Origin of the sequence: Coprothermobacter sp., from assembly GCA_013824685.1 — a bacterium.
Taxonomy (GTDB): domain Bacteria; phylum Caldisericota; class Caldisericia; order Cryosericales; family Cryosericaceae; genus Cryosericum.
This window is the reverse complement of record PNOG01000012.1, coordinates 57672-110325: the sequence shown is the minus strand read 5'-3', so window position 1 is coordinate 110325 and position 52654 is coordinate 57672. Positions and strand designations below refer to the sequence as shown.

Sequence of the window (52654 nt, the reverse complement as noted above, 5' to 3'; positions counted from 1 at the left end):
CCGTGTCTGATTACGCCTTACTCGACGAACCCTCAAACTTAGTGACGACTTGTTCCCTCACGTCCTCTGAAACTTTCTGATAATGCGAGAACTCCATTGAGAACGAACCACGGCCCTGCGTCAGGGAACGCAGAATCGTCGTATACCCAAACATGGCCGCCAGGGGTGCCGATGACTCGACCACCTGCAGGTGCCCACGATCTTGAATCTGCTGGATGGTACCCCTTCTTGCTGTCACGCTACCGATGACGTCGCCGATATTCTCCTTCGGGACGACAATCTCGAGTTTCATGATAGGTTCAAGAAGGAACGGAGACGCCTTTGTGCAACCTTCGCGCAGCGCCTTGGAAGCAGCGATCTTGAAAGCCATTTCCGATGAGTCGACTGGATGATACGATCCATCCGTAAGCGCGACTGTCACGTCGACAAGCGGGAATCCAAGGATAGGCCCCGAGGTGACTGCTTCACGAACGCCGGCTTCGACAGACGAGACAAACTGTTTTGGCACCGAACCACCGACGGTCTTGTTCACAAACACGATTCCCGTACCACGCTCGCCCGGAGTGATTCTCAGGACGACGTCGCCATACTGGCCGTGTCCACCGGTCTGCTTGATGTACCTGCCCTGCTGGACGACTTCGCGGCCGATTGCCTCGCGGTATGCGACCTGCGGTTCGCCAACAGCGGCGTTCACCCCGTATTCCCGCAACAGACGATCAATGATAATCTCCAGGTGGAGTTCACCCATTCCCGAGATAATTGTCTCGGAAGTCTCCTCGTCCGTCTTGATGAGGAACGTAGGATCCTCGATCGCGAACTTGGCCAGTGACGCGGCAAGTTTCTGCTGATCAGCCTTGGTCTTTGGCTCAACCGCAACCGAAACCACCGGCTCGGGGAAATGCATGGTTTCCAACTGAATGAGCTTCTCTTCGTCGCACAGGGTCGTGCCGGTGATGACGTCTCTCGAGCCAACGATAGCCCCGAGATCTCCGGCTCCAAGTTCCTCAACATCCTCACGCTTGTTGGCATGCATCCGAAGAAGCCTGCTGACCCGCTGCTTGTCACCTTTGTTCGCATTCACGACGTATGAGCTGCTCCTCATGACCCCTGAGTAGACACGTACATAGGACAGAATACCAACATAGGGATCGGACACGATCTTGAAGACCAGAGCCACCAGAGGACCGCTCACGTCGCTCATGACGTCTACCTTCTCGTCAATCCCTGGAATCTTGCCGACAGCCGGCTTCACATCCAGGGGCGAAGGGAGATAGTCCACAATACCATCCAGCAAGAGCTGAATGCCCTTGTTGCGAAATGATGACCCGACGAACACTGGGACTATGAGATTCGCAATTGTTGCCCGACGAAGGGCAGGCCTGACATGATCCCACTCCATCGTGCCGGTAGCGACATACTCCTCCAAAGCTTCGTCGTCCACTTCGGCTACTGCCTCGATGAGCTGCTCGCGAGCTTCAGCAACCTGAGCAGCCTCACCTTCGTCCAGTTCGACGGTTTCGTAGGTTTCGCCGGTGGGGTCAGTAAGCAGGTACTTCCTGGCTTCCATCACGTCGAGGATTCCTACAAACGTATCTTCCTTTCCGACCGGCAGCTGCACCAAGGCAGGCCGTGCTCCAAGTTTCTCGCGAATTGCCGCAACTGTTTTCCCAAAATCTGCACCAACACGGTCGTACTTGTTGATGTAGACGATGCGCGGAACATGGTACTTATCCGCCTGACGCCACACGGTTTCCGACTGGGCCTGTACACCTTCGACGCTAGACAGGATGATGACACCCCCATCAAGCACTCTGAGAGCGCGTTCCACTTCTGCCGTGAAGTCCACGTGGCCGGGCGTATCAATGATGTTGATCTTGAATCCCTTCCAGAAAGCTGTGACAACAGCAGACTGAATCGTAATGCCCCGCTCACGCTCCTGGGGAAGGAAATCAGTGGTCGTATTGCCATCATCGACATTGCCAAGCTTGTACGTCGACCCGGTGTAGTAGAGAATTCGTTCCGAGGTCGTCGTCTTCCCGGCATCGATGTGAGCAATAATACCGATGTTTCGTATGTTGGTCAGATCGTTCTGATTAAGCATGCAGTGCCACTACCCTTCGACAGCGTTCCGACTCTACCAGCGATAGTGAGAGTAAGACTTGTTTGCCTCTGCCATCCTGTGGACATCCGACTTCTTCTTGAAGGCGGAGCCCGTCTCAGATACCGCGTCAATCATCTCATATGCTATTTTCTCGATCATCGACTTGCCAGCGCGTTTCTTCGCGGCATCGACGATCCATTCCATGCTCAGGTTGATACCACGGCGTGAGTCAACCTCGACAGGTACCTGAAGTGTGGCTCCACCGACTCGGCGGGGCTTCACCTCAACCAGGGGCCGGCATTTCTCAACAGCCTGCTGGAAGACTTCGATGCCAGGCTTTGCGCCCTTCCCGTCGATGAGCTTGATGGCTCCATACACAATACCCTGCGCCTTGACCTTCTTGCCCTTCTTGAGGATCTTGTTGATGAAGTGGTTCAACAGCTCGCTGTTGTAGATGGGATCAGCCTGAGCTGGCTTGCGGAACTGCCGCTTCTTCCTGGGCATTACTTGCCACCTTTCTTTGCTGCGGCGCCCTTCTTGGCTCGCTTGGCTCCGTACTTCGAACGTGCCTTCATGCGATTGGCCACGCCTGCGGTATCCAGTGTTCCACGAATGATGTGATAGCGCACGCCAGGCAAATCCTTGACCCTGCCGCCACGAATCAGCACCATCGAGTGCTCCTGGAGATTATGACCGATGCCGCCGATGTAAGCCGTGACCTCCATGCCGTTTGTCAGACGAACTCTGGCAATCTTGCGCAATGCGGAGTTAGGCTTCTTCGGTGTCGCGGTCTTGACCTGGGTGCAGACACCCCTCTTCTGTGGGCAACCCTTGAGAGCCGGAGTCTTTGTCTTGAACTTCGGCTGAACGCGGGGGGACCGCACCAGCTGGTTAAATGTCGCCATACAGTTTCCTCCTAAGGACGTAAATACACATCTCTAAATGATATGCAATAGGGGGCAAGTGTCAAGCTCTCGCCCCCTTGAAAAATCACACCCGCGCGGCCTGGACGTCACTCGCTCGACTCTCTGGCCGCATGTGCCCTAAATCTGATTCCCGCGAGTCTCCCGCACACGTTCTGCATCGGTCTTGCGCTTCTCAAACATGAGCTCTGGAGACGATGTACCAGCAGGAATCGACTTGCCTACGATGACTGCTTCCTTGAGGCCGGTGAGCCGGTCGATCTTGCCCTTGATAGCTGCGTCAGCAAGCACTCTTGGCGTCTCCTGAAATGACGCAGCGGACAGGAAACTATCCGTTTCGAGCGAGGATTTTGTGATACCCTGAAGCACGAGGTCGAACGACGCGGGCTTGCCACCCTGCGCACGGACCTTCCGGTTCTGTAACAGGAGTTCGTGCTTGCTCACGATCTGGTCGGTGAAGAACGTGGTATCGCCCGGGTCGACAACCTTCACTTTCTTCAACATCTGGCGAATGATCATCTCCACGTGCTTGACGTTGATATCGACACCCTGAGAACGGTAGACCTTCTGGACTTCCTGAACCAGGTAGCGGGCCGTCTCCTCGACGCCCACCAGCTCAAGGAGACCCTTGGGGTCGATGGAGCCCTCAGTAAGCTGGTCCCCTACTCGAACGTGCGCTCCATCCTTCACGCGGAACCTGGTCATCGGCAAGACTTTGAACTTGGCTTCGCCACCCGTTTTGGGCGTGACAACAATCTGCTTCCTCTCCTCGAGATTCTTCTCCTTGACATCGACGACGTGGAAGACACCATCCACCGTCGAGACGACCGCCTGCCCCTTCGGGGTACGTCCTTCGAAGATCTCCTCGACGCGAGGCAGACCGGTCGTGATATCGACGACCGCGATGCCTCCTGTGTGGAACGTGCGGAGGGTGAGCTGCGTACCGGGTTCACCGATGGACTGAGCCGCGATGACACCGACCGCCTCCCCGACCTGGACATCATTGCCGGTGGACAGGTCGCGGCCGTAGCACATGGCACAGACACCGTTCTCACTTTGGCACGTAATGGCAGAACGAAGGCGCACGCTGGTGATACCAAACTGCTCGATAGCAATCGCTGCTTCGTCACGAATGAGGCCGTCCTTGGGAACCAGAACAATATCTTCGTCCACGACCACCTCGACAGACGTGATGCCGGCGCGTTTCGTTGCCGCAAGCACCTTCTCAGTAAGCGTGTCTCCCTTCTCTGCAAGCGTCTTCTTTCCCTCAGCAGACACGATGTCGGTCGCAACGGGTCGGTCGAGGATACGTTCGAGCGTTGTCTTCGACCAGACAGGGTTTACCTTAATCGTCGATGCGCGAAGCACGATATCATCGGCTGCGTACCGGCCGGCAATCTGTTCGCGGAGACCGACGATGACGGCACCACCGTCGACGACAGGCTGAACAGTCAAGCCACCGACATACCGCTGGATCTTCAGGAACTTGAGGCCCAGGGCCTCCAGGCGTTTTGCCTGTTCCCACGAAATCTCCTCGCCGGGCTGGATGATGGTCTCCCCGGTCAGAGGATTGATGACCTGTTCGTCGGCAATCTTGCCCGCCAGCTCCTCCGAAAGGGAAGATACCACCAGATTGCCAATCTTGATCTCACGGGCCTGAGAGTGTGTGCAGTCTTCTTCGCGGACCACCAGTTCGTGCGCAACATCAACAAGGCGACGCGTCAGGTAGCCCGAGTCAGATGTCTTCAGTGCCGTGTCCGCCTGTCCCTTGCGGGTACCGTGTGTCGATAGGAAGTACTCGAGCACAGACAGACCCTCACGGAGATTGGACTTGATGGGGAACTCGATGATCTTTCCCGAGGGGTCCGACATCAAGCCTCGGATGCCGGTCATCTGCACGATCTGCTTCTTGCTTCCACGAGCACCTGAGTCAGCCATGATACGCACAGAGTTCTCTTCGGTAAGGTTGCGGAATACCGCCCGTTCGATCTCTTCGCCCTTGTCCTGCCAGACCTTCACCACCTTCAGATAGCGGTCGTTGTAAGACAGAAGACCATTGTCGTAGAACTCGTTGATGTCGCGGACGGACCTGTCGGCATCGTCGAGGATGTGCTGCCGTTCCGGCGGCACTTCCATGTCCGACAGTCCAATGGATATGCCCGAATCGGTCGCATACTTGAATCCAAGTGCCTTGATGTTGTCGAGAAGAACACAGGTCTTGGACACGCCAAACTGGCGCGAAAAGTCCAGGATCATCGCCTCAATCTCCTTCTTGGGCATCGTCTTGTTCTGGAAGGGGAAGTCACGATACTTGGCCTCGCCCTCGAAGATAGTTGCCCGGAGTTCATCGTTGAACACAACCCGACCTGCAGTCGTACGGATCTTCACGCCACCAAGGCGAACAAGGATCGGGTCATGGACGCGCAACTTCCCAGACTCGAAGAGGTAGAGGACGTCCTGTTCGCTGTAAGCAGGAGTGGAATTCCACTTCATCGCCTTCATCTTGTCCTTGATCTCATAGGTGAGATAGTAGGCGCCGAGCACCATGTCCTGAACGGGACCCGCCATAGGGTTGCCGCTTGCAGGTGAGAAGATGTTGTAGGACGAAAGCATCAGCAGGCGGGCTTCGGCCTGAGCTGCAAGACTCAGCGGAAGATGGATGGCCATCTGGTCTCCGTCGAAGTCGGCGTTGAACGGAGTGCACACGAGAGGCGATATCTGGATGGCCTTCTCGTCGATGAGGACGGGTTCAAAAGCCTGGATCGACAGACGGTGAAGGGTCGGCGCACGGTTCAGCAGCACGACGTTGCCCTTGACGACCTTCTCGAGGATACTCCACACTTCCGGTGTGGGCTTCTCGACGATGTCCTTGGCAACCTTCATACTGCCGACGACGCCTTCGCGCATGAGCCGGTAGATGACATGCGGCTTGAACAGTTCGAGCGCCATTTCCTTGGGAACGCCGCACTGACTGATCTTGAGCTGCGGTCCCGAGACAATGACGGCACGACCGGAATAGTCGACACGCTTACCCAGAAGGTTCTGACGGAATCGCCCTTCCTTTCCCTTCAGCTTGTCGCTGAGGGAGCGCAGGGGGCGGCCGTTCGCATTGACAACGGGATACTGACGCTTGCTGTTGTCCAGCAGAGCGTCCACGGCATCCTGAAGCATCCGTTTCTCGTTCTGCAGCAGGATCTCGGGGGCGCTCTCGTCAAGCATCTTCCCCAGGCGGTTGTTGCGGTTGATAACCCGACGGTACAGCTCGTTAAGGTCGTCGGACGCAAACCGGCCACCCTCCAGCTGAACGAGCGGCCGAAGGTCCGGCGGGATCACCGGGATGCGGGTCATGATCATGTCCGTAGGCTTCCGGCTATTGTTGATGAGAGCCGTGACCACATCCAGCTGCTTGACTGCCTTTGCGCGGTCCTGACGAGACTTGCCCTTGATCCGGACGAGGAGGTTGTCCCGCATCTTGTACAGGTCGAGGTCCTTCAGGAGTTCGAGGAACGCCTCGGCGCCCTTCTTGGCGACGAACTTCTCGCCCTTGAGACGGCGGTCGCGGTAGTCCTCATCCGGGAGGAGCAGCTTGCGCACCAGGCCCTCGGCATTGCCTGGGTCCAGGACAAGCCAGCTGCCGAAATAGACGACCTTCTCGACAGCCTTGCTGGGCATTTCGAGGAGGAGGGCAATATAGTTGACGGCGTTGCGGAAGTACCAGATATGTGCGACCGGAGCGTGAAGCTCGATGTGCCCCATGCGCTCACGGCGGACGTTCGAGTCAGCTACTTCGACGTGGCACTTGTCACAGACCTGCCCCTCGAAGCTTTTTCCCTTGAGCTTGCCGCAACGGCACTGAAAACTCTTGGTCGGCCCGAAGATGATCTCGCAGAATAGTCCATGAGGCTTCGGTTTGCCACTCCGATAGTCAAGCGTCTCAGCTTCGGCAACCTCTCCGTGTGACCAGCTGCGTATTTCCTCCGGTGAAGCCAAGTGGAGGGACAGAGCCTCGATCTTGTTGTTTCTCAATCTTCCTCCCTTCGAACTACTCTTCTTCCTCAGCGACCATGGTGGCCTTCGCGTCGGCGATGATCTTCTCAGCAATACGCTCGGGCACTTCCTCGTAGTGATTGACCTTCATCGAGTATGTACCGGTTCCCTGGGTAATAGATCCCAGGTCGATACCGTAGTTCAACATCTCTGCAAGCGGGACAGACGCCTTGATGATCTGCTTGCCCTGTACGTTCTCCATGCCTGAGATCTTGCCACGCTTGCTCGTAAGGTCACCCATGACGTCACCCATATACTTCTCGTCGACAATGGTTTCGAGCGCAACGATCGGCTCCAGCAGAATAGGATTGCACTGTTCGAATCCCTTCTTGAACGCCAACGATCCAGCCAACTTGAACGCCATTTCCGACGAATCGACCGGATGGTAGGACCCATCAACAACCGTAACCTTGATGTCCACAGCGGGATATCCGGCCAACTGGCCCTTGTTCATGGTCTCCAGCATGCCCTTCTCAATGGCGGGGATGTACTGTTTCGGGATTGCTCCTCCGAACACCTTGTTCTCGAAGACCCAGCCACCACCGCGATTGTTTGGTTCCATCTCAATCCAGCAATGACCGAATTGGCCGTGACCGCCAGTCTGCTTCTTGTGCTTTCCCTCCACGCGCGCCTTGCTCTTGATCGTCTCGCGGTATGGTACCCGGGGCACTTCCAGATCGATGTTCACGCCGAATTTCTTCTGAAGACGTTCCACGATAACCTGAAGATGGGCTTCACCCAAACCGCTGAGGATGGTTTCATGGGTCTCTGCATTCTTGTCGATGACCACGGCAGGTTCTTCTTCTTTGAGCCGGCTCAGGGTGGAGCTCAGCTTGTCGTCGTCGGCCCTCGTCTTCGGTTTGAGAGAACGCATGAGAAGGGGTGGTGAGAACACGATGGGCGCCAGGTCAAGAGGCATGTCTTTTGTCGAAATCGTGTCGTTCGTCGCAGTCTGTACCAATTTCGAGATGACGAGGATGTCCCCGGCGATTCCTTCGTCCGCCGGTTCCTGCTTCTTCCCAATCATGTGGAAGAGGCCACCGACTTTCTCGGAGACATCTTTCGTTCCGTTATAGATTTCGTGAGCGATCTTCCCGCTATAGACGCGAATGAACGACAACTTGCCGACAAACGGGTCCGACGTCGTCTTGAACACAAGCGCTGCTACACGCGCAGCCGGATCCGCCTTGACTTCCAGCATCTCCTCCGTACCCTTGCGAGTCGCCTGGACCGAAACCTCTACGGGCGACGGAGCGTAGGATGACAGAAAATCCATGAGGTAGTCGCAACCGACCCCTTTCAGGGCAGACACGCTAAGCACTGGGAAGACCTGCCGCCTCTTGAACGCTTTCGTGAAGACCATCGCGAGCTCGTCTTGAGTCAGAGCTTCGCCCCCGAGGTACTTTTCCATGATAGCGTCATCCGATTCCGCAACAGCTTCCGTGAGGGCAACGCGTGCCGACTCGTAGTCGGACCTGACAGCATCGGGAATGGCATCGGACACACTCGCCTCGTTGTTGCCGGCTGTGTACGCATGGACCTTGCCAGTGAGGACGTTGACAAACGAAGAGAAAGCAGGACCTGAGACAATCGGGATCGTCAGTACGGCGACCTTGTGTCCGAAAGCATCCTGCAACTCGGCAACCCGGGCATCGAAGTCGATATTCTCCAAGTCAACCTTGTTGATCACAAATGCGACGGGAATACGCTGTGCTTCGCACAAACCCCAGAAACGAGGGGTCTGGACTTCAATACCAGCCCCGGCGTTGATTGCGAGGAGTGCGGCGTCGGCTACCCTGACCGCTTCCTGTGCTTCTGTCATGAAATCGGCATACCCCGGGGTATCAAGCAGATTCAGGCGAACCCCTTTGTAGTCAAACTCGCAAAGGCCAATGCTTGTGCTGATGTGGCGTTTGATTTCCTCATCCAGGTAGTCGGAAACAGTAGTCCCATCTTCGACACGGCCGACTCTCTGGCTCGCGCCGGCATGGAAAACCAGGCGTTCTGTGATCATCGTCTTGCCAGAGCCGCCTTGTCCAACTAGCGCGAAGTTCCTTATGTCACTCGGGCTGAATCTGCTCACCTTTTCCTCCCCTAGAGAATGTTATTCGTTGTCTTCCAGCACTACCTTGGTGCTCTTCGCGTGGGTGTCCCCTGCCTTCGGCAGTGTCTCCAAGTCCAGCCCAAGCCCGCGAAGCTCCTTCACAAGAACGTTAAATGACTCTGGAGAACCCGTTTCGAAGAGGTTGTTTCCCTTCGTGAGACGTTCATACGCCACGCGTCTGCCCTCAAGATCGTCTGATTTGATCGTCAGCATCTCCTGCAGTACGGTCGAGGCACCATACGCCTCCAGGGCCCACACTTCCATTTCTCCGAAGCGCTGGCCGCCGAACTGTGCCTTGCCACCGATTGGCTGCTGGGTAATGAGGGTGTAGCGGCCAGTCGAGCGTGCGTGCATCTTGTCTTCGGCCAAGTGAATCAACTTGAGAATGTATGCTTCTCCTACGGTAACCTGGCTATCGAAGTACTTGCCATAGACCCCATCTCGAACGTCCTCTTTGCCGCTGTCGTTGAGTCCGGCCTTGCGAAGAAGGGCTTTGATCTCTTCCTCGTTAGCGCCGTTGAACACAGGCGTTACGGCGCGAACGTTCAACTTTCGGGCAGCGATACCCAGACTGGCCTCAAGGAGCTGGCCGATGTTCATGCGTGAGGGTACGCCGAGCGGGCTCAGGATAACGTCGACAGGCGTTCCGTCCTGCAGGAACGGCATGTCCTCCTCCGGCAGGATGCGCGTTATGACGCCCTTGTTTCCATGGCGTCCCGCGACTTTGTCTCCGACGATGATCTTGCGTTTCTTGGCGACATAGACCTTAATAATCCGTTCGACGCCGACAGGCAGAGCATCACTCGTGTTGTCTTTCGTGATCTCCTGAACGTCAATGACGACTCCGTCCTCTCCGGGAGGGACCTTGTAGGACGTATTCTTGTAATCACGGGCCTTGTCATGGAACAGAGCGAAGTAGACCCTGACCTCAGGGGATTCCTCCTGCTCAGCACGTGGCGTGATCTTGCCGACAAGAACATCCTCAGCCTTGACGTGCGCACCGACCTGAACCACGCCGCGCTCGTCAAGATGGCGCGCGAGTTCCTTGGAGACATTGGGTGGGTCCCGGGTGATTTCCTCTTTGCCGAACTCGGTCGACCTCACCTCGATCTTGTGCTCCTTAATGTGAATGGACGAAAGACTATCGTCGCGTACAAGACGCTCACTGACGATAACGCCGTCCTGGTAGTTGTACCCCCGCCACGGGACATATGCAACGAGGAGGTTCTTGCCCAGGGCAAGTTCGCCCTCTGCAGACGCATAGCCATTTGCGAGAAGATCGCCAACGTGTACTTCTGCTCCTGTGGAAACGGCCGGGTGCTGGTTGATACACGTATCCTGGTTCGTCCGCTTGAACTTCTGAAGCTCGAACACGCGAGCCCGGGGAACAGAAACATGGGTCACTCCGTTCTTCGCCATCAGAATCAGGTCATTGCGGGTCAGCTTTCTTCCAACAGCCAGCTTCCTGACCTTGGGCTTGCGAAGCTGAACGTCCTCAGCCAGTGTCTGGCCTGTAAGCGATCCGTTGACTCGGAAGAGCTCATAGCCTGCTGCCTTGGCAGGATCGTACGTCAGGATGCTCGCATTCTTATCCCTGGCAAAGAGGTCGCGGAGACTCTCCTCGCCGACTGTGCGGCCGATATTGGAGCTCAGGTCCTGCCCCGATGTCACACCCAGAATCCGATGGCCAAGAACCTGCTGCCCAATGGGAGTCATGGCAAGCATCTGCAGTTCGACCGACGTGGTCTCATCGCCTTCCTGTATCGGAAGAGAACGGATTTTCGCGTTGTTGATGAGGCGGCCAAGCAAAGTCTCAGTGATCTTTGTGCCGGCTTTGTGGACCTTGTTCTTGCCTTCCAGCACATCCTCAGCCAGCACGTTCCCGACCAGACCATCATTGATCTGCACGTCGAACAGGTCTGTCAGCGAATTCTGAACGATGGAGCCTGCGGGAACGAATTGAAACGATTCGACCCCGGCATCCGAAAGAACCTCGACCTGCTCGCGCGAAATCTCCGAGCCTATCAGTTTAAGAATATCCTCTGGGACACCGGCAGGAGCGAAGGAAATAGGCACCATGCGGACCTCGCCAAGAATGCCAGGCTCGTTTGCATCTGAAGCGAGCATGACGGGAATGACGTCCACCGGAATGCTGCCGGCCTGGAGGTCCGCCACATCAGCCAGAGGCGAAATGCGGATCTGCTCGGCATCCACATACGAGACGATCCCGTCCACATCGCTGAGCACGAGGTCCCCGTTGTCATGAACAACCCTGCCTTCCATGGCAGTCGAAACGCGGGCGCGATCGGGACGTACCAGCGGCACCGCCTGTCGCTGCATGTTGCAACCCATGAGAGCGCGGTTTGCATCGTCATGCTCAAGGAAGGGGATCAACGAGGCTGAAATCCCGAATATCTGCGACGGCAAGAGGTCAATGTAGTCGACCTTGCCTGCGGGAAGCTCTTTCGGGAGGATTTCGCCGCCTTCGCTGCGCTGCCGGGCGACAACCGTCTTCGAAGTCAGACGGCTCTTTTCATCAACAGCAGTATTGGCTTGAGCGATCGAATAGTACTCTTCCTCCTCGGCGTCCATATAGACAACATTCTTCTCGTCCTTGCGGCCCTTCTCGACTTTGGCATATGGCGCTGTGATGAATCCATACTGGTCGAGTTTGGCGTATGAACTCAAACTGTTGATAAGTCCTATGTTTCCGCCCTCCGGAGTCTCGATGGGGCAAATACGGCTGTAGTGGGAAGAGTGGATGTCCCGGACTTCCACGCCCGCCCGTTTCCTGTTCAGACCGCCTGGTCCGAGAGAGCTAAGCCGTCTCTTGTGCGCAAGACTTGATAACGGATTGATCTGTTCCATGAACTGGGATAGCTGACTCTGTCCATAAAAGTTCCTGATAGAAGAGATGACCGGCTTGGTGTTGAGGACATTCTGGAGGTTCATCATCTGCTCTGATGAGTAGATCGTGACCTTGTCACGGGTCGCCTTGGCTACCTTCAGCATGCTGTCCTGGATTTCCTCGGCAAGCAATTCCCCCACACGCCTGATACGACGGTTCGCCAGGCTGTCGATATCATCGAAGTTGGCTTTGCGCTCGCGGATATCAATCAGGTGCCGAATAATGGAAACATAGTCGTCTTTGGTCAGAACGGCAGAATCGCTGTCCGTTCCAAATCGTTTATTGATCTTGTAGCGGCCAATCGGCGTAAACGTGTTGTATGCTTGGTCGGTCAGAAGAGTCGAGAGCAGACTCTGCGCAGCCTCGAGCGTAAGGCGCTCCTTCGGCTGCATCTCCTTGAAGATCTGCTTCACCGCCTCTTCCTGATTCGCGGTCTTGTCAGCCTTGAGTGTCTTGACAATCCAGCGGTCAGGCTGCCTGCTGCTGACCAGGAACGATCTCGCGCCATGATTCTCGAGAAGGCTCATTGCTTTCCTGGTGATCGCAGCACCTTCCTTGATGATCTCCTTGCCCTTGGAATCCAGAAGTGGCTCGACAGCCGTATACTCGACCTGATCGAACATCGACCGAAGCTGTTCGGTGGATAGGCGCTCGGTCTTCTCGATGGTGAAAAGGCGCTCGATCTCCTCGTTGGACTCGATGCCAAGAGCCTTGAGCACCAGAGTCATGGGAACCTTGTGAGCCTTCTTCCGAAGGCGCGTATAGATGACATCATCCTTGCCGGCCTCAATTTCCATCCAGTTTCCCCGGTCAGGAATAAGGGTCACCATGTAGATCTGTGCGCCGGACAGTTTGTCCTTCCCGCCCTCGAAATAGACCCCGGGCGAGCGGACCAGTTGTGAAACGATCACGCGTTCCGCGCCATTGATGAGGAACGTTCCAAACGGCGTCATGAGGGGAATCTGCGTGATGATGAGTGGCTGTTCCCGTATCTCGCCGGTTTCCTTGTTGATAAGGCGGAAGTTGGCGCGAACCATCGCCTCAAAGCTCAGTCCTGCCTTGCGGCAGTTTTCCATCGACTTGGCGGGCCGTTCGATATCGTGATTCACATACTCGATCCGCAATTTGGCGGTGTCGATGGGGAACACTCTCGCAAAGATCTGAGCAAGACCTGGTCCCAGAAGCCAGTCATAAGACGTCTTCTGGAGCTGGAGGAGGTCGGGCATCGCGTAACTTGATTTGATTTTGGTAAAGTCTATAATATCTCCTGCCACGCGCATGGCTCTCCTTTCATATCGGTATGGAAAAAAGCGGTCAAATCAAAAGTCTACTCTCTTTTGTTTGACAGTCAACTGGGCTTTCTCCACGATTTTGTCGACTTCGTCAATCAGCCTCTCTTGTCAGGCAAACACCTCTTCACATTCTCATCTCTCGTGAGTACCTGTACAGCCAGGGGACAGGGGCTGCAATTCCCTCTTATCTTCACATTGTGCGCTCGAAAGCGGTCCGCACTGGCGCAACGAGTCAACCTACCGTCTGAACAGACCATATCGCACGAGCACGCCGACAAACCTGAGAGTGTCAGTGAGCGAGTTGATCTTGCTCTTTGCCTCCGTCCGGTAGATCGTCCGAGTCGGCACCCAGCCTATCCGATACCCTGCCCTGCCCATCTTGAAGATCACCTCGGTCTCCAGGTCGTACTTGTTCGCCTTCAGCGGCAGAGAGAGGACCGAAGTCAGCTTGTAGTAGCGAAAACCGTTCTGGCTGTCGCGGACGTTCTGCCCAAGGAACAGGCTGATGAGGGATGAAGACGCATGGTTCGCGAATCTTCGGATGAAGGGCATCGTCGAGACATTCGACATCCTATTTCCGACGACCATGTCGTAGCCTTGTTCAGCCGCAGCGATGAACAGTGGGATCTCAGCAGGGTCATGCTGTCCGTCAGCATCGATGGTAACCGCGCCATCATAACCACTATCGATGAGATACCTGAATCCAGTCTTGAGCGCAGCGCCCTTGCCCACATTGGACTCGTGGCAAAGGACGATGGCACCCGCAGCACGCGCGGCCCCAGCTGTATTGTCGGCAGAACCATCGTCGATGACCACGGTGGCGGTCACAAACGGACGCACCCCTTCCACCACAGCCGCGATGTTGTGTTCTTCGTTGAACGCGGGAATAACCACAGCGATTCTCATATGACGGTGCTCCAGAAATCAAAGAAATTCAGAAACTGTGTGGGATCCTGGTCAACAATGGCCTCGTACTGTTGCACGAAGTCCACGACAAAGGCTCGCACCCAGGACCGCTCGTCCGAGGCTTCCGGGTTGATTGGTCGGCCAAACTCCAGCAGAAACCTGCCGTCTTGCTGTCGTATAAGGAAAACAGGAATCCCGACGAGCTTCCTGCGAAAAGAAAGCAGTGCTGCCCCACGGGGAAAGCGGACTGGATGCCCAAAGAACTCCACTTCCTCGCCACTGCCAGTGTAGTCTCTGTCGGAGACAATGGCCGGCACTTCGCCCTCTGGTAGATGTCGGAGGAGCTGCCTGAATCCAAACCGAACGTCGTGGGCCGTCACTCCAAAACGAACACGGAGCAACTCATAGAGCCGCTGGACGACCCGGCTGTTCTGCGTGAGCGCAATCGCGTGTGTCCTGTAACCGCCAAGGCCAAACATCGCCCCGGCCAGCTCCCAGTCTCCATAATGCCCGCCAACCAAGCAGAACGGCCTGCCAGCGGATCGCTGGTCGAGTAGCACGTGCATGTCTGCAAAGTTCACGATCATCGATTCGATGCGGACATCGCTGGTGGACGGTATCCCAAAGAAGTCGACCAGGTTCATGCCAGCCTGTTCGAACGTCCGCAACGCCAACCGTGACAGCTCCCGATGGCTCACTTCGGGCCGCATGATTCTCAGGTTCGCGAAGACTCCTCGCCTCTGCCTCGCGTTGAAGGCAAAGTAGCCCCACGCAATGAACTGGGCAATGACCCGTTTGAGCCAAACGGGCAACACAGCGGCGATGCGGAAGGCGACAACATACCAGAAAGCCATCGCCTAGGAGCCCTCCGATCCTTCGAACGCGGCGTACCAGAGCAACCCGATGAGTGTCTTTGCATCATTCATGCGCCCGTCGCGGCATCGTTCAATGGCTTCGGTGACAGGCATCAGTACTGGTCTGACGAACTCGTCGGAATCCATCTCGGTGGGACCATGCCGAAGACCCTTCGCAACATACAACGTCAGTCGTTCATCGACGAAGCCGGGGCTGGGCCAGAATTCGATACACTTCTTCCAGGAGCTCGCAATATATCCGGTCTCCTCACGAAGTTCCCGGCGTGCGGCAGTGAGAAAGTGTTCCCGCACGTCACGGCGCCCAGCCGGGATCTCAAGCATGACCATCTCGGGGGCTGGTCTGTATTGGCGCACAAGGACGACACGATTGTCGGCCGTCAATGCCACGACACAGACAGCTCCGCCCGCATATGTCACGACATCCCGATGAGCAACGCGGTCGTCCGGCAGTCGGACGACCTTGTCCAGTACCTCTATGGACTTCCCGAGATACGCCTGTCGACATGACAAGACCGCCTCGAACATACGCTGACGTGTCTTCAATGAGACCGGATCATCTCCTTGATTTTCAGAAGCCTCGTGGTGTTTGCCCGTTCATTCTCGTCCAGTTTCGACGAAATGAACCGAATCGTCTCCTCAAGGTTGGGGATCATGACATACTCGAGGGCATTCACCCGCCGCCGGGTTCGCTGAATTTCCTCCGCCATCAGGCGTATGCTTGCCTCAATCTGAGCTAGCTTCACGATGGACGGGATCAACTCGTACAGCCTCAGAAGAGAAGCTTCCACCCCGGCTCCCTCCAGTCCGGCGAATGACGGAGACTCGAAATCTGAGATCGAGAAGGACAGCGCAGGCAGGGCCACATTCATGACGGTCTTGGTTCCTGCTTCAATATCCAGACGAGTAGAGACTGTCCGCGAGAGAAGCTCCACAACGACCGCGGGGTACGTGGCGGTTTGACCCTTGAACCCAGCCAGTGCGTCCGGCAGTTCGTGGTCAACGTGCGCCCGATAGTCACCATACTCCTCTGCAAGCCTGATGAACGTCTTCATGAGACCCTCGAGCTTGTCCTTGAGAAGCTTGTGACCCCTCCGAGCAAGAACAAAACGCTTCTGCATCCGCAGAAGTTCCATTCTGGTCGGGTTGACCTTGAGGATCATCGCTTTGCCTACGCCGTACGCTTCGGCATGTACTTCTCTATCATGGCTGGCGAGACACGCTTCAGTTCCTGCAGTGGCAGCATCGAAAGAAGTTCCCACCCGATGGACAGGGTCTGTTCGATCGACCGGTCCTCGTCGCGGTCTTGCCGGACAAAACGACGTTCAAACTCATCCGAGAATTTCACGAAGGTCCGGTCCGTCTCTGTCAGCGCCGACTCGCCGAGAACAATTGCAAGCTCCTTGGCATCGCGTCCTCGGGCGTAGGCGGCGAACAACTCGTTGAGAAGGCCAGAATGATCCTCGCGCGTCTTGCCCTTGCCGATACCCTTGTCCTTCAGCCGCGAAAGCGAAGGCAGCACATCGATCGGCGGGTAGATGCCCGCCTGATGCAATGACCTGCTCAGGAAGATCTGACCCTCGGTAATGTAGCCCGTGAGGTCCGGAATGGGATGCGTCTTGTCGTCTTCTGGCATCGTCAGGATTGGCAGCTGCGTGATCGACCCCTTCTTGTCCTTGATGCGGCCGGCTCGCTCATAGATTGTAGCCAGATCCGTATAGAGGTATCCCGGATAGCCGCGCCTGCCCGGCACCTCTTTCCGCGCTGCGGAGATCTCGCGCAGAGCTTCACAGTAGTTGGTCATGTCGGACAGGATGACCAGAACGTGCATTCCGAGTTCGAAAGCCAGGTACTCGGCGGCGGACAGTGCAAAACGAGGAGTCGCTATGCGCTCGATGACCGGATCATTTGCCAGGTTCATGAACAGAACCGACTGATTGATTGCACCACTCTTCCGAAAATCCGATATGAAATAGTCAGCTTCTTCGAATGTGATGCCCATCGCGCCAAAAACGACGGCGAACTCGTCAGTTCCGGAAAGCACCCGAGCCTGCCTGGCAATCTGTGCAGCGATCTCGGCGTGAGGAAGACCGCTGCCCGAAAAGATCGGCAGCTTCTGGCCCCGCACAAGGGTATTGAGCCCGTCGATTGCAGAGATGCCCGTCTGTATGAACTCGTCGGGGTAGTCGCGCGCATACGGATTCATGGGGTCGCCATTGATGTCCAGCACTTTCTCGGGGAGAATCGGGGCAACTCCATCGATCGGTGCTCCGAGTCCGTTGAACACCCGGCCCACGATGTCACGCGAGACCCCGAACTGCAGCCCGTGTCCAAGGAATCGAGTCACTGTCTGACCGGTGTCCATTCCCGACGAACCCTCGAAGACCTGGATCAGGACCGTTCCGCCTGAGACCTCGAGCACTTGCCCATGTCTCAGACCAGAAATCGTGCGCAATTCGACGAGCTCACCGTACTTGACATTCTGAGCCCCATCCAGAAGGACGAGCGGCCCCACGATTTCGCGAACTGTTCGGTAATCCCTATTCATGGTACTCCTCCCGTGCAGTCGTGCCCATCTCCGACAGAGCCTCAAAACCCTTCCCTATCGAGTTCTCAAGCGTGTCGAAGGCAGCAAGGTTCGCCTCGGGAATGTTCTTTGAGCGAGCGATGTCGATTCTGACCGGCATCGCGAGCACAGCGCCAAGTGGTACGCCCCCCGACGCCGCCTTGCCCGCCAGATGGCTCCACAACATGATGACGTCAAGCATTCGCAACTGCTTGCGGAGAGACGTGTAGCTGTCGCCCTCAGTGAAAGCTCCCTGCTGCAGGAAGTCCTCGCGTATGGACTTCGCCGATTCCAGGACCAGGCGGTCCGGGACAGATAGCGCGTCGACACCAACGAGACGAACCAGTTCCTGCAGCTCCGCTTCCTTCTGAAGCAGAGCTCGAACCTCGTGGATGTCCTGACTCCAGCGCTCGCCGAGTTCCTTGTCGTAGAAGCGCTCGAGGAGGTTGCTGTAGAGCGAGTAGGACTGAAGCCAGTCGATCGCTGGGAAATGCCGTGCGTATGCAAGACGAGAATCGAGCGCCCAGAAGACCTTGACCGCCCTGAGGGTAGCCTGAACCACCGGTTCGGACAAATCGCCACCAGGAGGAGACACGGCCCCGATGACACTCAGACTGCCTTCTCTAGGCTGGCTGCCAAGGCTCATGGATCTCCCGGCGCGTTCGTAGAATGCTGCCACCCTTGATGCAAGGTAAGCCGGATAGCCCTCTTCACCGGGCATTTCTTCCAGCCGTCCAGAAATCTCACGCATGGCTTCTGCCCACCGCGACGTGGAGTCTGCCATCAGAGCGACGCTGTAGCCCATGTCACGGAAGTACTCTGCAATCGTGATGCCAGTGAAAACCGAAGCCTCGCGAGCTGCGACCGGCATGTTGGATGTGTTGGCGATGAGGACTGTACGATTCATGAGAACCTCGCCGGTCTTCGGGTCCTTGAGCTGTGGAAATTCCTGCAAGACGTCCGTCATCTCGTTCCCACGCTCACCACAACCAACATAGACAATGATGTCGGCATTCGCCCACTTTGCCAGCTGATGCTGGATAACGGTCTTGCCGCTGCCGAAAGGTCCGGGAACACAAGCCGTCCCGCCTTTGGCAACAGGGAACAGGCTGTCAATGACGCGCTGCCCGGTCACCAGCGGAGCGTCCGGGGCCATGCGCCGCGTATAGGGCCTGCCATTACGGACTGGCCACCGCTGGATCATGGTCATGGGTCGCTCTTCGCCCGACTCGGTTCGCAGGACTGCGACGGGTTCCTCGACGGTGAAATCGTTCTCTGCTATCGAGGCGATCCGACCCACCAGACCCCTGGGGACCATGATCTGGTGCAGGACAGCCCTGGTCTCCTGGACCGATCCGACAATGTCTCCTTCGACGACGGCGTCATCGAGCTTCACGCATGGAACAAAGTGCCACTTCCGGTCGCGAGGCAGTGCCGGAAGAGCCACACCACGGGGAATGAAGTCGCCATACTGCGCACGGATAGCGTCGAGCGGCCGCTGGATTCCGTCATAAATCGAAGTGATGAGACCCGGCCCGAGTTCGACAGTAAGAAGGCTCCCTGTCTGGACAACAGGTTCGCCCGGCCCGACACCGCTTGTCTCTTCATAAACCTGGATGCTGGCCATCTCGCCTCGAAGCTCGATAATCTCACCAAAGAGCTTCGCATCGCCGACGCGCACCAGTTCATACATCTGCGGGTTCGTCAGCGCCTTGGCGACAACGAGCGGTCCGGCAACCTTGACGATCTCACCGTGTGTCATGGCTTTTCTCCTCCGTCAATTTTCCAACTAGGTCAATGCCTACCGCATTCTCTATAAGACGTCTCACGGCAACAGTCGCTGCACCTGAAGCTGATGAAGTCACTGGGACTACCAGCACGACGGGCACAACCAGTCTGCGCGCCGCCGCCGACCCAGACCACACATCCGCCACATCGGACGTCAGCAGGACCAGCCCGAATCCCCCCGAACGAACAATCGACTGAACGGCCTGGGATGCCTGAAGACCGTCCTCGACCACAGTGCCCGCAAAACCCAACGCTTCGAACGCTCCGACAGAGTCGCGCGTCGTTACAACCGCCGCCTTGCTCACAACGCCCCTCCGGACCCATCAACACGCAGCCCGCCGGACGCTGCCGCTTTCAGAAACCGCCGTAGTGACCAGACTTCTCGCCTGAAATCGACCAGAAAGGCAAAGACGACCGCAACTCCGTACGGTTCAAATCCCGTCGCTTCAGGGCGTCCGACAAGCCATGACTCCAGGGCGTCCTCAAGCATCTGCATCCGCTCCTCGGCAGTGTATCGCCGTCCAACGGCGAGTACCCATGCCGACGCTTCTGGAACAAGGTCCGCCGGCTGGAGCATGTCCCACGAAACACCCTGGATGCGCTCCACAATCAACGCAAGCGACACACGTATCTCCGGCTTCAGAAACGGCAACAGTCTCTCGAGAGGTGCTCCAACGCCGGATGCGCTGCGAAGCTTCATTTTCAGTGCATGCCCGGCCAACATGAGCTTCAGCAGGCCATCCAGGTATGACATAACAGCAGGGTGTCCATAGATGGCTGCCAGACCCTCCAGCGTCGATTCGAAGGAGAAGTCGAACACTGTCTGGGCGTCGGAAGCCGAAGCTCCTGCCTGCGCTGCTTTCAGCCCCTCTGAGAGCGAAACTCCAAAAACCGATTCGGCAAGCAGCCCAGGAGAACTTCCCCCCATCTGGATGCGCGCACAGTATGCTGCGTACTCACTGCTTGTTTCATCAGTGCATACCCCGGCATCCCCACCAAGAAGAGCTTCGGCCAGACCGGCTTTCGCGTATTCTTTCTCATCAAGGGTTGCGAGCAGGTATGGAAGGAAGGTCTCCGGCAAATCACGGGTCGCTTGTGCCAGAAAGGCCAGCCACGTGCTCTCGACCCTCGCCAGAACTTCACCTGCCGACATGTCGCTCCCAATGGGTGCGTAGGCGCCGCGATTGAGAGCTGCCAGCAGAGACTCGGCCTTGCCCGTCAGCGATGCACGCCGAAGCTCCTGAACCGGAAGGAGCAACCCTCGCCTGACAGAAAAGGAGCCCGAGGCGTACGCATAGTCGGTCGAATCAGCCTGATGCGGGACAACCGGAGAGATCATTTCTTGTCGCCAAACAGGACTTGTGCGACCTCAACGAGCGTGCCCTCTCGGAGGCCGCTGGACGCTGCCGACAGGGTCAAGTCAAGCTCCGCCTGGGCAAAGTGGACAATGAAACCTCCATCGCCGTCGGCGAGCACAGCATCGATACGTACATCCATCCCATCCTCACGCTTGGGCAACAATGCCCTGATGATGGACTCATCCCGATGTCGACACTCGATGGAGAGGGGCAGCTCTTGTCCCATCTGCTCCACAGCCCGCTTAAGATACGCACGATAGAGAGCCTCATCGTTCCTGACGTTCTGTTCGAGCTCCAGGTAGAGTCCTTCAAGCAGTTCCTGCTTGCGCTTGAGGATGGCGTTTCTCAACTCGATCTTCAGCGCAGCAGCTTTGGTCACGATGTCACGGTCCCGGATGGCGCGATGCTTCGCCACCCGCATATTGGCCTGTTCCTCCAGCTGTCGCCTCTGACTATCGACAAGTTGTGAAGCCTGGACAGTGGCGGCCTCGATGAGGGCGGTCGCCTCCGCAGTCGCCTCCTGGAGAACCGCAGCTCTGAGTTCCTCGGTTCCCATGTGCAAGACGTCCTAGAAAGCTGCCTGGGTGATCCAGAGCAAGAGCAGAATGCCGGAAACCAGAGCTATGACGGCATAGGTCTCGACCAGAGCAGGAATGAGGATGGCCTGGCCAAAACTGCTGGGCTGACGCGCAGTGAGGCTCTCCGCGGCGGCGGCGGCCTGTCCCTGAGCAATGGCGGACAACCACTCGACAGAGCCGACACCGATCCCGACCGCCATCATCGCAAGACCTTTCGCGTTGGAGATGATCGCTCCCTTGTTGAGAACTCCAGATAGTACAATCATCATGATTCCATAGACGAAAGCATAGAATCCCTGCGTGCCCGGAAGAGCCATCATGACAAACATCTTGCCAAAAAGCTCCGGCTTCTCGGAGAGTATTCCTGCCGCCTGAGACCCACTGATACGAATTCCCATGGCAGAGCCAAGGCTACCGAGACTGATGACAAAAGCTGCTCCCATGAATATCCAGAGTGAACTCAGCGATGTCATCGGCGTGTTCGAGAGTTTGAAGGCGAACGCCGCCCCGACAGCACTGAGCGCCGTTACGAGACCTCCGACAAGAATTGACCACAACGCTTCAATACCCATGATGTACCTCCTATTTTTCCCGAACAGTCGATGTGTCGACAATCTTGACAACTTCCGACCAGAACCCAAAACGATGGAACCGAGGTGCTCCGCCCTCGTAGAACCGTCCAAAGAACTCGAGCAGAATGAGACGAGCAGAATGGATGAACGCACCCATTGTACCCATGAAGTAGTTCAGCAAGTGTCCAAACAAGAGCACCACACCACCCAGAAGCACGCCAACGACAGGGATCTTCACGAGAGATCCAATCATGTTGAAGGCCGACCCGAGCATCGAGGTGGTGAGTCCCAACGCAAGCAGGCGCGAGTACGAGAGGACATCGCCCAGAAACGAACCGGCGCCATAGGAACTCTGGATACCGTAGAGGTTCACGAGACCCATCAACACCTTGCCCACGCCTTTGCCCTGGCGTGCTCCCCCAAGAAAGAGAAGCACAGCTCCTGTCGCCAAGGCGATGAGGTATCCGTACCTGAATCCAATACCCCACTTGGTCCCTATGAACAACAGCGCTGAGATGGCTGGGAGAAACAGCAGCCAGCCGACACAATCATAGACAATGGAAGCATAGTCCCTTCTCCGCACCGCCTTGTAGATAGCCAGGCCGACTGCATAGAACTGGTTCAACGCGCCGATGATCCAGACGATTACGAGGAACTGGAACGCGGCCTGAAGAGGGTCAATGATCCGAAGGGAGGTGGCGAACCTCGCGATTGCGTTTCCCTTCCCAAGGTACGTCTCCGAGATAAGGTCTCCTCCCCAGCTCCCGGTCAGCGCACCCCCCACCATTGCTGCAACCCCGCCATAGAGGAACACCATCATGAAGTTGTGGACACCCGTTGACTGCTTGTACTTGCGCATAAAGTAAAGGCAGATCCCTATCTGAATAGCCCCGTACAGAACATCCCCCAGACAGAGGCCATAGAAGAGAAAAAACGGAATGGCCAGAAAGACTGTCGGGTCGAACGTCGAGTAGGCTGGATAGCCAAACATGTTGATCAGGATCTCCACGGGCTTGAGCCATTTGCTGTTGGTGATGGATACTGGAGTGCTGTCTCCCCCGGTGGGATCCCCCGTCATGCAGACAATGCCGCCGAAACCTGCGCACAGCTTCTGCAGAGAATCCACGTCAACCTCTCGAACATACCCGGTGACCACGCTGCAGCGCTCTGTCCGCGTAACATCGTGCGAAGCCTCCAGACGTGTCCGTTCATTCAGGAGATACTCGCGATACACAACGATCTCCTGTTTACGGGCGAGGAAGGAGGAAACCTCGAGCTGGAGTGCGGCGATCTTCTCTCGAACCGCACGATGCTCTTCCGTCATACGGTCGACCAGAGACGCCACGGTGCCGCTGGCACACGACAAGTCCTGCTCGACGAAACCCTCCGACGCCAGCACCGCGCGAACGTCATCCGTCTGAGTATGCAGGCATGCAACGACCACGTTGCTCATGTTCTTCGTCTCAGACACCGTATCAACTGCAACGGCAGTGCCATGGTCCAACAAGCGCTTGAAGGATCGCGCCAGGTCCAACGATGATATGGTACCTGCAATGAGCGCAATCCGTTGCCAACGAGAAACCTCACCGAAATCCACCGGCAGTGATGCCCACGGCAGCATCGTCGCCTTGTCCTGCTGAAGCTGGTCAACGCGATGACGCTGTTCCGCCAGTTGGACCTTCAGCGCAAGCACACTGCGCATCATGTCTGTATAGCCATTGCTTGAAGCCATCGAAGCGGTCTTGTTCATGTCAGTGACACTGACATACACTTCGTCTGGGAAGAAACTCAGAACGAGTCCCTTGGTCACGGGGTTTACTTCGGCGAAGAACGAGAGCGTCGCGCTGGCAAGCTCCAATTCCTCGGCGATATGGCTCAACGACTGTTCCCTCTCCGGACGACAAACATCCAGCGAAAACGCGGCAGCTGCACCGATTTGAGAATCATTCGATGGGGTATACGAAGTCAGGTGTACCATTCCCGCGCCGTACAGGCAAGACAGAACCTCGTCTTCCCTGTTGTGCGGAAAAGCAAGAGCGAACTCTTGTACTCTGTCGATCGCCATGCTAGCGAGCGGTGAGTCTTGACAGCAGCAGATCCAGGGCAACGCGTCTACGATCATGCGCCCGGAGCTCGAGGCTCTCAAGCTGCTGTTTGAGATCGAGGCAAAACTGATCCTCGGCAAGTTTCATGTGCTGGTTCGTTTCCTGGTCGATTGGGTCAAGTCGCCGTTGCAGCATCAACTCCGCAGAAGCCCTGACCATAGCGAGAGCAGACTCCGAGTCGCGCCGGATAGTCTGAACTCTCTCGCGCGCAGCCTTGATGATGCCATCCGCCTCGACCTCAGCCTGCTGCAAGCTCTGGATGAACTCCTCGATCATATTCGTACCCCTCCGGTTTGGATAATTGCTGGTCGGGATGGTGGGATTCGAACCCACGACCTCTTAGTCCCGAACCAAGCGCTCTACCAAGCTGAGCCACATCCCGACAAATAGTGGTCGGGGCGACAAGATTCGAACTTGTGACCCCCAGCACCCCATGCTGGTGCGCTAGCCAAACTACGCCACGCCCCGACTATTTGTTCTCAACCAGCTTCTTCAGCTTTCCGCTCATCCGAAAGATCACAACACGCTTCTCCGGCACGTTCACCGCTTCACGCGTTTTCGGGTTCACACCCGAGTGAGCCTTTCTCACGGACACACAGAAAACCCCAAAACCGGTCAGGGTAACCTTACGACCTGCCCGCAACTCCTTGCTGGAAGTGTTCAAAGCCTGGTGCAGCACGTTTTCCACAACTGCTCTGGAACAACCTGTCTTCGCTGCAACCGCTACCACAAGATCCGACTTTGTCACCTGACCACCTTTTCCAACTCGTTTGCTGGAACTCGCTTTTCGTTTCCCGGCTCACCAGACGCTGGAGACCAACCAGAGGCGTGACGCTTCCGGCGACGATCCCGTGCAGCAGATGGACGACAGGCAAGTCAATGTTACTCAGTTCAGCGATTTTTGCAAGAGCCTCGAGGGTTGGGAGTCCCTCAATGACAGTACGCTGGCTGGTTTGTACCTCAGAAGCAGATGTCCCCCTGCCAGTAGCTTCACGCGCCATGCGGTTGCCGTCAAGGCACCCGGATTGGCTACTGCAGTCCCTCAGGTGCCCGCACCTGCAACACAGACATGGGTTATGCGTCCACCTCCACGCGAACGTCGGGACAGATTTGCCTCAGCCCTGCCATGACTCCATCGATTGCTGCCTGGGGGCAAGACGTACCGCTTGCGACTCCCACGACGTCATCGCAGTTCAGCCCCGCCTCGAGCAATACGGCCGCGTCCCGAATAAGATATGTCCTCGGACAAGCAGAGACTGCTGCCACCACCAGTCTTCTGGTATTGGCACTGGAACTGTCTCCCAGGACCAGCATGACCGTGCAACGCCGTGCCAGAGCGACAGCTCCGTCCTGCCTTCGTAATACCTCCGGACATAGCGTCATTTTTTCGGCAACCTCGATTCCTCTCCGTCGAAACCATTCCAGGACCTGCTGTCTGAACTCGCGAGACTGTGTCGTCTGGTAGACGACCCCCACACGGGAGACTGATATCTCGAGAGTCTCCAGGTCCTGCTCTGAAGCCACGACGCTGAGCAACTGACTGCCGGCAGCCTCCATGAGATAGCGGGTCTCTCGATGTTCCTTGTCACCGACGACCACCACAGGAACGCCGGCATCCGCAAACCGGCTTGCAGCGTCGCGGGCCTGGTTCACGATGGGGCAGGTCAGATCCCGCACGGCTCGCGCGCTGGCAATCCTTCCAAGGCGTTCAGGCAATGTGGAGCCGTGAGCCGGAAGCAGAATCGTCGCAGTGCTCAGCTCCTGTTCGCTCAGCAGTTCCACAGATCGCAGCCCCATTAAGCCAAGCCGGTCCATCTCGCCGACATTGTGAAGGAGGGTGTCTGTTGCCGCCACCGTCGCTTCCGAACGCAAAGCCGTCTCAGCCGCGCCAATCGCTCGCCGAATGCCCGAACAGTAGCCAAGGTCGTGTGCCAGTACAACACGCATGTCAGGCGTGCCCCTGTTCCTGAAGTGTCCGAATGCGACCCATGATGTCCATACTGATCGCCGTCAGGTCTTCTTTGCGACTCTCGCGCTCCGGGGGGAGGTGATACGTGACTGGCTGACCTATGCGCACGGTAATGCGGCCGACTCTGGGGACTCTCCTCTGCCTCGGCCAGCACTCGTATGACCCGATGATGGCCATAGGGACCACCGGTGCTCCCGACTTCACTGCCAGAAAAGCCGCCCCGTTGTGAGGGTTCTGCAGACATCCGTCTGGTGACCGCGTTCCCTCAGGATAGATCATACACAGGTCGCCGTGGTCCATGATTGCCAGCACCGCCTGGAGGGCATCCTTGTCGGCCAGAGACTCCCTGTCGATGCGTACGGCACCCAGATGGCGTATGAATGGCCCCAGCAGCGGGTGCTGGTAGGTCTCCTTGCGTGACAGACAGTAGACCTTGCGCGGCACCGCGAAGGCGGCAAGCATGGGATCCAGATAGCTGCAGTGGTTGCCGCAGATGAGTCCTGGTCCGTGCCTCGGCACATTCTCAAGCCCGATGACGCGGAGGTTGAAGAAGGTACTGAACCAGAGCCGGCCGGCCGGGACAACCAGTTCATACAGCATGCTCAAGCCTCCTGTGGTACTCGGAAAGGATTGCCTGCACGACTCCATCGGAGCCATCAGCAGAGTTGTCCAGCTTGACGTGCTCCTCTGTGCATCGAAGAGGCGAGTCTTCTCGGGACGAGTCTATCGCATCACGCTCCCTGATGTTGGCCAGCACGGCGCCGTAGTCGACCGAGATGCCCTGACGCTCCAGCTGGGCGACTCGCCGTCTGGCGCGAACATCCGGGTCCGCAGTAATGAACACCTTCAGAAAAGCTATAGGGAGAACGGTCGTTCCTATGTCCCTGCCAACCATGACAACATCCTGGAGCAAGGCGATGCTTCGCAGCTCCCTGTTCACAGCAGCCCGCACCTGGGGCACCGCACTGACAGGCGACACGAGGCTGTCTACCGTCGGGTCGTGGAGGGGCACCTGAAGAACGTGCCCGTCAAACAGAACTGTCCCCCCGGGCTCGTAGCTTATGCTACGCTCGAGAATACGCAACAGGCGATCGCTCCGCGGGCAGCGGTCAGACGGAAACTGCTCGACATAGGCCGCGGTATACACTCTGTACAACAGCCCGGAGTCGACCAGCATCAGACCGAGCTCGTTGGCCACCCGGAGACCCACCGACGTCTTGCCCGATCCAGAGGGTCCGTCGATGGCAATGTCACGTCTCACGAACCCTCTCCCACAAGCGCCCCAGCGATATCAGCAGAAGAGATGCTGCCCTCGCGGAGCATGGACCATGACCCCACTGTCAATCTGACAACCGTCGACGGATGGCCTTCGGGACGCTGTCGGCTGTCCAGGACCAGATCCGCTCGCTCCAGCAACCCGGCGGCCCCGGGCGCGTCCAGACTCTCAATGACACTCTCACCGCTCTCATTCAGACTTGTCTGTGCCATCAGGACGCCTGAGGCAAGCAAGCGAAGGAGTCCAGTATGGCGGGGCACCCTGAAACCGATGCTGGATGCTTCTGGATGGGGCAGGGGCTGTGTGTGGAGACCACTCCCTGCAACATCGACGACGATGGTAAGCGCCCCAGGCCAGAATACGCTGGCAAGACGCTCGGCCATCACACGTACCGCAGGCTCGACCCACGGCAGGATACGAGCGATATCGGGTACAAAAACGGGCAACGGCTTGGCAGCATCGCGATGCTTTGCTGCGAACACTCTGGTAACCGAAGACGCGCACGCCGCGCTGCAGCCGATGCCATAGACGGTGTCCGTCGGGAATACTACGACGGCTCCCGAAGCAATACGTTCGGACAGCCGGCGGAAATCGGCGTCTGAACACGTGTCCAGCAGGACACTCTCAGGAAGAGATATCTACCGCCTCCGAAAATAGGACCGGTCGAGCTTGGGCTCTTCCCCAGTCCTCAAGCGACGGATGTTCGCAGCATGCCGAACAATGCCGAGCGCAGCAAGCAGTGCGTAGATCAGGACAAGTTTCGGCGGCTGTCTCAGAAGAAGCGCTGCAACCGGAAGAGTGGCGAACACAGCCACTGATGCGAGAGAAACAGTATTGCGGAGCGCCATGACTGCGACCCAGATACCCAACTCCACGAGAGCGACGGGCCAGCTCAGAACAACCACGACGCCGAATGTCGTGGCAACACCCTTACCTCCCTTGAACCCGGCAAGAACGGAGAAATCATGACCCAGGACCACCGCAACGGCCGCCACAAGCAGTGTTTCTCGCGACATGGCCGGAAAGAATCTTGTCAGCACGAGCAGCAGGAGTACTGCCTTCAGAAAGTCGCCGGCAAAAGCGAACGCGGCAGGAACAGGGCCTGCGGTGCGCAACACGTTTGTAGCTCCCATGTTCCTGCTGCCTACCTTCGTGATGTCCACACCCTTGATCATTTTGGCGAAGATGTAGCTGAACGGCAGAGAGCCGACGAGGTATGCAACGGCAATGACCGCAAGATCACGCAAGATATAGTTGAACGTGTTCATTCTGCTCGATGTGCCTCCGCGTACCGCGGCAGCCCTCTGAGGTCAGGCAACCAGCGTCCGCCCTGCAGTCCATACCGCCTGAACAGGTTCAATATACCCTGTTCCAGTCCATCGTCAATCTCCAGCAGCAACAGGCCACCGGGCCGTAACCAGTCACGAGCCTGTGCAATGATCCGTTTGTAGAAGACCATACCTGACGTGCCGCCATAAAGTGCCCGGACTGGTTCAACAGGCGAGGACGCGTGCGCCGGCGACAGACGCTGCTCACGCACATAGGGAGGATTGCTGACAATGACATCGGCATGGCTGCGGTAATCGCCGAGGACAAGACCCCACGATGCCAGCACGTTGCCCTGGACGAACCTGACCCGATCCGACAGACCCGCGTCCAGGGCGGATTCGCGGGAACACGATATAGAGATGGGGTCGAGCTCCAATCCCACAACCGCTACCTGTGGCAGCTTGGCGGCCAGCGCCAGAGCGATGGCTCCCGAACCGGAGCAAAGGTCCAGTGCGATGGCGCCGGCCCGACCCCCCTCAACGATGAAGTCCGTGGCCATCTCCACCAGATGTTCGGTCTCCGGGCGAGGCACAAGAACACCCTCCCGTACTCGTACGACGATATCACAGAAAGCGGCATAGCCGGTGAGGTACTCCGCAGGGTATCCATCGGCCAGTTGTTGGGCGGCATGCTCCGCAAACACCTGCATGCCAGCCTCAACAGGCAGGTCCAGCCGGATGAGCAGATCTGAACGGCTCCATCCTCTGCCCGCCGCAACAACGTACTGCAGTTCACCGCGCTTCTTCGGTGAGAGCAGCGCGCGCTGCTCAGCATGCGCAAGTACTTGTCGCAGACTCAATCGTCGTTGTCCCGCAGAATGGGCGTCTCAAGAGTCCTCTCCCGGGAAGCCCGATGAAGAGCGTCGACTACTGGATCGAGGTTTCCCTCCATGATGAGAGGCAGGTTGTACAGGGACAGGCCAATCCGATGGTCAGTCAGACGACCTTGAGGAAAGTTGTAGGTACGGATACGCATATTGCGCATGCCACTGCCGATCTGAGCTCTGCGCTCATTGATCATCTCACTGTCGGCCTTCTCCTTCATGAGCTCATAGACGCGGGATCGCAGCACCTTGAGAGCCTTCTCCTTATTCTTCAGCTGGGACCTCTCATCCTGACATGACGCAGTGATGCCTGTTGGAATGTGCGTCATGCGGACAGCCGTCTCTACCTTCTGAACGTTCTGCCCTCCATGTCCAGACGCATGAAACAGTTCAAGCTTGATGTCGGCGTCGTCAATGTGCACGTCGACATCTTCAGCTTCAGGCAGCACCGCTACGGTGGCAGTGGAAGTGTGAATGCGTCCAGAAGCCTCTGTCTCGGGAACGCGCTGGACGCGGTGGACGCCGCTCTCGAACTTGAAGAGCTTGTAGCTTCCTACGCCAAGCACCGAGAAGACGACTTCTTTGAACCCTCCGATCTCGGTTGGATGGCTCGAGATGACCTCGATCTTGAGGCCATGTTGTCCTGCAAAGTACGAGTACAGGCGAAACAGATCGGCGGCAAACAGGGCCGCTTCGTCGCCACCGACGCCTCCCCGGATCTCGACGATGATATTCTTGTCGTCATCTGGATCTTTGGGAATACGTTCTTCCTCGATCTGAGCGTGAACAGCTTCCAGTTCCTGCCGAAGTCGGAGCTTGTCTTCCTCGATCACGGCGGCGAACTCGGAATCCGTTCCCTCTGCGAGAAGCGCATCGTTATCAGCAAGCTGAGTCCTCAGAGACTCTTCGCGAGTGAGAAGCCCGAACAGAGAGTCCATCGTGCGCCGCTCCAGAGTGAGTTTCTGGATTTCCTTCTGATCGACATCGTAGCGCAGGTTGGCAACTCGCTCGTCGATCTCATGGATTCTGCGTGCCAGCTGTTCTGTCTCTAGACTCATCGGCTCTCTTTGTGCTTCAAATGAGGCGCTCCTCTTCCAGTACACGCTCTGGCCGACCTGGAACCACGTGGTGCTCACGACAGCGTGCTTCATAACTCTCGGCTGCCCCGACCATCACCACCGGGTCGTCGTATCGCGCTGGACGTCCATTGACGATGCGCTGAGTACGCGTCGCCGGTCTGCCACATACCATGCATACGGCCGTCAGCTTCGTCACTTCTTCCGCAAGCGAAAGAAGCTCAGGCATGGGTCCGAACGGCTCACCACGAAAGTCCTGGTCAAGCCCAGCGAGGATGACGCGAACGCCCTTGCCCGCAAGATACTCAGAAACCTCGATAATCCCGGGATCGAAGAACTGCACCTCATCGATGCCAACGACTTCCACCTGCTTCTCCTCGACAATCCTGAGCACGTCAGATGGAGATGCCACGACAGCCGATTCAAGGCGAATACCCGAATGGCTCGTAATTGTCTCAAGCCCATAGCGGTCATCAAGAGACGACTTGAGGGCGATGACCTTCTGCTTCGCAATCTGAGCCCTCTTGAGGCGTCGAATGAGCTCCTCGGATTTCCCCGAGAACATGCAGCCGGCAACGACCTCGATCCTGCCGGAACAACTATCCATGATGCCTAGCGTCCAGCGCTGTCCTGCGCTACGATGTTGGCGAGGAATTCCCGATTGTTGGCAGTTCTCTGAAGCATGGCGATGAGCTTTTCCAGACTCTCCGTCGGATCCTCGTTGCCGATAAACTGTCTGAGAGCCCAGATCTTGCGATACTCCTCGGGCGTGTACAGCAGTTCTTCGCGCCTAGTGCCGGACTTCCGGACGTCGATCGCGGGGAAAATGCGACGCTCAGCCAGCTCGCGGTCCAGAACGAGTTCCATGTTGCCCGTACCCTTGAATTCTTCGTAGATGACCTGGTCCAGGCGGCTGCCCGTCTCGATGAGCGCTGTTGCAATGATCGTGAGACTGCCGCCCTCGACCATGTTCCGCGCAGCTCCGATAACTCTCTTGGGGCCACGGATTGCCGTTGGATCGAGACCACCAGACAGGGTCTTCCCAGAAGAGGAACTGATGAGATTATAGGCGCGCGTGAGCCGGGTGATGCCATCCATAAGGATGACGACATCCTTCTTGACCTCGACGAGGCGCTTAGCGCGCTCCAGGGCCAGCTCGACGACTCGAATATGGTTCTCGGGAGGCTGGTCGAACGTTGAACTGATCACCTCGCTTCGAATCGACTGCTTCATGTCGGTGACTTCCTCGGGTCGCTCATCGATAAGGAGCACCATCAGCGTGACCTCGGGGTGATTGTACTCGATGCTCTGTGCAATGTTCTTGAGAATGGTCGTCTTCCCGGCCTTCGGTGGAGACACGATCAGGCCACGCTGACCCTTGCCGATGGGAGCAACGAGCTCAAGGAGGCGCAATGCCATGGTGCAATTAGGCGTTTCCAGCTTGAGGTGCTTGTTGGGAAAAATCGGTGTCAGCGACTCAAATTGCGGCCGAGCGACCACGTACCCTTCGATGCCAATGCCATTGATGCTGCGGATGCGCATCAGTGAGGAGTACTTCTCCTTGTCCCCACGCGGCAGGCGGACGACACCCTCCAACCAGTCGCCGGTCCGAAGACCGAACCGCCGGATCATGGGGGGCGAGATATAGACGTCCGACGAGGAAGGGAAGTAGTTGGAACGCATGAACCCATATCCCTCCGCGAGGATTTCGCACAGGCCCGAGGCAGTGAACTCTTCTCCGCCAGCCCGTGGAACCTCTCCGCCGCGGTGCTCAGACGAACTCGAGATGACGGCCCCGGAAACAACGTGCGCCGGTACGCGTTCCTGTTCGATGTCGAGGTGCTCAGTCACTACCTCAGGCTTGTCATGGTTGTCATAGGGCCCCATGGAACTCATGGAAGGCCCCTCCTGATCGTTAGCATCCCTACCCCCAAGTTTCAACAGTTCCTCGATGAGTTCCGGCTTCTTGAGCCGTGTGTAGTTCCGAACGTGCAGTACTTTTGCAATCTCGTACAGTTCCCGGGACGTCTTCTCCAACAGCTCTTGTTCAGTGAAGTTCATGATCCTCTGCCTTCTTTCGCCAATTGGTGTCACGCAATAGCCAGCAAGCGCCCGATAGAATCCTTGAACGAGCCCAACACAGCAACACGCGCCTGACACTGCTGAACTGTCACGCGCGTCTCATCCTTGAAGACAGGATCTCGTAGATATGCGAGATTGACGTAAACGTTGGCAATGGCTCCGGCATAGGCAGCCTCGAGCATTGCGGCGCCGACATACAGGTCGGATGCAATGTCCTTTGGCGCATCACAAAACGTCGCAACGAGAAGCTCGGCAAAATCGCAGACTCGTACCGCCAGCGCAAGAGGCACTCTCGTTGAACCCTTGAGTGCATCCTGCATGGCCGCTCGTCGCGAAAGCTTCTCATCATCAGTCGTCTTGGGGAGTTTCACGGCAGTCATGTATCCCTCAAATGCCGCGCTGTCCTGGTCCATCATCGCAGTAAACTCCGCCCGCGATGCTTCGCAGCCCTCGACAAATGGTGCCAGACGGCCCTTTTCCGCCTCGTCACGCGCGCCCACAACGTTGGCGACCATTTCGACCAAAGCCGCGCCCATCGCCGCGGCAAGCCCGGCAGCAGTACCTCCACCGGGAGTTGGATTGCGCGATGAGAGTTCGGTCAGAAATCCATCTAAGGATTGACTCTTAAACATCTCGACCTCGTGGTTGACGATTGGAGTGTATCGACTGGTTCACATAGATAATACTTGCTCGCTTGGAAAATGCAAGGCGGCCGTCGTGAGGTGAGCCTTGTGCTGACAACTGTAGTATAATCAATTTTACGCAGTTCAATTGGAGGTCGTCATGATTGTCAAGGCAGTCCAAGACGTCGAGGAGATTCCTGTCACTGAAGCCGGAGCCCGTGGCACGACAATACGCTGGATGCTCAACAGCTCGGACGGAGTCCCTACATTTGCCATGCGGTACTTCGTCGTTAAGCCGGGTGGATCAACGCCCCGGCACGCGCACGCTTGGGAACATGAGGTTTTCGTCATCAAGGGAGCCTGCACTGCTTTCTACGAAGGTGAGACTCGTCATGTCGGCCCAGACCACGCTATCTATATCGAACCCGAGGCGATTCACAGTTTCGCCAACGAAGGCACCGAAGACCTTGTCTTCCTGTGCATGATACCAATACAATAGCCAATGGACCTTGCTCTGGCAGGAAAGACGATTGCCATTGCAGGCAGCACGGCCGGCATCGGTTCCGCACTCACGGCCTCGCTTGACCGGGAGCATGCCCGCCTCCTGCTTGTGGGAGGGCGCTCCGAACGTCTGAGTGCCCTTGCTGACACGTTGTCTCCTGGTGTGCTGATCGGCATCGTTCCCGGAGACCTGCGCAGGGAATCGGAGCGCAATCAGTGTACAGATGCCCTGCTCGGGTCCGCGGAGCTTAACGGCTTTGTATTCCTGCCGGCCGAACTGCGAACCGATTCCTTCGCTGAAGCTCGCTCCTGCGAATTCCGGGAAACATTCGATGTCAACGTCTTTGCTGCCTTCGAGTTTGCGCAGGCTGCGCTGTCCAGGGCCTCCTCCTTAGCAAGCTTCGTCTTCGTATCCTCGATCGACGCCCATAGACATCCCCGTCACACGCCCTCAGCAAGTTATGACAGTTCAAAACGTGCACTGGAGAGCATCTCCGAGTCCATAGCGGTCGAGGCCGGCTCTCGGGGAATACGCTCGAACTGTATCATCCCAGGCCTGATCCGGACTCCCATGACGGAGGACTTCTTCGGACAGGAGTTCGAGGCCGAGCGTCTCCAGTTTCTTGACACAGTCCCGCTTGGCAGACCGGGCAATCCTGAAGATGTCGCGAACCTCATTACGTTCCTTCTGTCTCCGGTCGCCGGATACGTGAACGGGACATCCATCCCTGTCGACGGTGGATTCCTGTGTCAGGGGCTCTAGAGAACGGAAAAAGGGGCGCTCGCGCGCCCCGTGCTCTCATCTTCAGGTAGAACGGCCCTATTTGCGCCTTCGCGCAGCAATGGACTTCTGCTTGCGTTTCTCGCCCGGCGCCATGAAAAAGCGACGTTTCTTGAGTTCGCCGAAGAGGCCATCACGGATACAGTCCTGCTTGTAGCGCCTCAGCATGTTCTCCAGCTGAGCGTCTTCGCCTTGAGGTTCGGACCTGTCTTTGTTCCGATCACGATAGTTTCCCATCATTCACCCCTCCTTTCGTCAAACCGTTGCCAAAGGGGTTGATAAACAACCAATCAACTATACCGGAATTGCGTCTTCAGTCAACCAGCTTCTCTGTGATGTCTTCTGAGGCTGACCGCAGCAACTGGGCACTCTTGATGATCTCTCGGACGAAAACCGCAACAGGAACTGCGAGCAGCAGCCCAAAGAACCCCGCAAGCGTGCCACCTGCAAGAAGGAGCAGGATGATGAATCCCGGATTGAGCCCCGTCTTCTCAGATATGAGTCGTGGGGCGAGAATCTGACTCGTCACAGCCTCGATGATGCTGAAGATGATGATCCAGGCGATGAGCTTCCCGGGACCCGTCACTGCAGCAAAGAAGGCCCCCAGCAGCGCAACCACAAATGGACCTCCATACGGAATGAATTCGCCGAAGAAGTCCACAACGCCGATCGTCAGGGCATAGTTGATCCCGAAGAGCCCACTGACGCCGCCCATCAACAGCGCAGTGACCAGCGCAATGAGGGCAAGCGCCTCAATGTACCTCCTAGTGCTCGCAGCAACCTGCGCAAGCGCGACCTCTGCACGGTCCTTCTGCGTGCGAATGAACGGCAGAGAGAGAGACATCTCGTAGTAGTCATGAGAACCTCTCATGAAGAAGTACATGAGCACGAAAAATGGGAGAAGCGCGCTCAAACCCAGTAGTTTCTTGGACGATGCCGTGACGATGTTCTGTCCGAACTGGATCGCAGCCTTCTGGACCGCGTCGAGAACACCCGCAATAGTGTCCTTGGCGGCCCCCAGCTGATAGCGGTCCAGCCATGCAGAGAATCTGGAGAAGTATCCCTGAACCGTCTTTGCGTAATCAGGAAGAGATGCCACGAGCAACTTCGTTTCGCGCACAAGAGGAGGAATCGTGACCGCCACCAATCCGACGAATGCGGCCACGATTCCCAGAACAACAATAGCACTGGTGATGCCCATGGGAAGATGGGTCTTCCGATTGAGCCAGTGCGCAATTGGCAAGAAGAGAAACGCCGCGAATGCCGCGGCGATTCCCAGAAACACAATGCTACGAAGAGTCCACAGGAGCCAGACGGCCCACGTAGCCACAGCGATGCTCAGTACCGACAGAAGGACGACACGCAGAGCACTAGCTTCCTTACTGCTCAGCCTCATCTGTAACCTCCGTTGGGGCGACCTCCTTGATAATTGCTTCCGCAGCGATAACACCGCTACCCTTGGACTTGAGCCGGATCACTTTCACGCCCGAAGAGACCCTTCCAAGCAAGGGAAGAGTCTCGGCAGGAGTACGAATCGTCTGGCCGGTACTCGTGGACACGACGACGTCCTGGTCGACGGTTCCCGTCGTAAATGCCGCCAGCGGACCAGTCTTCTCGGTGACGCGATAGCAGATGACACCGCCCGATCCTCGGCCAACCAGGCGAACCTCGTACGGGTTCAGCCGCTTGCCGTGACCATGCTCCGTAATGAGCGTAAACGGTACGTCGGGACGAAGGACCTCCATGCCGACCACAAACCTGCCCCCGCGTGAAAGACGCATCCCGCGCACACCACCGGCAGCTGCGCCCATGGCACGCACGGACGTCGACCGGATGCGAACAGCGCGGCCCGAATCGGACGCGATGAGGACCTCGTCGGTGTCCTTGACTGGTCTCACCGAGACCACAGAGTCCCCTTCAGCAAGCCTGATGAACGTCTTCCCCGTGCTCCGTATAGTGACGAATTGCGACGTGACCATCTTCTTGATGCGCCCACGACGCGTCACAATGATGAAGGAGACGCCCTCCTGTACGGCGGGCAGTGCCGTCGCTTCAGTGACGAGTTCGTCCGCTCCCATACCGAGGAGAAGCGATAGATTCTCGCCTCCACCCTGCCGCTTCTCTTCCGGAAGGCGGTATGCTGGAATGGAGTACACGCGTCCTTTGTTGGTGAAGAGCAGCATACGTTGCTTCGTGCGGACGGTGAAATACTTGCTGATATAGTCGTCCCGCTTCAGATTCATGCTGGCGACACCGAGCCCACCGCGACCCTGAACCTTGAACGTTGAACTCGGGATGATCTTCGCATAGCCGTTCTTGGAGATGACGACCATGACTTCCTTGTCTTCGATGAACTGCTCGTCATCGTCCTCTCCGCGGCCGTCGTCCTTCAGGATCTGCGTACGGCGCGGGTTTCCATACTTGCGGACGACTTCTGCGAGTTCGTCTCGTATGTAGACACGGATCCTGTTGGGATCTGCCAGCATCGCGGAGAGCCTGTCGATCTCTACCTTGTTATCTTCGACCTCTTTCGTCAGCTTCTCGACCTCAAGCGAGACGAGAGACCGCATGCGCATCTCAAGGATCGCCTCGACTTGCCGCTCGTTGAGTCCAAAGGTCTCAATGAGACGAGCCGACGCCTCGTCCATGGACGAAGATGCGGTCAGGATGTCCGTCACTCGCTTGATGTTTCGGATGGCAATGACAAGACCATTGAGAACGTTCAGGCGCTCCTCGTGCTTGCGGAGTTCCAGAGAGAACCTCTTGCGAAGCGTCGCCTCACGGAAGTCCAGGAATGTAGCCAGAACATCGCGCAGGGGGAGGGTGCGTGGCACGCCGTACAGGATTCCCAGCATGCTGACGTGAAAGTGCTGTTGGAACTGCGTGTGTTTGCGCAGCAGCAACTCAACTCGCTCAGGTACCGCGTCCTTCTTCAGGTCGAGCACGACCCGTATGCCCTCGCGACTGGATTCGTCTCGCAGGTCAGACAGTTGGGTCAGGCGCTTGTCCTTCATCAGATCAGCGACCTTCTGGACGAACTCCGCCTTGTTCACCTCAAACGGCAACTCGGTAATGACGAATCGTGTCTTGTTGCCATCCTTCTCGATGGTGTACTTCCCTCTCGTGACAACGTTGCCCCGGCCGTTGGCGATGTACTCGTCGATACCGTCCGCGCCGACCACCAGACCGCCGCCCGGAAAGTCGGGACCCTTGACAAACGACCGGATCTGGGCAGGGTCTTCAGGTCCATTGCTGATCCGGCAGTCCAGCATGTACTTCAGGGCGTCGATCAGCTCGCCGAGGTTGTGAGGGGGAATGTTGGTGGCCATGCCCACTGCGATTCCGCTGGAACCGTTGAGCAGAAGTTGCGGTACCTTGGCCGGCAGGATGCTCGGTTCCTCCAGGCTGTTGTCGAAGTTCGGCGTGAACTCGACGATCTCCTTGTCCAGCTCATCCATCATGAGCGCAGAGACAGGGGCCAGCCGCACCTCAGTGTAACGCATCGCTGCAGCAGAATCGCCGTCGATGGATCCAAAGTTGCCATGGCCATCGATCAAAGGATACCTGAGCGAGAACTCCTGCGCCATACGGACCAGCGAATCGTAAATAGCAATGTCACCGTGAGGATGGTACTTGCCCAGGACGTCGCCAACGATACGGGCGCTCTTCTTGTAGGGTTTGTTCCAGAAACATCCCAGCTCATACATGGCGAAGAGGATACGGCGATGCACGGGTTTCAAACCATCGCGGAAATCCGGCAGTGCTCGGCCGATGATGACGCTCATGGAGTACTCGAGGTAAGATTTCTTCATCTCCTCCTCGACGTAGACGTTGAATACTCTATCGTTTTCTGGCATCAGTGTCCCTCACTCCGTCAAATGTCCAAGTTGTAGACTTCACGCGCATGATCAATGATAAACTTGCGACGAGGCTCTACCTTCTCGCCCATGAGCAGCGTGAAGATGCGTTCGGCCTCCTCGGCTTCCTCTAATGTGACACGTCCCATGAGACGAGTTTCTGGGTCCATCGTCGTTGACCACAGCTGCTCAGCGTTCATCTCTCCCAGTCCTTTGTACCGCTGGACATCAGGCTTTCCCTTCATTTGCGACAGCAGTGTCCGGAGCTCGTCGTCGGAAAACGCATAGCGCATCGTCTTGCCATCGAGGACACCAAAAAGTGGAGGCTGAGCAAAGTAGATATTCTGGTTGACTACGAGCGGGCGCATGTAGCGGTAGAAGAACGTGAGCAGCAGCGTCCGGATATGCGCTCCATCAACATCGGCATCCGTCATGATGACAATCTTGTGATACCGCAGCTTCTCGAGCTTGATATCGTCCATGACCCCCGTGCCGATGGAAGTGATGAGAGCCTTGATCTCCTCATTCTCGAGGGCTCGCTGGATACCGACCTTCTCTACGTTGAGAATCTTGCCCCTCAGGGGCAAAATCGCCTGAGTACGCCGGTTCCGGCCCTGCTTGGCGCTGCCGCCTGCGGAGTCACCCTCGACAATGTAGAGCTCTGATTCAGCCGGGTCCTGGGACGAGCAGTCTGCGAGTTTGCCCGGCAGGCGCCCACCATCCAGCTCGGTCTTGCGGCGAACAAGGTCACGGGCCTTGCGGGCCGCTTCACGGGCAAGCTTCGCACTGACAGCCTTGTTGGCCATTGCCTTGAACTCATCGATGTGCTTGTCGAGGTACAGCTCCACCTCTTCCTCGACCGCGGCCTCCATGGGCCCCTTGAGGTCAGCATTTCCGAGCCGCGTCTTGGTCTGACCCTCAAACTGCGGATCAGGGATGCGGAGGTTGATAATGACCACCAGACCTTCACGAATGTCCTCGCCGCCGAGGCTGTCCTCAGGCTTCATCAACTTTATCTGCCGCGCCTTCGCGTTGAACAGGCGCGTGTAGGCATTCTTAAAGGCCAGTTCATGGACGCCGCCGTCCACCGTATTGATATTGTTGACGTAGGAGATCATCTGATCGTTGTAGCCGGTGTTGTACTGGAAGGCAACCTCGAGAAAGAAACCTTCGGTGTCTCGCATGAAATGCACGGGATCCGGCGGTACGACCTCACTGCCTTCGTTCATATATCGCACGAACTCGATGAGCCCCTTGTCATACTTGAAGACCTGAACCTCTTCCGTTGCGTGGTCGACGAAATCGATTTCCAGCCCGGAGTTGAGGAAAGCCAATTCACGCAGACGCTTGCCGATGCGCTCGGGATCGAAAATATACTCACCAAAAATCTCTTCGTCTGGAGTGAAGCTCACGTACGTGCCCGAAACGCCAGCGGAAATACCTTCCTCCTTGACACGGAGGTGGTACATGGGCTTGCCACGACTGAACTCTTCCTGGTACACCTTTCCCCACTGTGTCACCTCGACGTAGAGACGGTTCGAGAGGGCATTGACGACAGAGACACCGACCCCATGCAAACCACCGGAAACGTGGTAGCTCTTCTTGTCGAACTTGCCACCCGCATTGAGACGTGTCAAAGCCACCTCGACACCCGATATGCCTAGGACGGGATGCATGTCGGTCGGTATGCCGCGGCCGTTGTCGTGCACGTCGACGGTCTTGTGGTCTGCGCTGAGCCCAACGTCAATCTTGGTGCAGAAGCCAGCCATGGACTCGTCGATGGCATTATCCACGACTTCCTGCACCAGATGATGCAGACCCCGTGAGTCGGTCGACCCTATATACATTGAAGGTCTGGTTCGAACATGTTCCAGGCCTTCAAGTACTTTGATGTCTCTTGCGGTGTACTGGGAATCCTGCATGCGCAATCCTCCTGTTTTCTGACTATTACATGGTATCATGGAACAGAGGAAATGCAATGCAGAAACGAGGGTTCAGACCCATTCCGCACTCACCTATGTCAAGTACATTTCTGTCAGATGCTCGCTGGACACTAGGAAAGCCGGTCAAACGCCTCCCAGACAGCTTTTGCGACCTTCCGCGACTCTCGTTCCAAGCCCTCTTTGTCCACGCCCAGGACCCGGTGTCCCTTGACAGCAACACTTCCGTTGACAACGACGGTGTCGACCAGATCTGCCGACATGCCAAAGAACATGTGGCCAAAGGCATTCTCCAAGGTCAGCGGGGTAGGACTCGCGTAGTCGACAAGCATGAAGTCTGCAGCCGCCCCTTCTTCCAGCCGACCCACCGTGCACCCCGTACAACGCGACACGATGTCGGCATTCGTCTCGATCTGAGCTTTCTGTACCTGAGTCCAGAAACCGGCCGGATCCTCGTATCGGTGCCTGAGCCCCACAAGGGTATTCCGGAACTCCTCGAACATGTTCGCCACATAGCCATCTGTCCCGATGCCGACCTGAATGCCAGCTTCCAGCATCTCCCGAACAGCCGGAAGACCGACTGCATTGTTCATGTTGGACATGGTGTTCACGACGATGGGCGTCCCGGACTTCGCAAGCAATTCCCGCTCTGACGCGTCGATGCCGACACAGTGTACGGCGATCGACCGTGGACCGAGCAGTCCTGCATCGTCCAGACGGGCCACGATGCGTTTGCCGTACTTTTCGACACTGTCCGCCTCGTCAATGGCGCCCTCAGCTACGTGAACGTGATACCCAACGCTGCGCGACCCGACTTTCTCGCGCAGGGCGGTGAGGGTGGCGTCCGAGACCGTGAACGAGGCATGCAGGCCGACCATGGCCGAAACCAGTCCTCCCCTCCCCTGAGCCTCGTCGAAGAAACGAATGTTTTCCTCGATACCTGCGACTGCCCCCTGCACTCCGTTACGGTCGGTGATCTCATAGGAAAGCACGTGCCGCAAACCGATCTTGTTCAACGCATCGGACAGCGTCGCCAGGCTTCCAGTGATGTAGCTGGGTGAAGCATGATGGTCGACGATTGTCGTCGTTCCACAGCGCAGAGAGTCCATCCCGCTGAATGTTGCGCTCATCCAGCAGGCATCCTTGAGCAGGGAACGGTCAAGGCGCCACCAGAGGTCCTGGAGCACATCGAGGAAGCCATGGGATACACGCCCTGTACCGATGCCTCGCGCGTACATCGAGTACAGGTGCATATGCGTGTTGAGCAGTCCCGGGAGCAACGTCATGCCGGCGGCATCGATCTCCTGCCTTCCGGCAACCGGCCGGGCAACATCCACTGGAACGTCCCCCGCGGCCAGACCGGAAATGACGCCGTCCCGCGCCAGCAGCCATCCCCGGTCGACGACGAAACCCCTCGTCGCCGGGTAGACGATGCGAGCGTTCCTGACGAGGAGTTCTGCCATTCCCCGCCTCTACTTCTTGTTGACGAAGTCCACGCCGGCCTGCAACGCCCTCTTGTTGACCTCGATGAGAGCAGCCTTTTTGCCCGTCAGAAATACTGACAGAGCCCCATGGACAGATGCCATGCTGATGGGGTTGACCTTGCCGAGATAGGCGCCCAGCAGGACCATATTGGTGAATTTCGAGTTGCCTAGTTCCGTCGCGATGTCCGTCGCAGGAATGTACACCACGTCCAGGTCCGCCCGGGAAGACTTCCTGTCAATCAGGGTTGCGTCCGTGACGAGCAATCCTCCCTTCGCGATGACAGGCTCGAACTTGTCGAATGACTGCCGATTGAAGACGATCGCTGCCTGTGGCTCAGTCAGCAGTGGAGAGGCAATCGGCTCGTCCGCGACCACCACGGCGCAGTTGGCTGTTCCGCCACGTTGCTCTGGGCCGTACGAGGGCAACCAGGTGACTTCTTTGCCTTCGTCCATGCCTGCGTGTGCCAGCAGTTCACCAATGAGCATGACGCCCTGACCACCAAATCCTGCGATGACGACGTTGTACTCCATCACAGTACCCCCAGGGCGACCTTGAACTCACCAAGTGGGAAGTAGGGCATGACTTCTTTACGAACGCGTTCCATTGACTCAACAGGCGTCAGCTTCCAGTTGGTCGGACAGGTCGACAGACACTCGACGAGCGAAAATCCAATACCACGCACCTGAGCATTGAATGCCTTGCGCATGGCACTCTTCGCCTTGCGAATGTTGGCTGGCGAGTCCAGAGAGACGCGCGCGATGTAGGCTGGTCCATCAAGCTGGGCGAGCATCTCGGCTACACGGATAGGGAAGCCGTTGGTCTGTGACGTACGGCCAAGAGGACTCGTCGTGGTCTTCTGTCCAAGGAGCGTCGTTGGCGCCATCTGGCCACCGGTCATACCGTAGTTCCCGTTGTTGATGAAGATGACCGTAATGGGCCAGCCGCGTGCCGCAGCATGGACGATCTCCGCCATACCGATGCTCGCAATATCGCCGTCTCCCTGGTATGCAAACACGAAGTTGTCCGGATTCGTGACCTTGATGCCGGTAGCCATGGCTGGAGCACGGCCATGCGCCGCCTCGACACTGTCAAAAGCGAAGTACTCATATCCAAGAACCGAACAACCAACCGGCCAGACGCCAATGGTCTTGTCCAGGAGTCCCATCTCATCCACCAATTCGGCGATAAGCCGATGGGCAACTCCGTGCGTACAACCCGGACAGTAGTGCGTTACCTTGTCTGCCCACGATCTAGGGCGTTCGTAGATGACCTTCATCTGTTCAGCCATGGCACTACCGTCCTTTCCCGAACTGCTCTTCGAATGCCGCGAGTATTTCCTGAGGTCCCGGTACGACTCCGCCGCCCCGCCCATACCAGCCCAGTGGCATCTTGTCGCACAATGCTAGCCGGACGTCCTCAAACAGCTGCCTGTACGCAAGTTCGACCGTCAGAGTCCCCTTCAGTTTGCCAACGTATGTCTGGATCTGCTTCGCAGGAAACGGCCAGACCGTTATCGGACGCAGCAACCCGAGCTTGACCCCCTTGGCACGTGCAATCCGCACCGTCGTTTTCGCAATGCGCGCCATCGTCCCATACGCGATGATGGCGTAGTCGGCATCGTCCATCTGGTACTCCTCGATGCGACTTTCGGTCCGCTCGACCTGCGCATACTTTGCCTGGAGTTTCAGATTCCACTGCTCCAGTCCGGCAGCATCCAGCGTCAAGCTGGTAATCACGTTTGCATGGTCACGCCCATGTCGCCCGACCGTTGCCCATTCCGGCGTCTTCAGCGTCGAAACATCGATCCTGGTCTTGAACTCGACGGGTTCCATCATCTGTGCGATGAGACCATCAACAATGATCATGACCACCATGCGGTACTTGTCTGCCAGTTCGAACGCATCGACCAGTAGGTCCACGCCTTCCTGGATCGATGAGGGAGCAAGGACAATGCGCCTGTAGTCCCCGTTGCCACCGCCCTTGACCGCCTGGAAGTAGTCCGCCTGAGCGGGGGCAATGTTGCCAAGACCAGGCCCGCCACGCATGGCGTTCATGATGACACACGGGACATTGGAACCGCTGATGTAGGAAATGCCTTCCTGCATCAGGGAGATGCCCGGGCTGGAAGACGACGTCATAACCCGGACCCCTGCGCAGGCAGCACCATACACCATGTTGATAGAAGCAACCTCGCTTTCAGCTTGCACAAATCTGCCACCAACCTCCGGAAGACGGCGGCTCATGTACTCGGGCGTCTCATTCTGTGGCGTAATAGGGTAGCCAAAGTAGTAGCGACATCCTGCCTGGATAGCACCTTCCGCAAGGGCTTCCGCCCCCTTCATGAGAACCTTGTCGCTCATACCTTCACCTCCCTGTGCAGTTCAATGGCAACATCAGGGCATACAAGCGCGCACGAACCGCAACTCGTGCACTTTTCCTGAGCCGTGCACTGCGCAGGTCTGAAACCGCGAGTGTTCAACCGGTCACTTATGATCAGGATCTTGACAGGGCAAACGCTGACGCACAGACCACAACTCTTGCACCGCTGTTCGTCGATAGAGACTCTTTCCAAGGATGACCTCCACATTGCTTCAGAATTCCGTTTGCGACCCGACGGTATCCAAAATGCGATTGAACACACGAATCACCGACAGCAGCCTTGCCGCACCCGGCGTGAGTCGATGAACCACTTGGCTGGCATACTCCGACGACACAAGCACGGCGACGACAGGCAGCCCTTCACGATCGCCGAGAGCCTTGACGGCATCATAGCCGCGCTGTACGTCGTCCGCAGTCGTCTCTGCCTGCAGATTTGTGTTGGCAACGAGTCCGGCAACATCAAGGCGGCTGCTTGAGCGAATGGCTGTCAGCATGCGCTTCAGGCCGTCCGCATGGTCCATTCCCGGTCGCAGCGTGTTCACCACGATGTACATACTGTAGTCACTGGCAATAATCGTTTCGCGGAACTGGGCGACAGCTCCTGCTCCGATGGCGTCTCCACCAACATCAATGACCTTTATTGTGTCTGGAGAAGACAGTAGAGCATGGAGATTGCGAGGAAACGTTGGGATGTCCGCATGAAGGAGTCGACGCTCCGGCTCAACGATGTTCAGTCTCCTTGCTTCGTCCTCGGTGAGCAGTCGCAACATGTCCCGCAGACGGAAATAGGGCTTGACGACATCGAGATCACACAGTGTAACCGGGAGGGTCGTCTGCCGGATCAGTGACAGGGCAAGGTTGATACTGACCTCGGTCTTGCCCGATCCGGATGGCCCCGCAAACACAATCGACTGGCCTGACCGGGGTCGACCAAACAAATCGGCAAGTTCACGCATGGGCCAGCACGTCCAACGTACTCAGGACCATCCGCTGTGCGCCTACTCCGGCGGGTACATTCCGGCGGGTACCGAACCATCCAGCACGCGGAGTACACCCAACGCCAGCGCCTTCATCTCATCCTCGCCCGGATAGACCTTGACCGGTGCGATGAACTGGACACGCCTTGTGATCTCGTCGATGAGGAACGCCGACCGGGCGATACCTCCCGTCACGACAACAGCGTCGACGTCTCCCTTCAGTACGGTGGCCATTTCCCCGATGGTCTTCGCGACTGTGTACGCCATTGCTGTATACACCAGAAGGGCGTGTTCGTCACCATCGTCGATCATCTTCTCCACCGCACGCGCGTCATTCGTTCCGAGGTGGCTGACCAACCCTCCCTTGCCTGCAAGGAGTCTCATCACCTCCGACTGCGAGTACGCGCCTGAAAAGCACAATTTGACCAGCCCAACGGCTGGTAGACTGCCCGCTCTCTCGGGAGCGAAGGGGCCATCACCGTTGAGCGTATTGTTGACGTCGATGACCCGACCCAGGTGGTGCGCCCCGATAGAGATTCCTCCGCCGAGATGAACCACGATGAGATTAGCCTCTTTATAGGTTTTGCCGATGTCTGCGGCCGCCTGCCTGGCGACAGCCTTCTGGTTGAGTGCATGAAAAATGCTCACGCGGTCGAGCCCCTTCAAGCCCGAGAGACGCGCCAATGGGTCCATCTCGTCGACGACGACGGGGTCTACGATGAACGCCGGAACACCCGATTCCCTTGACAGCTCGAATCCGATGCAGGCAGCCAGATTGGACGCGTGTGCACCCATTGCAGGGTCGTGCAGGTCACCCACCATCGCCTCATTGACGCGATACGTCCCTGATGGAAGCGGTCGTAACAGCCCTCCCCGGCAAGCAATAGCCGACAGACTGACCACGGCTGCACTGTGGCGGGTGAGGAAATCCTTGACAATCGCCAGCCGCATTGGCAGCTGGTCCATGAGCGAAACGAATTGGGCGATCGTCGCAGCGTCGTGCGAAACGGTTTCCGTCGCGACAGGAGTCCGATCGTCGAAGATGGATAGCTTGGTGCTTGTGGAGCCTGGATTGACGACAAGAATCCTGAATGGCAAGGCCGCCTCCCATATCCTGGATGCACCGGCAAGACAAGGAGGGCGCGCTGAACGCACCCTCCCGAGAGAACTACGATCTATCAGCCTACCCAGCCACGAATCTTGACGGCCTCACCGACACGGTCGACTGCGACCATGTCAGCTGCCATCCTCATCGTAACCTTGTCTGTCTTGTGCTTGGTGTACATGTTGTACACGCGGTCGAATGCCTCGGTCATGACACGGTCAAGTTTCTCGTTGACTTCCTTCTCCGACCAGTAGTAACCGTAGTTGTTCTGAACCCACTCGAAGTAGGAGACGGTGACACCGCCGGCATTGCCCAGAATGTCCGGGACTACAAAGACACCGTTCTTCTCGAGAATCTCGTCTGCGTCAGGGTTGACACCACCATTGGCCAGCTCGACCACGATCTTCGCCTTGACATCCTTTGCGTTGTCCCTGAAAACGGCGTTCTGGAGAGCTGCAGGAATATAGACGTCGACGTCCAGCGCGCGCAGTTGCTCGTTGGACACGTTGTCGAGCCCCTTATACCCCTTCACTGTCCCATTCTTAGTCTCATAGGCCTTCAGATCATCAGGGTCGATACCCTTGGGGTCGTAGACGCCGCCGTTGACCATCGTGATGGCAACGATCTTTGCACCATCTTCCTCATGAAGGATCCTGGAAGCGTAGAAGCCGACGTTGCCAAAACCCTCAACGGCGATAGTGGCGCCCTTGAGGCTCATACCCATCTTCTTTGCAGCGAGGCGCAGGCAATAGACGCCGCCAAGCCCGGTCGCGGCAGTCCTTCCAAGAGACCCGCCCAGAATGAGAGGCTTGCCCGTCATGAGAGCCGGCGTGTTGTGGCCGGTCAGCTTGCTGTATTCATCGATCATCCATGCCATGATCTGGCCGTTGGTGTTGACATCCGGAGCAGGAACATCGCGGTCGGGGCCAACAAACGTCCCCAACGCGCGGATGTATCCACGGGAAAGCCTCTCGAGCTCGCCGGTGGACAACTTCGTGGGATCAACAACGATACCTCCCTTGCCACCACCATACGGGAGACCAACAACAGCGCACTTGAGCGTCATGAGGGTCGCCAGAGCCTTGACATCCTCGAGAGTCTCATCCTGGTGGAAACGGATGCCACCCTTGGTTGGTCCGACCGCGTCGTTGTGCTGGCAGCGAAATCCCTGGAAAACCTTCGTGGTACCATCATCCATGCGAACAGGAATGGAAACGCTGAGCGTCCTCAGCGGGTTGCGGAGAATCTCCGTGATTTCGGGATTCTGACCGAGCTTCGTGCCTGCAATCTGAATTCTGTCTTGAGCTACCTGGAACCAGTTTTTCTTCTCGCCTGCCATAATAGCCTCCGTGACGTGTGGTGTTGGCTCTCAGGGAGAATGGGGAGCCGTCCCGTTATGGGGCTTTAAAACGCCATTTCCTATTCTAGGCCCATGCACCAATATTGCAATGGCTTGTGAAAAAGCAAACAACCCTACGCTAGAGGGCACCCTTGATAAGCTGCAACACGTCAGCGGCATGGTCAAAAATATCCTCCTCGAACACGACCTTGGGATAATGCCAGCCCCCGTAGAACTCCTCGTACTGCTTGTTCAGCCCCTCCAGGTAATCTCCGCTGATGTTCTCAATGCTACGATTGCGTTTGCGGATGTTGGCCAGCAGCGTCGGGACGTCCCGGCGAAGATACACGAGCAGGTTGGGGTTGGGAAGCCGACGTACCATGAGCTGATACAGCTTGTCATAGGTATTCCACTCGTCCGGCGACAGGAGTCCGTCGCGCACAAGTGCCTTGGCGAAGATCTCACGATCCTCATAGATGGAACGGTCAAGGATGGCAGGGACATCGCTCATCAGGACGTGGTTCAGAATTTGCTCATAACGAAGAGCCAGGAAGCTGATCTGCGTTGCAAATGCCCAACGCCGCATATCCTGGTAGTAGCTGGGCAGGAACGGGTTGTCGCCGAACGCTTCGAAGTAGACAGAAAAACCAAGCTCACGCGAGATCATCTGAGCTAGCGACGTCTTCCCTGCACCGATGTTTCCTGCGATGACCAAGTACATGGTTTCCCTCCTGCGAACTATGTCTGAGAGCAGGCCCGGACACAATCAGAGTTCACGCTCGCCGTTCCCGGTGGCCTTGACGAACACTGGTCTTCCTTGGCGCTGTGCGTCTCCCCCTGCTTCCGTCAACGTCCAGGGTCTGCCCCTTCCGATCCCTGTATCTGTTCATAGTAGCAGCAATCGACTCCCTTGCAAAACCAACCCTGCATCTATAATATACATGCTCGTCTGTGCCATCAGGAGGAAACCTTGTATCTGAGCAAAGTCTTTGCACCGCGTCTGCGTGAAGTTCCCCAGGACGCCGAGACCATAAGCGGCCAACTCATGCTTCGCGCCGGCCTGCTTCGCAAATCGGCTTCTGGCATCTACACCTATCTCAATCTCGGCCTGCGCGTCAAGCAGCGCATAGAGGAAATTGTGCGCCAGGAGATGGATAGCCATGGCGCCCAGGAAATCCTGATGCCTCTGTTGATGCCCGCTGAACCCTGGCAGGCGACCGGCCGTTGGGATCTGTACGGCGATGAAATGTTCAAGTTGACTGACAGGAAGGGCCGATCGTTCTGCCTGGGGCCAACGCATGAGGAACTGGTCACATCTGTCGTCGGCAGTGAGCGTCATTCCTACAAGGAACTGCCGTTCAATCTGTACCACATCACCAACAAGTATCGGGATGAGATTCGCCCCAGGTACGGCCTTATTCGAAGCCGTGAATTCACAATGATGGACGCCTACAGCTTCGATCGCGACGAGGCCTCCATCGAGCCAAACTACACCCTCATGTTTGAGGCATACAACAACATTTTCCGCCGTGTGGGACTTACGTTCCGCCCTATCCAGGCAGATTCTGGTGCCATCGGCGGTTCGTCGTCGCACGAGTTCACGGTCCAGGCAGACAACGGAGAGTGTGCCTACGCCGCATGCGACAACTGCGGCTATGCTGCCAACCTCGAACTCTCGAAGGCGCGCCCTGCAACGAGTCCTGAGAATGTTACGGATACTCCGCCCGCGCCGGAAAGCATAGCCACGCCTGGCATCCACTCCATCGACGAGGTTGCGCACTTCTTTGCCGTCGATCCAGGCACTGTCCTCAAATCCATCCTCTATATCGCTGACGACAAACCTTGGCTCCTCGTGGTGCGGGGAGACGACGATATCAACGAAGTCAAGCTCATGAAAGCCGTGCACGCCCGCGAGGGTCGACTGGCGACCGACGAGGAAGTACTGAACATCCTTGGCGTTCACCCAGGTTCAGTCGGGCCCATGCAGTCAGCAGTGCCCGTCGTTGTCGACGAGATGGTTCTTCGGGACACCGCCTACACCGTCGGAGCCGGCAAAGATGGGTTCCACATCAGGAATGCCTTCTTTGGGCGGGACTTTGACTCGACCATCGTGGCAGACATAAGGACCGTCCGGGCAGGGGACCTTTGCCCCGTGTGTGGCCATCCACTGCATACGGCCACAGGTATCGAGGTCGGTCATACGTTCAAGCTCGGTACGAAGTACTCTGTTCCTCTTCATGCCAACTATGTCGATGAAGATGGCAGCGAGAAGCCGTATTTCATGGGGTGCTACGGCATTGGCATCGGGCGCACGCTGGCCGCCATCATCGAGCAGCATCACGACGACAAGGGTATCGTCTGGCCGATGTCCGTCGCCCCCTTCCAGGTCGTTGTCGTTCCTCTCAACAAGGGCGACGATGCGGTCTGGCAGGCTGCGCTTGAGCTCTACGAAGGACTCGAGAAAGCTGGGATTGACGTCATTCTTGACGACCGAGGCGAGTCGGCAGGCGTCAAGTTCAACGATGCTGACCTCATGGGTTTCCCGATCCAGGTCGTCGTCGGCAATTCTTTCCTCAAGACTGGCAATTTCGAGGTCACTCTCCGCAACAACAAGACGGACAAGAAAGCCACTCCCTCTTCAGAAGCAATCGCATTCATTGTCGATCTGGTGCGAACCACAGACTAGCCAAGGCAAATTGACACCCTGCTGTTAGCCAGTAGAATAGAAACACAGCATCTATGCCAAAGGAGGAACCATGAAGGTTTCGATCGATCAAGAGGCTTGCATCGGGTGTGGCGCTTGCGTTGCCCTGTGCGATGCCATTTTTAGGCTTAATGATGAGACCGGTAAGGCTGAGGTCATCCCGGGTGCCGATTGTGGCGCTGCCGGTTGCTGCAAGGAAGCCGCCGAATCATGCCCCGTCGGCGTCATCGTCGTCGAAGAGTAGTCTGCTACCCCATAAGTTGCCAAGAGGCCCCGTCAACGGGATGTTGACGGGGCCTCTTGATCGCCAGACAGCAATATCTGCTACCCTGCGTAGCGCCCCAGAACAATACAGACGTTGTGACCGCCGAACCCGAACGAACTCTTGAGGATATACTGGACATCGGATGAACGTGCAACGTTCGGGACATAGTCCAACGGGCACTCGGGGTCGAACGTCGCATAGTTGATGGTGGGATAGATCAGTCTGTTCTTGATGGTCAACATGCAAGCTACGGTCTCTACGGCGCCGGCAGCACCCAGCAGGTGACCGGTCATAGACTTTGTGGAGCTCACAGGAACAAGTCGAGCTCGGCTTCCAAAAAGCGTCTGCAACGCAAATGACTCCGTCCGATCGTTTGCCGGGGTCGACGTCCCGTGTGCATTGACGTAGTCGATATCGAGTGGAGTGAGTCCTGCACGCTCGATGGCGGTACGCATGGCCCGCACGATCTGTCTCGCCTCAGGATCGGGCGACGTCATATGGTACGCATCTGATGTTACTGCCTGAGACAGGATCTCGCCATAAATGTGTGCCCCCCTGGCAAGCGCATGGCCGAGCTGTTCCAGAATCAGTATTCCTGCGCCTTCGCCCATGACGAATCCATCGCGTTCCTTGTCGAAGGGCCGGGAAGCATGTCCAGGATCATCATTCCGCGTAGAAAGTGCGCGCATGTTGGCAAAAGCTCCGACGCTGGTCATTGTCACCGCCGCATCGGACGCCCCCGTCACGATGACGTCTGCGTCGCCTCGCCGAATAGCCTCTAGAGCCTCCCCAAGCATCTGGGTACCACTCGCGCATGCACTGACGACTGAGCTGGTCCCTCCATAGAGCTTGAACCGCTGAGCTATGGTGCTCGGAATCGAGTCCACCAGCATCTTCGGAACGAGAAACGGGGAAATACGCGAAGGTCCCTTGACGGCGACCTGCAGCACTTCTCCTTCCCAGGACTCCTCACCACCTATGCCGCTCGTGACGTAGACGGCGATTCGTTCCCTGTCCTCAGTCTGCAGATCCAGCCGTGAGTCCAGTATGGCTTCCTGCGCAGCTGCAAGCGCCAGCTGCTGTACGCGGTCGGTACGTGCAACGTCACGCTTTTCGAAGTAGTCCTCCGGATTGAAGCCCTTTACTTCGCCTGCGATACGACAACTGATGGCGCTTGCATCGAACCGGGTGATCGGCCCCACACCTGAGACGCCGGCCGCGAGTCCCGCCTCAAACGCAGGGATGTTGTTTCCAATCGGCGACACAATACCAAGCCCCGTTATGACGACACGGGTCCGCTCCATGGAAATCCTGTCTCCTGCAGCGTCAGGCAATGTGGGACATCACGTAGTCGACTGTCTGCCCTACGGACGCAATCCTCTCGATGTCCTCGTCTGGAATAGATGTTCCAAAAGCGTCTTCCAGCGCCATTGTAATGTCGACCAATGCCAGAGAATCGGCACCAAGATCCTTCACATACTGAGCCTCATCCGTAATGCGAGACTCTTCGACACCCAGCTTTTCCTTGGCAATCTCTACTACCTTCGAGCGGATTTCTTCCTTGGTCATCAGACTCCTCCTGATAGAAGAATATCCAAGCGCTTCAGAGAGACAATCCTCCGTCGACCGCGAGCACTTGGCCGGTAATGTACGAAGCGTCTTCACTTGCAAGGAACGCCACAGCTTTGGCAACGTCGCTCGGCGTTCCGGCCCGCCTAAGCGGAATACTAGCAAGATACGAGGATACGACCCCTATGTCAAGCGAGCTCGTCATGTCTGTCTCCACAAATCCAGGCGCAACAACATTGACGGTGACCCCGCGTGACCCCAGCTCCTTCGCCGCCGTCTTCGCAAGAGCGATAACGCCTGCCTTGCTCGCCGCGTAGTTGGCTTGCCCAGTGTTCCCTCCCAGCCCGACTACCGACGAGATCAGCACGATGCGCCCGGATTTCTGACGCATCATATGGCGGGCAGCTGCCCGCGTTACGTTGAATGCGCCAGTGAGATTCGTTCGCAGCACGTC

Annotated in this window: 49 protein-coding genes and 2 tRNA genes (1 of these 51 running past the window's edge); 4 read left to right on the top strand and 47 right to left on the bottom strand. The window is 57.2% G+C overall.

Going from position 1 to position 52654, the window contains the following annotated elements; genetic code table 11:
• Positions 1–10: 10 nt before the first annotated feature.
• The 31 genes from fusA to C0398_04575 all read right to left on the bottom strand — a co-directional run bounded on the left by fusA (position 11) and on the right by C0398_04575 (position 33307).
• Complete coding sequence (gene fusA, locus C0398_04725) at positions 11–2101, bottom strand: elongation factor G (protein MBA4365294.1); 2091 nt, start codon at positions 2099–2101, stop codon at positions 11–13.
• 33 nt (positions 2102–2134) lie between these two features.
• A complete protein-coding gene (locus C0398_04720) occupies positions 2135–2605 on the bottom strand; it encodes a 30S ribosomal protein S7 (GenBank protein MBA4365293.1) in 471 nt (156 codons plus the stop codon).
• Positions 2605–3006 (bottom strand): 30S ribosomal protein S12, encoded by a 402-nt coding sequence (locus C0398_04715; protein MBA4365292.1) that lies wholly within the window; start codon positions 3004–3006, stop codon positions 2605–2607. The genes C0398_04720 and C0398_04715 overlap by 1 nt, the downstream gene beginning before the upstream one ends.
• Before the next feature lie 138 nt (positions 3007–3144).
• Entirely contained in the window at positions 3145–7152 is a 4008-nt protein-coding gene (rpoC, locus tag C0398_04710; GenBank protein ID MBA4365291.1) for a DNA-directed RNA polymerase subunit beta', read from the bottom strand.
• Positions 7067–9154, bottom strand: coding sequence for an elongation factor G (locus C0398_04705; protein MBA4365290.1), 2088 nt, complete (start codon positions 9152–9154; stop codon positions 7067–7069). Before C0398_04705 ends, rpoC begins: the two co-directional genes overlap by 86 nt.
• 21 nt (positions 9155–9175) lie before the next feature.
• Positions 9176–13363, bottom strand: a complete 4188-nt coding sequence (locus C0398_04700) for a hypothetical protein (GenBank protein ID MBA4365289.1) — start codon at positions 13361–13363, stop codon at positions 9176–9178.
• 249 nt (positions 13364–13612) lie between these two features.
• Positions 13613–14281: a glycosyltransferase family 2 protein gene (locus C0398_04695; GenBank protein MBA4365288.1), complete on the bottom strand. Its 669-nt coding sequence runs from the start codon at positions 14279–14281 to the stop codon at positions 13613–13615.
• Positions 14278–15135, bottom strand: coding sequence for a hypothetical protein (locus tag C0398_04690; GenBank protein ID MBA4365287.1), 858 nt, complete (start codon positions 15133–15135; stop codon positions 14278–14280). The genes C0398_04695 and C0398_04690 overlap by 4 nt, the downstream gene beginning before the upstream one ends.
• 3 nt (positions 15136–15138) lie before the next feature.
• Positions 15139–15681 (bottom strand): ADP-ribose pyrophosphatase, encoded by a 543-nt coding sequence (locus tag C0398_04685; GenBank protein ID MBA4365286.1) that lies wholly within the window; start codon positions 15679–15681, stop codon positions 15139–15141.
• Between the two features lie 14 nt (positions 15682–15695).
• The gene (locus C0398_04680; protein MBA4365285.1) at positions 15696–16316 is read right to left on the bottom strand and encodes a V-type ATP synthase subunit D; all 621 of its coding nucleotides are present in this window, start codon (positions 16314–16316) and stop codon (positions 15696–15698) included.
• A gap of 8 nt (positions 16317–16324) precedes the next feature.
• Positions 16325–17701, bottom strand: a complete 1377-nt coding sequence (locus C0398_04675) for a V-type ATP synthase subunit B (protein MBA4365284.1) — start codon at positions 17699–17701, stop codon at positions 16325–16327.
• Entirely contained in the window at positions 17694–19481 is a 1788-nt protein-coding gene (locus C0398_04670) for a V-type ATP synthase subunit A (GenBank protein MBA4365283.1), read from the bottom strand. Before C0398_04670 ends, C0398_04675 begins: the two co-directional genes overlap by 8 nt.
• A complete protein-coding gene (locus C0398_04665; GenBank protein ID MBA4365282.1) occupies positions 19468–19812 on the bottom strand; it encodes a hypothetical protein in 345 nt (114 codons plus the stop codon). The genes C0398_04670 and C0398_04665 overlap by 14 nt, the downstream gene beginning before the upstream one ends.
• Entirely contained in the window at positions 19809–20846 is a 1038-nt protein-coding gene (locus tag C0398_04660) for a hypothetical protein (GenBank protein MBA4365281.1), read from the bottom strand. The genes C0398_04665 and C0398_04660 overlap by 4 nt, the downstream gene beginning before the upstream one ends.
• Positions 20843–21421 (bottom strand): hypothetical protein, encoded by a 579-nt coding sequence (locus C0398_04655; GenBank protein ID MBA4365280.1) that lies wholly within the window; start codon positions 21419–21421, stop codon positions 20843–20845. The genes C0398_04660 and C0398_04655 overlap by 4 nt, the downstream gene beginning before the upstream one ends.
• 12 nt (positions 21422–21433) lie before the next feature.
• Positions 21434–22015, bottom strand: a complete 582-nt coding sequence (locus C0398_04650) for a permease (protein ID MBA4365279.1) — start codon at positions 22013–22015, stop codon at positions 21434–21436.
• Between the two features lie 10 nt (positions 22016–22025).
• Positions 22026–24080, bottom strand: a complete 2055-nt coding sequence (locus C0398_04645) for a hypothetical protein (protein ID MBA4365278.1) — start codon at positions 24078–24080, stop codon at positions 22026–22028.
• Position 24081: 1 nt separating this feature from the next.
• Entirely contained in the window at positions 24082–24396 is a 315-nt protein-coding gene (locus C0398_04640) for a hypothetical protein (protein MBA4365277.1), read from the bottom strand.
• Positions 24397–24425: 29 nt separating this feature from the next.
• Positions 24426–24502: transfer RNA gene (locus tag C0398_04635), tRNA-Pro, on the bottom strand.
• A gap of 8 nt (positions 24503–24510) precedes the next feature.
• Positions 24511–24588 (bottom strand) — tRNA-Pro (locus tag C0398_04630).
• A 1-nt stretch (position 24589) separates the two neighbouring features.
• Complete coding sequence (locus C0398_04625; GenBank protein ID MBA4365276.1) at positions 24590–24868, bottom strand: DNA-binding protein; 279 nt, start codon at positions 24866–24868, stop codon at positions 24590–24592.
• A gap of 326 nt (positions 24869–25194) precedes the next feature.
• Entirely contained in the window at positions 25195–26067 is an 873-nt protein-coding gene (locus C0398_04620; protein ID MBA4365275.1) for a hypothetical protein, read from the bottom strand.
• A gap of 1 nt (position 26068) precedes the next feature.
• A complete protein-coding gene (locus tag C0398_04615) occupies positions 26069–26746 on the bottom strand; it encodes a 1-acyl-sn-glycerol-3-phosphate acyltransferase (GenBank protein MBA4365274.1) in 678 nt (225 codons plus the stop codon).
• On the bottom strand, positions 26679–27350 hold the full coding sequence (gene cmk, locus C0398_04610; protein MBA4365273.1) for a (d)CMP kinase: 672 nt from the start codon (positions 27348–27350) through the stop codon (positions 26679–26681). The genes C0398_04615 and cmk overlap by 68 nt, the downstream gene beginning before the upstream one ends.
• Complete coding sequence (locus C0398_04605) at positions 27347–28003, bottom strand: hypothetical protein (protein MBA4365272.1); 657 nt, start codon at positions 28001–28003, stop codon at positions 27347–27349. Before C0398_04605 ends, cmk begins: the two co-directional genes overlap by 4 nt.
• On the bottom strand, positions 28004–28633 hold the full coding sequence (gene plsY, locus C0398_04600; GenBank protein MBA4365271.1) for an acyl-phosphate glycerol 3-phosphate acyltransferase: 630 nt from the start codon (positions 28631–28633) through the stop codon (positions 28004–28006).
• Positions 28630–29493: a hypothetical protein gene (locus tag C0398_04595; protein MBA4365270.1), complete on the bottom strand. Its 864-nt coding sequence runs from the start codon at positions 29491–29493 to the stop codon at positions 28630–28632. Before C0398_04595 ends, plsY begins: the two co-directional genes overlap by 4 nt.
• Positions 29490–30575 carry a peptide chain release factor 1 gene (locus C0398_04590; GenBank protein MBA4365269.1) on the bottom strand — a complete coding sequence of 362 codons (1086 nt, stop codon included), beginning with the start codon at positions 30573–30575 and terminating at the stop codon, positions 29490–29492. Before C0398_04590 ends, C0398_04595 begins: the two co-directional genes overlap by 4 nt.
• A gap of 16 nt (positions 30576–30591) precedes the next feature.
• A complete protein-coding gene (locus tag C0398_04585) occupies positions 30592–31200 on the bottom strand; it encodes a thymidine kinase (GenBank protein MBA4365268.1) in 609 nt (202 codons plus the stop codon).
• A 5-nt stretch (positions 31201–31205) separates the two neighbouring features.
• Complete coding sequence (locus C0398_04580) at positions 31206–32654, bottom strand: transcription termination factor Rho (GenBank protein MBA4365267.1); 1449 nt, start codon at positions 32652–32654, stop codon at positions 31206–31208.
• A gap of 29 nt (positions 32655–32683) precedes the next feature.
• Positions 32684–33307, bottom strand: a complete 624-nt coding sequence (locus C0398_04575) for a methenyltetrahydrofolate cyclohydrolase (protein ID MBA4365266.1) — start codon at positions 33305–33307, stop codon at positions 32684–32686.
• A gap of 151 nt (positions 33308–33458) precedes the next feature.
• Between C0398_04575 and C0398_04570 the strand changes: the two genes are divergently transcribed.
• Positions 33459–33797, top strand: coding sequence for a hypothetical protein (locus C0398_04570; protein ID MBA4365265.1), 339 nt, complete (start codon positions 33459–33461; stop codon positions 33795–33797).
• A gap of 3 nt (positions 33798–33800) precedes the next feature.
• The gene (locus tag C0398_04565) at positions 33801–34562 is read left to right on the top strand and encodes a hypothetical protein (GenBank protein MBA4365264.1); all 762 of its coding nucleotides are present in this window, start codon (positions 33801–33803) and stop codon (positions 34560–34562) included.
• A gap of 57 nt (positions 34563–34619) precedes the next feature.
• On the opposite strand, the gene rpsU is transcribed toward C0398_04565, so the two are convergent.
• From rpsU to C0398_04500, 13 genes are all read right to left on the bottom strand, one after another.
• Positions 34620–34817: a 30S ribosomal protein S21 gene (gene rpsU / locus C0398_04560; protein ID MBA4365263.1), complete on the bottom strand. Its 198-nt coding sequence runs from the start codon at positions 34815–34817 to the stop codon at positions 34620–34622.
• 76 nt (positions 34818–34893) lie between these two features.
• Entirely contained in the window at positions 34894–35976 is a 1083-nt protein-coding gene (locus tag C0398_04555) for a hypothetical protein (protein ID MBA4365262.1), read from the bottom strand.
• Entirely contained in the window at positions 35960–38437 is a 2478-nt protein-coding gene (locus C0398_04550) for a DNA gyrase subunit A (GenBank protein MBA4365261.1), read from the bottom strand. The genes C0398_04555 and C0398_04550 overlap by 17 nt, the downstream gene beginning before the upstream one ends.
• Positions 38438–38454: 17 nt before the next feature.
• A complete protein-coding gene (locus C0398_04545; protein MBA4365260.1) occupies positions 38455–40359 on the bottom strand; it encodes a DNA topoisomerase IV subunit B in 1905 nt (634 codons plus the stop codon).
• A gap of 131 nt (positions 40360–40490) precedes the next feature.
• Entirely contained in the window at positions 40491–41840 is a 1350-nt protein-coding gene (locus C0398_04540) for a chlorohydrolase (protein MBA4365259.1), read from the bottom strand.
• 9 nt (positions 41841–41849) lie between these two features.
• Positions 41850–42392 (bottom strand): 2-oxoacid:ferredoxin oxidoreductase subunit gamma, encoded by a 543-nt coding sequence (locus C0398_04535; protein MBA4365258.1) that lies wholly within the window; start codon positions 42390–42392, stop codon positions 41850–41852.
• Positions 42392–43138, bottom strand: a complete 747-nt coding sequence (locus tag C0398_04530) for a 2-oxoglutarate oxidoreductase (protein MBA4365257.1) — start codon at positions 43136–43138, stop codon at positions 42392–42394. The genes C0398_04535 and C0398_04530 overlap by 1 nt, the downstream gene beginning before the upstream one ends.
• A gap of 16 nt (positions 43139–43154) precedes the next feature.
• Positions 43155–44222, bottom strand: a complete 1068-nt coding sequence (locus tag C0398_04525; protein MBA4365256.1) for a 3-methyl-2-oxobutanoate dehydrogenase subunit VorB — start codon at positions 44220–44222, stop codon at positions 43155–43157.
• On the bottom strand, positions 44219–44449 hold the full coding sequence (locus C0398_04520; GenBank protein MBA4365255.1) for a hypothetical protein: 231 nt from the start codon (positions 44447–44449) through the stop codon (positions 44219–44221). Before C0398_04520 ends, C0398_04525 begins: the two co-directional genes overlap by 4 nt.
• 4 nt (positions 44450–44453) lie before the next feature.
• Positions 44454–45197, bottom strand: coding sequence for a hypothetical protein (locus C0398_04515; protein ID MBA4365254.1), 744 nt, complete (start codon positions 45195–45197; stop codon positions 44454–44456).
• Positions 45198–45239: 42 nt separating this feature from the next.
• Positions 45240–46316, bottom strand: a complete 1077-nt coding sequence (gene buk, locus C0398_04510; GenBank protein ID MBA4365253.1) for a butyrate kinase — start codon at positions 46314–46316, stop codon at positions 45240–45242.
• Positions 46317–46396: 80 nt separating this feature from the next.
• Entirely contained in the window at positions 46397–47662 is a 1266-nt protein-coding gene (locus tag C0398_04505; protein MBA4365252.1) for a glutamate dehydrogenase, read from the bottom strand.
• 139 nt (positions 47663–47801) lie between these two features.
• On the bottom strand, positions 47802–48383 hold the full coding sequence (locus C0398_04500) for a deoxynucleoside kinase (protein ID MBA4365251.1): 582 nt from the start codon (positions 48381–48383) through the stop codon (positions 47802–47804).
• Between the two features lie 249 nt (positions 48384–48632).
• Between C0398_04500 and C0398_04495 the strand changes: the two genes are divergently transcribed.
• Together C0398_04495 and C0398_04490 are read left to right on the top strand one after the other, a co-directional pair.
• Positions 48633–50348: a proline--tRNA ligase gene (locus tag C0398_04495; GenBank protein ID MBA4365250.1), complete on the top strand. Its 1716-nt coding sequence runs from the start codon at positions 48633–48635 to the stop codon at positions 50346–50348.
• 70 nt (positions 50349–50418) lie between these two features.
• Positions 50419–50610 carry a ferredoxin gene (locus C0398_04490; protein ID MBA4365249.1) on the top strand — a complete coding sequence of 64 codons (192 nt, stop codon included), beginning with the start codon at positions 50419–50421 and terminating at the stop codon, positions 50608–50610.
• Between the two features lie 80 nt (positions 50611–50690).
• Here the strand turns inward: C0398_04490 and fabF are convergent, their stop codons facing one another.
• The 3 genes in view from fabF to fabG are tightly spaced (at most 34 nt apart) and all read right to left on the bottom strand, a layout consistent with a single transcriptional unit that may run on beyond the window.
• Positions 50691–51935: a beta-ketoacyl-[acyl-carrier-protein] synthase II gene (gene fabF, locus C0398_04485; protein MBA4365248.1), complete on the bottom strand. Its 1245-nt coding sequence runs from the start codon at positions 51933–51935 to the stop codon at positions 50691–50693.
• A gap of 22 nt (positions 51936–51957) precedes the next feature.
• Positions 51958–52200, bottom strand: coding sequence for an acyl carrier protein (gene acpP / locus C0398_04480; GenBank protein ID MBA4365247.1), 243 nt, complete (start codon positions 52198–52200; stop codon positions 51958–51960).
• Between the two features lie 34 nt (positions 52201–52234).
• Positions 52235–52654 carry the 3' portion of a 3-oxoacyl-[acyl-carrier-protein] reductase gene (gene fabG / locus C0398_04475; GenBank protein ID MBA4365246.1) on the bottom strand. 324 nt of this gene lie beyond the right edge of the window, so the window shows 420 of its 744 coding nt (coding positions 325–744); its start codon lies off the right edge, out of view; the stop codon is at positions 52235–52237.

Coding starts and splice junctions, on each gene's coding strand:
- fusA (MBA4365294.1), bottom strand. CDS start 2,101: ATGCTTAATCAGAACGATCTGACCAACATACGAAACATCGGTATTATT.
- C0398_04720 (MBA4365293.1), bottom strand. CDS start 2,605: ATGCCCAGGAAGAAGCGGCAGTTCCGCAAGCCAGCTCAGGCTGATCCC.
- C0398_04715 (MBA4365292.1), bottom strand. CDS start 3,006: ATGGCGACATTTAACCAGCTGGTGCGGTCCCCCCGCGTTCAGCCGAAG.
- C0398_04700 (MBA4365289.1), bottom strand. CDS start 13,363: ATGCGCGTGGCAGGAGATATTATAGACTTTACCAAAATCAAATCAAGT.
- C0398_04695 (MBA4365288.1), bottom strand. CDS start 14,281: ATGAGAATCGCTGTGGTTATTCCCGCGTTCAACGAAGAACACAACATC.
- C0398_04690 (MBA4365287.1), bottom strand. CDS start 15,135: ATGGCTTTCTGGTATGTTGTCGCCTTCCGCATCGCCGCTGTGTTGCCC.
- C0398_04685 (MBA4365286.1), bottom strand. CDS start 15,681: ATGTTCGAGGCGGTCTTGTCATGTCGACAGGCGTATCTCGGGAAGTCC.
- C0398_04680 (MBA4365285.1), bottom strand. CDS start 16,316: ATGATCCTCAAGGTCAACCCGACCAGAATGGAACTTCTGCGGATGCAG.
- C0398_04675 (MBA4365284.1), bottom strand. CDS start 17,701: ATGAATAGGGATTACCGAACAGTTCGCGAAATCGTGGGGCCGCTCGTC.
- C0398_04670 (MBA4365283.1), bottom strand. CDS start 19,481: ATGACACACGGTGAGATCGTCAAGGTTGCCGGACCGCTCGTTGTCGCC.
- C0398_04660 (MBA4365281.1), bottom strand. CDS start 20,846: ATGATCTCTCCGGTTGTCCCGCATCAGGCTGATTCGACCGACTATGCG.
- C0398_04655 (MBA4365280.1), bottom strand. CDS start 21,421: ATGGGAACCGAGGAACTCAGAGCTGCGGTTCTCCAGGAGGCGACTGCG.
- C0398_04650 (MBA4365279.1), bottom strand. CDS start 22,015: ATGGGTATTGAAGCGTTGTGGTCAATTCTTGTCGGAGGTCTCGTAACG.
- C0398_04645 (MBA4365278.1), bottom strand. CDS start 24,080: ATGGCGATCGACAGAGTACAAGAGTTCGCTCTTGCTTTTCCGCACAAC.
- C0398_04640 (MBA4365277.1), bottom strand. CDS start 24,396: ATGATCGAGGAGTTCATCCAGAGCTTGCAGCAGGCTGAGGTCGAGGCG.
- C0398_04620 (MBA4365275.1), bottom strand. CDS start 26,067: ATGCGTGTTGTACTGGCACACGACCTTGGCTACTGTTCGGGCATTCGG.
- C0398_04615 (MBA4365274.1), bottom strand. CDS start 26,746: ATGGCTCCGATGGAGTCGTGCAGGCAATCCTTTCCGAGTACCACAGGA.
- plsY (MBA4365271.1), bottom strand. CDS start 28,633: ATGAACACGTTCAACTATATCTTGCGTGATCTTGCGGTCATTGCCGTT.
- C0398_04590 (MBA4365269.1), bottom strand. CDS start 30,575: ATGAGTCTAGAGACAGAACAGCTGGCACGCAGAATCCATGAGATCGAC.
- C0398_04585 (MBA4365268.1), bottom strand. CDS start 31,200: ATGGATAGTTGTTCCGGCAGGATCGAGGTCGTTGCCGGCTGCATGTTC.
- C0398_04580 (MBA4365267.1), bottom strand. CDS start 32,654: ATGAACTTCACTGAACAAGAGCTGTTGGAGAAGACGTCCCGGGAACTG.
- C0398_04575 (MBA4365266.1), bottom strand. CDS start 33,307: ATGTTTAAGAGTCAATCCTTAGATGGATTTCTGACCGAACTCTCATCG.
- C0398_04570 (MBA4365265.1), top strand. CDS start 33,459: ATGATTGTCAAGGCAGTCCAAGACGTCGAGGAGATTCCTGTCACTGAA.
- C0398_04565 (MBA4365264.1), top strand. CDS start 33,801: ATGGACCTTGCTCTGGCAGGAAAGACGATTGCCATTGCAGGCAGCACG.
- rpsU (MBA4365263.1), bottom strand. CDS start 34,817: ATGGGAAACTATCGTGATCGGAACAAAGACAGGTCCGAACCTCAAGGC.
- C0398_04555 (MBA4365262.1), bottom strand. CDS start 35,976: ATGAGGCTGAGCAGTAAGGAAGCTAGTGCTCTGCGTGTCGTCCTTCTG.
- C0398_04550 (MBA4365261.1), bottom strand. CDS start 38,437: ATGCCAGAAAACGATAGAGTATTCAACGTCTACGTCGAGGAGGAGATG.
- C0398_04545 (MBA4365260.1), bottom strand. CDS start 40,359: ATGCAGGATTCCCAGTACACCGCAAGAGACATCAAAGTACTTGAAGGC.
- C0398_04540 (MBA4365259.1), bottom strand. CDS start 41,840: ATGGCAGAACTCCTCGTCAGGAACGCTCGCATCGTCTACCCGGCGACG.
- C0398_04535 (MBA4365258.1), bottom strand. CDS start 42,392: ATGGAGTACAACGTCGTCATCGCAGGATTTGGTGGTCAGGGCGTCATG.
- C0398_04530 (MBA4365257.1), bottom strand. CDS start 43,138: ATGAAGGTCATCTACGAACGCCCTAGATCGTGGGCAGACAAGGTAACG.
- C0398_04525 (MBA4365256.1), bottom strand. CDS start 44,222: ATGAGCGACAAGGTTCTCATGAAGGGGGCGGAAGCCCTTGCGGAAGGT.
- C0398_04520 (MBA4365255.1), bottom strand. CDS start 44,449: ATGTGGAGGTCATCCTTGGAAAGAGTCTCTATCGACGAACAGCGGTGC.
- C0398_04515 (MBA4365254.1), bottom strand. CDS start 45,197: ATGCGTGAACTTGCCGATTTGTTTGGTCGACCCCGGTCAGGCCAGTCG.
- C0398_04505 (MBA4365252.1), bottom strand. CDS start 47,662: ATGGCAGGCGAGAAGAAAAACTGGTTCCAGGTAGCTCAAGACAGAATT.
- C0398_04500 (MBA4365251.1), bottom strand. CDS start 48,383: ATGTACTTGGTCATCGCAGGAAACATCGGTGCAGGGAAGACGTCGCTA.
- C0398_04490 (MBA4365249.1), top strand. CDS start 50,419: ATGAAGGTTTCGATCGATCAAGAGGCTTGCATCGGGTGTGGCGCTTGC.
- fabF (MBA4365248.1), bottom strand. CDS start 51,935: ATGGAGCGGACCCGTGTCGTCATAACGGGGCTTGGTATTGTGTCGCCG.
- acpP (MBA4365247.1), bottom strand. CDS start 52,200: ATGACCAAGGAAGAAATCCGCTCGAAGGTAGTAGAGATTGCCAAGGAA.